This window comes from Streptomyces sp. NBC_00631 (assembly GCF_045206895.1).
GTDB lineage: Bacteria > Actinomycetota > Actinomycetes > Streptomycetales > Streptomycetaceae > Streptomyces.
Genome location: NZ_CP107734.1, coordinates 4,853,027 through 4,910,697, shown reverse-complemented (window position 1 = coordinate 4,910,697; position 57,671 = coordinate 4,853,027). Strand labels below are relative to the sequence as shown.

At 70.4% G+C, this 57,671-nt stretch carries 48 protein-coding genes, 1 tRNA gene and 2 pseudogenes (1 of these 51 cut by a window edge); 21 read left to right on the top strand and 30 right to left on the bottom strand.

The window, feature by feature from the left end; genetic code table 11:
• The 3 genes from OHB00_RS22425 to OHB00_RS22415 all read left to right on the top strand — a co-directional run.
• On the top strand, positions 1-1,021 hold the 3' portion of the coding sequence (locus OHB00_RS22425; protein ID WP_406436889.1) for a helix-turn-helix domain-containing protein. The gene continues 467 nt to the left of window position 1, outside the view; the window shows 1,021 of its 1,488 coding nt (coding positions 468-1,488); its start codon lies beyond the left edge, outside the window; its stop codon occupies positions 1,019-1,021.
• Positions 1,022-1,731: 710 nt separating this feature from the next.
• Positions 1,732-1,941, top strand: a complete 210-nt coding sequence (locus OHB00_RS22420; protein WP_406445946.1) for a hypothetical protein — start codon at positions 1,732-1,734, stop codon at positions 1,939-1,941.
• Positions 1,942-2,639: 698 nt separating this feature from the next.
• Positions 2,640-3,725, top strand: a complete 1,086-nt coding sequence (locus OHB00_RS22415) for a hypothetical protein (protein WP_406436887.1) — start codon at positions 2,640-2,642, stop codon at positions 3,723-3,725.
• Positions 3,726-3,921: 196 nt separating this feature from the next.
• Here OHB00_RS22415 and OHB00_RS22410 read toward each other — a convergent pair whose 3' ends face one another.
• On the bottom strand, positions 3,922-4,353 hold the full coding sequence (locus OHB00_RS22410) for a hypothetical protein (protein WP_406436886.1): 432 nt from the start codon (positions 4,351-4,353) through the stop codon (positions 3,922-3,924).
• Positions 4,354-4,607: 254 nt separating this feature from the next.
• Positions 4,608-4,820, bottom strand: coding sequence for a DUF397 domain-containing protein (locus OHB00_RS22405; protein ID WP_406436884.1), 213 nt, complete (start codon positions 4,818-4,820; stop codon positions 4,608-4,610).
• A 150-nt stretch (positions 4,821-4,970) separates the two neighbouring features.
• Between OHB00_RS22405 and OHB00_RS22400 the strand changes: the two genes are divergently transcribed.
• From OHB00_RS22400 to OHB00_RS22390, 3 genes and pseudogenes are all read left to right on the top strand, one after another.
• Positions 4,971-6,212, top strand: a complete 1,242-nt coding sequence (locus OHB00_RS22400) for a hypothetical protein (protein WP_406436882.1) — start codon at positions 4,971-4,973, stop codon at positions 6,210-6,212.
• A gap of 455 nt (positions 6,213-6,667) precedes the next feature.
• A pseudogene (locus tag OHB00_RS22395) lies at positions 6,668-6,923 on the top strand (site-specific integrase); the annotation flags it as partial.
• 486 nt (positions 6,924-7,409) lie between these two features.
• Positions 7,410-9,158 (top strand): annotated as a pseudogene (locus tag OHB00_RS22390) (DNRLRE domain-containing protein); the annotation flags it as partial.
• Positions 9,159-9,855: 697 nt separating this feature from the next.
• On the opposite strand, the gene OHB00_RS22385 reads toward OHB00_RS22390, so the two are convergent.
• The 8 genes from OHB00_RS22385 to OHB00_RS22350 are packed head-to-tail and all read right to left on the bottom strand — an operon-like array spanning position 9,856 to position 18,660.
• Positions 9,856-10,836 (bottom strand): sugar phosphate isomerase/epimerase family protein, encoded by a 981-nt coding sequence (locus tag OHB00_RS22385; RefSeq protein WP_406445944.1) that lies wholly within the window; start codon positions 10,834-10,836, stop codon positions 9,856-9,858.
• Positions 10,837-10,841: 5 nt separating this feature from the next.
• Positions 10,842-11,450, bottom strand: a complete 609-nt coding sequence (locus OHB00_RS22380; RefSeq protein WP_406436879.1) for a nucleoside deaminase — start codon at positions 11,448-11,450, stop codon at positions 10,842-10,844.
• Between the two features lie 16 nt (positions 11,451-11,466).
• Positions 11,467-12,993, bottom strand: a complete 1,527-nt coding sequence (locus OHB00_RS22375; RefSeq protein WP_406436877.1) for a GMC oxidoreductase — start codon at positions 12,991-12,993, stop codon at positions 11,467-11,469.
• 59 nt (positions 12,994-13,052) lie between these two features.
• Entirely contained in the window at positions 13,053-14,183 is a 1,131-nt protein-coding gene (locus OHB00_RS22370) for an ROK family protein (protein ID WP_406445942.1), read from the bottom strand.
• A gap of 8 nt (positions 14,184-14,191) precedes the next feature.
• The gene (locus tag OHB00_RS22365; RefSeq protein WP_406436875.1) at positions 14,192-15,556 is read right to left on the bottom strand and encodes a carboxylesterase family protein; all 1,365 of its coding nucleotides are present in this window, start codon (positions 15,554-15,556) and stop codon (positions 14,192-14,194) included.
• Entirely contained in the window at positions 15,553-16,434 is an 882-nt protein-coding gene (locus OHB00_RS22360) for a carbohydrate ABC transporter permease (protein ID WP_406436873.1), read from the bottom strand. The genes OHB00_RS22365 and OHB00_RS22360 overlap by 4 nt, the downstream gene beginning before the upstream one ends.
• The gene (locus OHB00_RS22355) at positions 16,431-17,351 is read right to left on the bottom strand and encodes a carbohydrate ABC transporter permease (protein ID WP_406436871.1); all 921 of its coding nucleotides are present in this window, start codon (positions 17,349-17,351) and stop codon (positions 16,431-16,433) included. The genes OHB00_RS22360 and OHB00_RS22355 overlap by 4 nt, the downstream gene beginning before the upstream one ends.
• Before the next feature lie 7 nt (positions 17,352-17,358).
• Positions 17,359-18,660 (bottom strand): extracellular solute-binding protein, encoded by a 1,302-nt coding sequence (locus OHB00_RS22350; protein ID WP_406436869.1) that lies wholly within the window; start codon positions 18,658-18,660, stop codon positions 17,359-17,361.
• Positions 18,661-19,229: 569 nt separating this feature from the next.
• On the opposite strand from OHB00_RS22350, the gene OHB00_RS22345 reads away from it, so the two are divergent.
• Positions 19,230-19,547 (top strand): hypothetical protein, encoded by a 318-nt coding sequence (locus tag OHB00_RS22345; RefSeq protein WP_406436867.1) that lies wholly within the window; start codon positions 19,230-19,232, stop codon positions 19,545-19,547.
• Here the strand turns inward: OHB00_RS22345 and OHB00_RS22340 are convergent.
• From OHB00_RS22340 to OHB00_RS22315, 6 genes are all read right to left on the bottom strand, one after another.
• Positions 19,527-20,039, bottom strand: coding sequence for a hypothetical protein (locus OHB00_RS22340; RefSeq protein WP_406436865.1), 513 nt, complete (start codon positions 20,037-20,039; stop codon positions 19,527-19,529). The two genes, OHB00_RS22345 and OHB00_RS22340, sit on opposite strands and share 21 nt — an antisense overlap.
• Before the next feature lie 87 nt (positions 20,040-20,126).
• A tRNA-Arg gene (locus tag OHB00_RS22335) sits at positions 20,127-20,199 on the bottom strand.
• Between the two features lie 237 nt (positions 20,200-20,436).
• Positions 20,437-21,525: a CU044_5270 family protein gene (locus OHB00_RS22330; RefSeq protein WP_406436863.1), complete on the bottom strand. Its 1,089-nt coding sequence runs from the start codon at positions 21,523-21,525 to the stop codon at positions 20,437-20,439.
• Positions 21,522-22,166 carry an RNA polymerase sigma factor gene (locus OHB00_RS22325; RefSeq protein ID WP_406445940.1) on the bottom strand — a complete coding sequence of 215 codons (645 nt, stop codon included), beginning with the start codon at positions 22,164-22,166 and terminating at the stop codon, positions 21,522-21,524. The genes OHB00_RS22330 and OHB00_RS22325 overlap by 4 nt, the downstream gene beginning before the upstream one ends.
• Before the next feature lie 97 nt (positions 22,167-22,263).
• Positions 22,264-23,841, bottom strand: coding sequence for an IclR family transcriptional regulator C-terminal domain-containing protein (locus tag OHB00_RS22320; RefSeq protein WP_406436861.1), 1,578 nt, complete (start codon positions 23,839-23,841; stop codon positions 22,264-22,266).
• A gap of 483 nt (positions 23,842-24,324) precedes the next feature.
• Complete coding sequence (locus tag OHB00_RS22315; RefSeq protein ID WP_406436859.1) at positions 24,325-25,743, bottom strand: M6 family metalloprotease domain-containing protein; 1,419 nt, start codon at positions 25,741-25,743, stop codon at positions 24,325-24,327.
• A 283-nt stretch (positions 25,744-26,026) separates the two neighbouring features.
• Between OHB00_RS22315 and OHB00_RS22310 the strand changes: the two genes are divergently transcribed.
• Both OHB00_RS22310 and OHB00_RS22305 read left to right on the top strand, forming a co-directional pair.
• Positions 26,027-26,677, top strand: coding sequence for a TetR/AcrR family transcriptional regulator (locus OHB00_RS22310; RefSeq protein ID WP_406436857.1), 651 nt, complete (start codon positions 26,027-26,029; stop codon positions 26,675-26,677).
• Positions 26,678-26,826: 149 nt separating this feature from the next.
• Positions 26,827-28,365: an MFS transporter gene (locus OHB00_RS22305; protein WP_406436855.1), complete on the top strand. Its 1,539-nt coding sequence runs from the start codon at positions 26,827-26,829 to the stop codon at positions 28,363-28,365.
• A 61-nt stretch (positions 28,366-28,426) separates the two neighbouring features.
• Here the strand turns inward: OHB00_RS22305 and OHB00_RS22300 are convergent, their stop codons facing one another.
• On the bottom strand, positions 28,427-28,939 hold the full coding sequence (locus OHB00_RS22300) for a MarR family winged helix-turn-helix transcriptional regulator (RefSeq protein WP_406436853.1): 513 nt from the start codon (positions 28,937-28,939) through the stop codon (positions 28,427-28,429).
• Positions 28,940-29,077: 138 nt separating this feature from the next.
• Between OHB00_RS22300 and OHB00_RS22295 the strand changes: the two genes are divergently transcribed.
• Positions 29,078-29,869: a dioxygenase gene (locus tag OHB00_RS22295; RefSeq protein ID WP_406436851.1), complete on the top strand. Its 792-nt coding sequence runs from the start codon at positions 29,078-29,080 to the stop codon at positions 29,867-29,869.
• 13 nt (positions 29,870-29,882) lie between these two features.
• Here the strand turns inward: OHB00_RS22295 and OHB00_RS22290 are convergent, their stop codons facing one another.
• Entirely contained in the window at positions 29,883-30,401 is a 519-nt protein-coding gene (locus tag OHB00_RS22290) for a GNAT family N-acetyltransferase (protein ID WP_406436849.1), read from the bottom strand.
• Positions 30,402-30,640: 239 nt separating this feature from the next.
• Between OHB00_RS22290 and OHB00_RS22285 the strand changes: the two genes are divergently transcribed.
• A complete protein-coding gene (locus tag OHB00_RS22285) occupies positions 30,641-31,657 on the top strand; it encodes an RNA polymerase sigma factor RpoD/SigA (protein ID WP_406436847.1) in 1,017 nt (338 codons plus the stop codon).
• A gap of 609 nt (positions 31,658-32,266) precedes the next feature.
• Positions 32,267-32,860 carry a TetR/AcrR family transcriptional regulator gene (locus OHB00_RS22280; RefSeq protein ID WP_406445938.1) on the top strand — a complete coding sequence of 198 codons (594 nt, stop codon included), beginning with the start codon at positions 32,267-32,269 and terminating at the stop codon, positions 32,858-32,860.
• Positions 32,861-33,061: 201 nt separating this feature from the next.
• On the opposite strand, the gene OHB00_RS22275 is transcribed toward OHB00_RS22280, so the two are convergent.
• Complete coding sequence (locus tag OHB00_RS22275) at positions 33,062-34,027, bottom strand: helix-turn-helix transcriptional regulator (protein WP_406436845.1); 966 nt, start codon at positions 34,025-34,027, stop codon at positions 33,062-33,064.
• Positions 34,028-34,089: 62 nt separating this feature from the next.
• Between OHB00_RS22275 and OHB00_RS22270 the strand changes: the two genes are divergently transcribed.
• From OHB00_RS22270 to OHB00_RS22240, 7 genes are all read left to right on the top strand, one after another.
• Positions 34,090-35,673 carry an MFS transporter gene (locus OHB00_RS22270; protein WP_406436843.1) on the top strand — a complete coding sequence of 528 codons (1,584 nt, stop codon included), beginning with the start codon at positions 34,090-34,092 and terminating at the stop codon, positions 35,671-35,673.
• Between the two features lie 1,286 nt (positions 35,674-36,959).
• On the top strand, positions 36,960-37,691 hold the full coding sequence (locus OHB00_RS22265) for a Crp/Fnr family transcriptional regulator (RefSeq protein ID WP_406436841.1): 732 nt from the start codon (positions 36,960-36,962) through the stop codon (positions 37,689-37,691).
• A 78-nt stretch (positions 37,692-37,769) separates the two neighbouring features.
• On the top strand, positions 37,770-38,288 hold the full coding sequence (locus OHB00_RS22260; RefSeq protein ID WP_406436839.1) for a hypothetical protein: 519 nt from the start codon (positions 37,770-37,772) through the stop codon (positions 38,286-38,288).
• Positions 38,289-38,486: 198 nt separating this feature from the next.
• Complete coding sequence (locus OHB00_RS22255; RefSeq protein WP_406436838.1) at positions 38,487-39,248, top strand: DeoR/GlpR family DNA-binding transcription regulator; 762 nt, start codon at positions 38,487-38,489, stop codon at positions 39,246-39,248.
• Between the two features lie 38 nt (positions 39,249-39,286).
• Positions 39,287-40,234, top strand: a complete 948-nt coding sequence (gene pfkB, locus OHB00_RS22250; RefSeq protein WP_406445936.1) for a 1-phosphofructokinase — start codon at positions 39,287-39,289, stop codon at positions 40,232-40,234.
• 256 nt (positions 40,235-40,490) lie between these two features.
• Positions 40,491-42,656, top strand: a complete 2,166-nt coding sequence (locus OHB00_RS22245) for a fructose-specific PTS transporter subunit EIIC (RefSeq protein WP_406436836.1) — start codon at positions 40,491-40,493, stop codon at positions 42,654-42,656.
• Positions 42,657-42,772: 116 nt separating this feature from the next.
• Positions 42,773-43,024, top strand: coding sequence for a hypothetical protein (locus tag OHB00_RS22240; RefSeq protein ID WP_406436834.1), 252 nt, complete (start codon positions 42,773-42,775; stop codon positions 43,022-43,024).
• A 21-nt stretch (positions 43,025-43,045) separates the two neighbouring features.
• Here the strand turns inward: OHB00_RS22240 and OHB00_RS22235 are convergent, their stop codons facing one another.
• From OHB00_RS22235 to OHB00_RS22220, 4 genes are all read right to left on the bottom strand, one after another.
• Positions 43,046-43,792, bottom strand: coding sequence for a DUF6227 family protein (locus tag OHB00_RS22235; protein ID WP_406436832.1), 747 nt, complete (start codon positions 43,790-43,792; stop codon positions 43,046-43,048).
• A 157-nt stretch (positions 43,793-43,949) separates the two neighbouring features.
• On the bottom strand, positions 43,950-45,179 hold the full coding sequence (locus OHB00_RS22230; RefSeq protein WP_406436830.1) for an Ig-like domain-containing protein: 1,230 nt from the start codon (positions 45,177-45,179) through the stop codon (positions 43,950-43,952).
• A 157-nt stretch (positions 45,180-45,336) separates the two neighbouring features.
• On the bottom strand, positions 45,337-46,371 hold the full coding sequence (locus OHB00_RS22225; protein WP_406436828.1) for a P1 family peptidase: 1,035 nt from the start codon (positions 46,369-46,371) through the stop codon (positions 45,337-45,339).
• A 41-nt stretch (positions 46,372-46,412) separates the two neighbouring features.
• Complete coding sequence (locus tag OHB00_RS22220) at positions 46,413-47,651, bottom strand: low temperature requirement protein A (protein WP_406436826.1); 1,239 nt, start codon at positions 47,649-47,651, stop codon at positions 46,413-46,415.
• Between the two features lie 125 nt (positions 47,652-47,776).
• Between OHB00_RS22220 and OHB00_RS22215 the strand changes: the two genes are divergently transcribed.
• Positions 47,777-47,953, top strand: coding sequence for a hypothetical protein (locus OHB00_RS22215; protein WP_406436824.1), 177 nt, complete (start codon positions 47,777-47,779; stop codon positions 47,951-47,953).
• A 22-nt stretch (positions 47,954-47,975) separates the two neighbouring features.
• On the opposite strand, the gene mscL is transcribed toward OHB00_RS22215, so the two are convergent.
• The 6 genes from mscL to OHB00_RS22185 form a co-directional block, all read right to left on the bottom strand.
• The gene (gene mscL, locus OHB00_RS22210) at positions 47,976-48,452 is read right to left on the bottom strand and encodes a large conductance mechanosensitive channel protein MscL (protein ID WP_406436822.1); all 477 of its coding nucleotides are present in this window, start codon (positions 48,450-48,452) and stop codon (positions 47,976-47,978) included.
• A 138-nt stretch (positions 48,453-48,590) separates the two neighbouring features.
• Positions 48,591-49,166, bottom strand: coding sequence for a hypothetical protein (locus OHB00_RS22205; RefSeq protein WP_406436820.1), 576 nt, complete (start codon positions 49,164-49,166; stop codon positions 48,591-48,593).
• 253 nt (positions 49,167-49,419) lie between these two features.
• Complete coding sequence (locus tag OHB00_RS22200; protein WP_406436818.1) at positions 49,420-50,253, bottom strand: S-methyl-5'-thioadenosine phosphorylase; 834 nt, start codon at positions 50,251-50,253, stop codon at positions 49,420-49,422.
• Between the two features lie 101 nt (positions 50,254-50,354).
• Positions 50,355-50,681, bottom strand: a complete 327-nt coding sequence (locus OHB00_RS22195; protein WP_406436816.1) for an FmdB family zinc ribbon protein — start codon at positions 50,679-50,681, stop codon at positions 50,355-50,357.
• Positions 50,682-50,748: 67 nt separating this feature from the next.
• Positions 50,749-52,041 (bottom strand): MFS transporter, encoded by a 1,293-nt coding sequence (locus OHB00_RS22190; protein WP_406436814.1) that lies wholly within the window; start codon positions 52,039-52,041, stop codon positions 50,749-50,751.
• A gap of 315 nt (positions 52,042-52,356) precedes the next feature.
• The gene (locus OHB00_RS22185) at positions 52,357-53,940 is read right to left on the bottom strand and encodes a potassium/proton antiporter (protein WP_406436812.1); all 1,584 of its coding nucleotides are present in this window, start codon (positions 53,938-53,940) and stop codon (positions 52,357-52,359) included.
• A 205-nt stretch (positions 53,941-54,145) separates the two neighbouring features.
• On the opposite strand from OHB00_RS22185, the gene OHB00_RS22180 reads away from it, so the two are divergent.
• Positions 54,146-56,908, top strand: a complete 2,763-nt coding sequence (locus OHB00_RS22180) for a penicillin acylase family protein (protein WP_406436811.1) — start codon at positions 54,146-54,148, stop codon at positions 56,906-56,908.
• A 76-nt stretch (positions 56,909-56,984) separates the two neighbouring features.
• On the opposite strand, the gene OHB00_RS22175 is transcribed toward OHB00_RS22180, so the two are convergent.
• Positions 56,985-57,605: a 5-formyltetrahydrofolate cyclo-ligase gene (locus OHB00_RS22175; RefSeq protein ID WP_406436809.1), complete on the bottom strand. Its 621-nt coding sequence runs from the start codon at positions 57,603-57,605 to the stop codon at positions 56,985-56,987.
• Positions 57,606-57,671 lie beyond the last annotated feature (66 nt).

The following is a 57,671-nucleotide window of genomic DNA, read 5'->3' as shown; positions in this document are numbered from 1 at the left end:
CACGAGCGGTTCACCTCCGCGACTCGATGCGGGCGCACCCGACGCTCCCGGACCGGCCAGTCGCGAGTCGACGGCCAAGGGGGATGCGGTCCGCTCAACTGGACGGCCCTGGTACCGCCGTCGCCGCACCGTCGTCGGCACAGCCACGGCGACCGTACTGCTGGTGACGCTGGGCAGTATGTCGGCGCTGTCGGCCGACCGGTCTCACGACAACTCCGCCAAGGCCCCCGGTCAGTCCCGTACGACAGGAACCGGTACGTCACACCACCCCTCGGCCACTGCGGCCGGCCCCTCCCGCGGCCGTTCTTCGGCCTCGCCCTCCACAGGAGTACGGGCTTCAGGGAGCCCCGAGTCGAAGGGCGGATCGTCGGCGGAGACGAAGAGCGACGCCCTCGTGCCGCTCGCCTGGACCGCCGACTCGCAGATCTGGGACGGAGGTTGCGGGCACGACTACGTCATCGAGAAGGAGCCGGCCCAGGTGCCCCCGCCGCCGGCACAGCAGGACGCCGGAGTGTGGGCAGCGACGCAGCAGGCGGTACCTGGGCGGCAGACGATGGTGCAGATCTCGGTGCAGGGGAAGTCGTCCACGGCCGTGGTCCTCACGGCCCTCCGGGTCCGTGTCGTCAGCCGCGGCACCCCGGTCACCGGCAACGCGTACGCCATGGGCCAGGGCTGCGGCAGTGATCTGCCGCCCCGCAACTTCTCCGTGAACCTGGACGTCGACCGCCCGATCGCCCACGCGCGCCCCGGCAACGACAGCGGAAAGACCGTCCCCGCAGTGCAGTTCCCCTACCGCGTCTCCGCCGAGGACCCGGAGGTGCTGCAGCTCACCGCGACGACCGAGGCCTACGACTGCAACTGGTACCTGGAACTCGACTGGTCGTCCCAGGGCCGCACCGGCACGGTCCGCATCGACGACCACGGCCACCCGTTCCGCACCAGCAGCATCAAGGGCCTGCCCCACTACTGGTACGGCACGAACGACCACGGTGTGCGGCAGTGGGTACCCACCGACTCGTGAGGGAACGCGGGAGCTGCTCGGGCCACGGTCGAGCTGTCGGGGCCGGTTGCTGCCGCTTCGGCCAGGAACGCCCGTGCCGTCGTCGCGGGGTGATCCGCCGTGCAGGCGGATCACCGCCCCGGCGATTCCTCGCCGAAGGCAGCCCCAGGGGCATCACGGCGGCCCGATGGTCGAGACGCAAGACGGACCAGGAACGCGTGCTGCTCGCGGAAACTCCGGTGAGGGCCTCGGCCGGCTCGGGGATCTCGTCACGGAGTTTTCGCTCGGCCGGGGGCCCGGCCCGACCAGCACGGCAGGCGGGGAACCTCACGCCGAGGGGAGCGCGGATGCGTACATGACTGAATCTGCAACTGGATCTACACAGCGAAGGCGCAATTGCCGCACAGGCGAGTTCGGTTGATGCGGAGTTGTCCGGGTCGGAGCAGACGTGACAACAGCTGCCTGTTTCAATGCGCAGCACTACATGTAGAGAGGCTGCCCTCAATTCGTGTGCATCCCTGCACGGATGAGTGGCCGACCGTTTCAACTGCCCTGCTGGGAGCAACGACCGACTGGATGCCGGGCATGCTCCGTGATTTGATCCTTCGCGCCGCAGGGATCGCGCCAAGGCGTCCGGAAAGAGATGGCGCGGGCTGCGGTCGCGGCCGACCATCTGTCCCCAGCCTGGCCGCTCCCCCTTGTGGAACATCCATACGAAGGGCAGTTTCATGATGAACTCCGCTCCCCAGGTTCAGACCCTTGAAATCTCCGACGCCGAGCTCGACACCGTCTCCGGTGGCCTGAGCCCGCAGGCCGGTATCACCGCCGGCCCCACGGCGATCAGCAGCTCGGGCCTCGTGGCTCAGTTCGGCACGGTCAAGGACGAGGTCCTGGACACCGTCGGCCAGTACCACCAGGTGGGATTCACCGTCTCCTTCTGATCGCCGGATCGCGGGACTCCCTCGTCGGGTGATCGCTGATGGCTTGGCCGACAGCCTGACCGTTGATCGGTAACCACAGCGGGCCCGTAGCTTCTTCAGGCGGCTGTGGAAAGCGGAAAGCGTTGTGGCGGCTCTGGTCGAGGTCCGGCGGAAGGCCGAGTCGAGAGATGAGCTGTGACTCCATGGCTCACGGTTCCAACTGCTCGACCAGGCACACTCGCGTGTTGTCCGCCAGTCATCGGTCCAGGGCGGCTTCGCCGGCCTGGCCGAAGGTCCTCAACCTACCGCTGCCACACGCCACCGCGTCTCGGCGAGATGATCTGGAAGGGCGGGGAAGAGGCTCCCGCCCAGGAGACGTGGCATCCGCGTGGCATCAGTGACACGCGTGTGGCACGCCCCCGAACACGACGCAGGGCCGGCTCAGGAGGAAACCCTCCCGAGCTGGCCCTTCTCTCTGTGCCCCCGGCAGGATTCGAACCTGCGACACCCGCTTTAGGAGTTCGACCAGGCCTTAGGTGAGGTGGCTGTACACCTCAGGGTGCCTGTCGCGCGTGGCCGTCGAAGACTGCTGGCGGCTGCCCACGTTGATGTCAGCCATGGACGTCACCGTGGAGGTCTGTCCGGCTTCACCTTGTATGTCACTCGGCTGGTCAAGAAGAAGGCCCTGGACGGACGATCACCGCTGCTAACGTCCCCTCGTGCCCTCGGAGATACAGCGCCTGGTCGATGAACTCGTCACACAGATGAAGTCCGGCTCCGCTCCTGCCTACCGAACCGCGATGAAGCGGCTTGCGGATACTGCTCGGGCAGGAGGCCCCGAGAGCCTGACGGCCGCAGTAGAAGCGCTCGCGCCATTGCTGCCTGGTCTGAGTGGGGACTTCGCCATGACGGCGGTTCTGGCGGGCGCCTGCGTCGAGTGGGGTGCGTCCCCCATGGCTCTCGTCGACGTGCTGCCGCAGCGCGCTTCGGAAGCCATGATGCTCAACAAGGTAGTGCCTGAGTTCTGGGACAAAGCAGCACGCGGCCGCTCGCTGCCCGAACCGGTGAGCGCCAGCACCCACCAACTGGTGCGGACGCTGAACGGACTGGCCCGCTGGCGCCGGGGCGTCGACAAGAACACCATGACCCGGATCGCCATGTCCTGGTTCGACATGGAGCACTGGCTCAAAGCTCTGATCACCGTCATGGCGGACGCAGGTTTCCGCGCGGCCGTTACCGGCGACGTCAAAGCCGAGTTGCGTGAACACGCCGCCGCGGTCGCTCACCGGTCCCAGCGAGCTGCTTGGGTCGGCGCGCTGGCTGCTGTCCTTGACGACGAGCCGCTGATCGTCATCGACCCTCGCACACATCGGGGATACGCCCTCACGATGAGTGGCGTCGGGGACAACGGTCAGTTGCACATCCTCCTGGCGGATCGCCTCGTCGGGGATCCCGGACAAGGCCTGGTCGCTGGGGATCGCCCCGCACGGTCCTGGGTCGAGGCGGCCACCAGCGGCGAACCCCGCCTCGGCCCCGACGCCCCCGCGATCCGCTGCTTCCGCCTCTTCGACGGCCAAGGGGCCTACATCGGCCCGGAGGGTGTGCCTGCCGACATAGGATCCCTCGACGGCACCCGCGTTCTCGTACTGCACCCGCCGAACGGCAACTACGCCCTGGGCGTGGGTCGAGTTTTCGAGCACATGACGCCGGCCTTCTGCCTCGACCGGATTCTCGAACCGATCGAGACACAGCGCTGGCTCGCCCAGCTGGCTCCCGCCGTTGAGAACGACCTGATAGCCCACTAGAGACCGCCGCACCCCCTGGTCCCGCACATACTTTGCGTGCGTCTGGCACGACCTCTTCGTCCCGAAGCGACTTCGGTGGGGGTACTGCCTTGGGCCGGTGCGGCCTTCACCTGCGTGGATTGTCGCCGCCGTTCGCGTCCGTTCGCCGGTGTTCGTCGGCGTTGTCACGCAGTCAGACACTCACCGCTGCGGTATCTCAGTTACCTGCTCCGCGACTTGGCCAGGGGTGTCCATCCGGAGATCGATCCGCAGGTCGGCCCGCTCGGACGAAGTCGCCATATTCGTCCTGGACCCGGTTCTCGTTGACCCACCTCCCCCGCACTGCGTCCGTGGCCTCCTCGGCAGCGCCCAGTGCGGTAGATGGGTCTTCGGCCGTGGCAACGAGTCGGCCGAACTCCTCGTCGGCGTCCTCGGCGTTGAGCGGTGGGAACTCGACCAGGTCGAAGAACATCTCATGGCCGATGTCCTCGACGGTATGGACGTAGACCTCATACGCCGCCTTCGTCGGGCGGACCTCGACGTACCCGACTCCGAGCCGACCCGGAGCGCCGACCGGACCGAGGGACTGTTCCACCGGCCGCCCTCGCTTCAGGGCCCCGATGATGAAGGTCTCTGTCAGGCAGCGCACCCTGCAACCCTACTCAGCGCGTCCGGCCCGCGATGCCGACCTCAGCTTGGGAAGCTGCGAGTATTTGGGGCCGCTCCGGAGGACTGACCTGCACGAATGGCGAAGGTGCGGCCTCCTGGGACTCGGCCACATCCACCGTGGTTCCCCGCTGTTCCCCGCTCGATCTGGTGCGCTTGCGGTGCGGCGGCGGGAGTCAAGGTCTGTGGCCCGCAGGCAAGGTAGGTACCTGGCACAGACCTTGACGGGACTTCCTCCTAGTCGAACTCACCCGCCTGTACGCCCTGGATGAAGGTACGCCACTCTTCCTCGGTGAAGTGAAGTGCCGGACCGTCAGGGTTCTTGGAGCTGCGAACCACCGCTCCCTGTGCCTGCCGGTCGATCTCTACACAGCCCGATCCGTTCGACTGGCAGAAGGAGGAGCGCCTGAATCCCAGCGGCCCCGGTTCTTGAGCGTTCATCCTGGTCATCCTCTCCCTGTGTGCTCTCTCACGGCGTTCCTGTTGAAAGTAGTGCAAGACACGGGTCGTGACCACGAGATCTAGGTCGCCATACATGCCGAATGCGCCTAACGGTGGAGACACTGCCGGACATGTGTCGGACTCTATGGAGGCAAGCGAGTGCAGCTCAGGATCACCTCTCTTGTTCCTGTGGGGACGTTTAATGCCTTTCGCTGGCCTGGCTGGTTGCCTCCAGCCCTTCTGGGTGCTGTCGTCGGAGGAGTTGAGTACACCCTGGGTGGCGAACCTCCCGGGCGAGCGCTAGCGGACGCCTGGACCGTACTGGCTACCGGCACGCTTGCAACCGACGCCCTTGCTGGCGTGGCGATGTCCGCAAACCGGCGTCGACTGCTGCTGACGTCTTTGGGGGCGGCCACTGCGGCGGGGCTCTATCTGGCTCCTGGGTTCGGTCGTTACGGCTGGGACTGGATGTACCTCAGTGGAATTCTTACATTTCTAATCGGGATAGAACTGAGCGAGCCATTAGGTGAAGCGCTCAACGACACCCTGCGGGGCCTCGTAAACGACGGGTCGCTCCGGATCAACAATCGTGAGCTGCGTAAACTGCGCCGAGCTATTCGGCGTAGATGCCGCCGCAACCAGAAGATAGCGGGCCCAGTCATCGGTGGGGCGCTGGGGCTGAGCTGGTTCTTGTTCATCATCACCAGCCCCTCCAACGACGTGCTTCAAGTACTGGCGCACGGCTCTGTTGCACCGGTTTTTCAGTCACTGGCCGGAGTCGTCGCTGGTCAACGACTTGGGCGCCTCGTTGCCTACGGGACCGTATGGCAGTTGTTACCCCGCCGTTCCAACGTGCTTGACCTGATGCCTGATCATCCAGATGGCGCGGCCGGCTTACGCCCTATCGGCAGGTTTTACTTCCGGCTGTCGCTCATCGTCGGCTTACCTGCCGTTTACCTCGCTGTCTGGTGGTTGCTCATTCCGTTGCTTCCTGCCGACTATGGCGGGTGGCGAGTTCCCTACTTAGGCTTGCTGCCCATTGCCATCGGCTTCGAGGTGTTCGCTTTCGTATTGCCGATGCGTGGGGTGCATCAGCTGATGCAACAGCAATCGGGACGCTGGAGCACGCAGGCAGCCCGAATCATGCCTCAAATCAGGTCAGCTCAGAACGCGCTCATCGCTGCTACAAGTGGACATGATGACTTAACGAATCGCCTCAAAGTCCTCATGAACCGCTACAACACTTTGAGTCACGCCCCGACATGGCCTATCGATCCTGCCCTTCGACGCTGGTTCACCCTCAACAATACGGCACTGTTCATTCCTTTTCTCAGCTACATCGGCGGCAGCCCGGCCTTTTGGGCGCAGGTCGCGACGCTTATCGGCGGCCTCAAGCATTGAATTATCCTTAAGGGAAAAATTCTCACTCCGCGCGGTCCGTAGGAGGCCGTCGAGGTCGGTGTAGCGATTTTGGCCTGGAGTTTCAATGACCGAGTCAAGTTGCTGAGGTGCTGTCCGTGGGTGCGGGCGGCGCCCGTTCTCGGGGCGTCTGTGCCTCAGGCGACGAACGTCAGCCACGACGGCGGGCGTACCGAACGATCAGGCGCGCGTGTGTCTCGCTGTACCCCCTCCGGTCTTAGCGACGCTGTCGTGGCTTGTCGTCGGCCAGAGCAAGCTGCGACGCCGGCCGCGATGACAGCTTCGGAGCCCTCCGCCTGCCCGATTCGGGCCTCCTCGCCGGGCCGGGCGCACCATCGTCGCGCGTATGAAGGTCCGTCAGAATGTTCGCGCGGTCCTGTTGGATGACGGTCAACTGGTTTTTCTGCGCCGAGGATGGCCGGGGGGCTTGCCTACTAGCCGTAACAGCCAAGGAATCGCACCGAGTTCTGCGCTCGGCTCTGTCCTCCGCCTGCCGCGAGGAACTCATCACGCGCAACGTCGCCAAGCTCGTCGAGCCGCCCCGCACGGACACATCCGAACTGCACCCCTGGACCCTGGACGAGACGCTCGACTTCCTCGCCGCCTCCCGCAAGGACCCGCTCTACGCTGCCTTCGTCCTCGCCATCGCCATGGGCCTGCGTCGGGGTGAGATCGTCGGCCTCCGCTGGGCGAGTGCGTGCCGGTCTCACCGGCGGCCGAGATCGTCGACACTTCGTCGGGGCTCGGCATCTCCTGCTCTCTCGGAGCAACGACGACGAAGTCGTTCCAGGTGCTGGGGCAAGGGGGCATCCCAGCAAGTGGAGTATCCGCCGTGTCCCTCAACGTGGTTGCCGTGAACCCGACTTCGACGTCGAGCTACATGGAGTTGTGGCCGGACGGCTCCTCACGGCCCAGTCCGGGATCAGTGATCAACTTCCACATCGACAGAAAATCAGCAACACCGTGCTCGTGGCGCCCGGGTCCGATGGGAAAGTCGACGTCTACAACTCGTCCGGGACTGTCGACGTGGTCGTGGATGTCAGCGGCTACTTCACCTCGTCCTCCGGGGCAGCACCTGGCGGCTACGTCACCGTGACGCAGACCCGTCTGGTCGACACCCGGGACGGAACGGGTGCCGCAGAGGCGCAACTTGCTCCGGGCGGCAGCATCAATGTGCAGATGGACGGCGTGGATGGAATCGCCGACGCCTCAGCGGTCTTCGTGAACCTCACGGTGCCCTCGCCGGCGGCCGCCGGCTCTCTGTACGCGTACGCCACCGGGGGATCTGCCGGTCAGCCCGCTCTGGACTACGTAGACGCCACCACGGCGAGCGCGGCGACCGTCGCCGTGGGCTCGGGAGGGCAGATCACGGTCAAGAACGGGTCGAGTACCCAGTCCATCGATGTCGTTATCGACATCTACGGGTACTTCAGTCCCGGTGTGACTCAGGGCGGTGGCTTCACCCCGGTCCAGGCGCGGCTGCTCGACACCCGCACCACCACCTCCATCCCGGCACACGGCACGGTGGCCGTGGCGGTGGGCGGCACCAACGGCCTGCCCGTCTATGGCATCGGTGGTGTCGTCCTCAACCTGACAACCACTGACCAGCAGGCGGCCGGCTATCTACGTGCCTGGCCCACCGGACAGCCCGCTCCAGACACGTCGGTAGGCAACTTCCAGCCGGGCTCGTCGCGAGCCGATCTCGCCATCCTCCAGCCTGGAACCTCGGGCAAGATCAATGTGTACAACAGCAGTTCGGGCACGGTCGATCTGGAGGGCTGGTTCTCGGCGATCGAACCGTCCATCCCGACGGACCTGGCGACGACCGGAACGGATACCACGACCCCGATGGTGTCGGGAGTGGTCTACGGTCCGACCGGCGACTCGGTGACCGGCGAGATCTTCGTCCAGGACGCGTCCGGCAACCCGGTCGGCGAAACGCCGACCGCGATCGGGACCGTGCCGACCGGTGAGCGGGTCACCTACATGATTCCCGAGGGAACACTGACAGCCGGCCAGACCTACAGCTGGTACATGCTCGCCTGCTACGCCTCTCTCTGCTCCGCGCCCAGTTCCACCCAGAACTTCACCTTCACGGGGCCCTCCTCCGACTCGGGCTCAGGCTCCGTGCCGGCCAACGCCGTCACCGCCACGCTCCCTGCCTCGGGCATCACCAGCGAGGACGCCATCACCGACGCGACCGGCTGCTCCGGGGCCGCCTGCGCTGTGAACACCGCTACGACCACCTTGAAGGTCGGCGGCGACGGGACCAACCACTGGGCGTCGGCGATCAAGGCGGATCTCTCCGCCATTCCGGCGGGTTCCACCGTCTACAGCGCCACCCTGTCCCTCACGCAACAGGGCTGCCTCGGCGGATGCACCAGCGACACCCTTGATGTCGAGCAGGCGGACGGCGACGTGACCGCGCAGACGACGGGGGCCGGACTACTGGCCCAGGAGGACACATCCGGTCCCATCGCCTCGGGAACGGAGGCCAGCGCCTCCTATGACGTCACACCCTTGGTGGCGAGCTGGCTGAGCGGTGGCTTGCCCAACGACGGACTCGTCCTTCAGGCCGACGACCAGTCCACGGCCACCACCGGCACCGTCTACTACTCCTCAGCCAGCACGGTCCCCAGCGCCGAACAGCCGACGATCCGCGTCGTGTACACGCCTCCGACCGCTCCCGGCGCCCCGACGAACGCCACCGCGACGCCTGGCGACGGCGGAGCCGTCCTCACCTGGTCACCGCCGACCGACAGCGGCTACGTCGACGCCACCGGCGACGGCATCTCCTACACGGTCAAAGCCCTCGCCCCCTCCGGCCAAGTCGCCCAACAGGTCACCACGGGCGGACTGCACGCCGTCATCACGGGCCTCACCGACGGTACGGCCTACACGTTCGCCGTATCCGCGACCAACCCGGTCGGCACAGGCTCCAGCGACACCACAGCCGCGACGACACCGCAAGCGGTGTCCGGAGGAACCTCGCAGTACACCCAGACCATCAGCCAGTTCCTCAACGCCAAGGACCAGCTTCAGGAGAGCGCCACAGCAAGCAGTTCCACCGTCGCCTCCCAGTACAGCTTCTCCACGTCCTTCTCCACCGAGCTGAACTACGGAGCGGACACAGACACCGCCATCGCCGCCCTGGAACAGGCCAACAGCGAACAGGACACCCAGGACACCACCACCCTGTCCAACACGCTCGTCGTACACCCCTCAGGCAGCAGCACCACCGAGGTCTTCACCGCGGCCGATGAGACCTTCACGACCGTGGACACCAGCACCGGCACCTCGCAATCCACCCCCGGGGAGAGCATCGACGACGACGAATTCTTCTTCAACGCCTCCGGCACACCCTTTATCACCGGCTTCGTTGATGCCGATGCGGCCCTGGACCCCGTCACGGCATACACCAACCAGACGGCAACAGCGCCCAGTGTTCAGGACTCCGCCTCCGACGGCACCCCCGAGTGGACGCTCGACAGCAGCGGCCACGCCGTCCTCGCCCCGGGGTTCACCGATCCCGGGGGCGGGGGCAGCGGCAATTCAGCTGTTTCTTCCTGGGCGTTGAGCCACGTCAACATCGATTACAACGGGTTCGGCGCTCCAGCGGGAGCCGTCATGCCTGGCCCTGCCTTTCGATGTGTGCGGCGGCGTGGTCGCCGATCACCGGCCGAGCCCGGGCCTCCTCTGCAACGGCCCTTCCGGCCCGAAGAGCGGCAACGGGATCGGCCGCCTCGTCCAGCTCGACGAGCACGATGCCGGCGCCGGGTGTCCGGGACATCGCGTCGGCCCATGCCCTCCAGCCCACGATGCCGGTGCCCAGTTCGGTCATGTAGGGCTGCTGCTGGGCGAAGACCGTGTCGTCGATGGTGAGGTGGACGTCGATCGGCTTGACGGCGTCCTTCCAGTGCGCGAGCGCGATGCGCTGGGAGTGGCGGCGCGCGACGGCGACGGGGTCACCTCCCCCGAGCGCGATGTGGCAGGAGTCGGGGCACAGCCACACGTAGCGCGGATCGGTCAGGGTCATGAACAGGTCGATGTCCCGCTCGTACCACAGAGTGCTGTTGGACTCGGTGTGGAAGGCGAGCTTCACGCCGTACCAGGAGACGGCCTCCCCGACCACGTGGGCGATGTCGGCCATCCGGGTCATGTACGCGGCGTCGACGAAGAAGGGCGGGCGGGTTCCGTACGTCGTCCGCATGGGCAGTCCGGCGACGAGCAGTTCCGCCCCCACCTCGGCGAGGAAGGCGGCGCGTCGCTCGGCGTCGGCGACGATCGCGGGCAGGTCGTCGTCCTGCCGCCAGTCGGGGGCGTCGCTGCCGGCGATGAACGCGCTCACCACGGACAGGCTGCGGGCCGCGAGCTCGCGGCGGAAGGAGGCCGCGCTGCCGAAGGCGCGCAGAGCCGAGTCGATGTCGCCGGGCGGGAAGGTCAGCTCCAGGCCGGTGATCCCGGCCTCCGCCAGCGAGTCCATCACTCGTTCCCAGAAGGGCCGGGGATGGTCGCGGGCCCAGTCGCGCAGGGCCTCGGCGGAGTCCAGTCCCCAGAAGTCCGGGTGGTAGAAGGTGACGACGTCGGTCGCGAAGCGCGGTGTCAGCGGTGTCATGCGGCGCCTCCGCGGGCGTTGTAGACGGTGATCCCGTCGGCGTCGACGGCGTCCCGGTAGGCTCGGAACACGGCGAGCGCCTCGTCCCGGAGTACGTCGTGGATGACCTTGATGCCGCGTGCCTCGAACTGCTCGGCCCAGTCCGCGCCGAGCGGGCCCTCGTCGAAGGTCGTGATCTCCTCCAGCTCCGGTCCCTCACCCGCGACCACGAGCCCCCGCACCCCGGACCACATCGTCGCGCCGTAGCACTGCACGCACGGACGCCAGTTGACGACCAGCTCGTGCGCGGGCAGGCCCTCGCCGCCGAGGTCCCAGCCGCCGGTCGCCGTCTGGGCGAGGCCCAGCGCGACGACCTCGGCGTGTGCGCTGGAGACCCCGGAGGCAAGTACGACGTTCACGCCGACCGAGACGATCCGGCCGGTGTCCTGCTCGGCGACGAGTGCCGCGAACGGACCGCCGTTGCCCTCCCGCCAGTTGCGGTCGGCGAGGCGGTGCACGAGGCGCATGCGGTCGCCGCGGTCGGGGATGGCGGCGGGCACATCGGCGAGTTCGTCGTCGATCCACGTGGGCAGCGCCACGCGGTATTCCTTCGGGATGTCGATCACGGGTTCCGGATTCCTCTCAGTGGGCGGCGGGCGTGGTGATGCGTTCGGCGACGGCGCGCGCGGCTCGTACGGCGGTCACCGCGCCGGCCAGCGTGACGTTGGCGGCCATGGCAGTGGGGATCACGCCGTTGCCCGCGAGGTACAGGTTGTCGAAGCCCCACACCCGGCCGTCGGGGTCGCACACGCTGGCGCCGTCGTCGGCGCTGCCCGCCCGGACGGTGCCGGTCTGGTGCAACGACGAGCCGGGCGGCAGCAGGGCCAGTTCGGTCTCGGGATCGAACGTGCCGAACTCCTCGGCGAGCGACCGGACTTCGTCGAGCGCGCGGCCGATCAGAGCCCGGTCGGCGTCGGAGTAGCCGAACTCGACGGTGATCCGTGGCATCCCGGCGAGGTCGGTGTCCGACTCCGAGAAGACGAGCCGGTTCTCGGGACGGGACTCGACGGGGGCGTACAGCGACAGGCCCACCGAGTGCGCCAGGGGGCCGCCGGCCTCGTCCACGTACGTGCGGTTCATGATCTGGCCGTGGAACGGCTGCGCCGCTCCGTTCTGCGGCAGCCAGAGCGAGTCCGTGGCGAACTCGCCGGGGAGCGGCAGGGGCAGGGCGTCGAGGCCGATGCCGAACCGGTCGAGGTCGAGCAGCACCCGGGCGCTGATGAACGCGTGCTCGTTGAGGTGACGCCCCAGTGCCGCGGGCCGTATGCCGGACGCGAACAGCAGTTGCGGGGTGCGCAGCGCGTCGGCGCACACCACCACGGTCTCCGCGCCCAGCTCGTACTCGGTGCCATCGGCGACACGACGCAGCCGGGCGCCGGCGACCCGGCCGCCGTCGGTGACGAGGGCCGTGGCGAGGGTGCCGGTCAGGAGCGTGAAAGCCGGGTCCCCGCCCGCCGCGATCGGGGGGAAGACCGTGCCCGGAGCCGTGCGCGGCATGGGGCCCGCCGGTGTCGCGGTGACCGCCATCGGCATCGGCTGCGACCGCCGGTCGTCCGGTCCGACGCCGTCGTAGCACCGACGCAGTACCTCAAGTACCCGCTGCCCGACCGGAGTCGGGCCGATGGCGGCGGGCGTGACCGCGAGCAGGCGGCGCGCGGTGTCCAGATCCGTCGCCCAGCGGTCCGGGTCACCGAAGTCGAACACCTCGTCCCCGGCGGGCCAGGGGGTCGCGGCGGTCCAGTGCACGCCCATGCCGCCCGCGTTCCACGCGAGCGCGGCAGCCGGCATCGCCTCGGCGTCCTCGCCGAAGGCGAGCGCGTGGAACATGCCGGGCGCCAGGCCGGTGATGCTGTCTGCGACGTCGCGCACCACTTCGGCGCCCGTGTACAGGCCCTGGACACCGGTGGCGACCCGCTCGTTGTAGCGCGACCAGAGGGCTGGATCGTCGAGGTCGTGCAGGTGCAGGCCGGGAGCCGCGCCGATCGGCTGGCCGCCGTCGACCATGGTGATGTCCAGCGCCGGATCGGTGTCCCGCAGCAGCCGGGCCACGACGGATCCCATGATGCCGCTGCCCACGATGAGAACGCCGGTCCTGCTGGTGCCGGTCATGGTCGGGCTCCTGTCCTGTGAAACTGGGTGTGAGGGGAAAGTGCGGATGGGGCGCGCGATCACGCGCTCGGGACGGGCGGGCCGAACAACTCGGTGTCCATGTGGTCGAGCACGAACTTGACGGCGCCGATGAGCGGGCCGTCGGAGCCCAGTACGGTGGCGCGCAGCTCGACGGCGGGGGTACGGGCGCCGCGCATCGCCTCGCGCACCCGGGGCAGCAGCACATCGGCCGCGTCCTCCAGACCGCCGCCGAGCACGATGAGCGACGGCGCGACGGTCCACGACAGGGTGGTGAGGATCGACGCGATGTTCTCCACGAACTCGTCGACCTCCGCGAGCGCCGCCGCTTCGCCGCCCCGAGCCGCGGCGAAGCGGCCGAGCGCGACCCGCCGCCGGGCCGGATCCGGTGAGGTCAGCCACGCCACGGGGCGGTCCTCCACCGAGCCGGCCGGCAGCGAAACCGCCTCGGCGATCTCGCCCGCGGCGCCTTCGAGACCACGGTGGACGTCACCGCGTATGAGGGTGCCGAGACCGGTCCTGTTGCCGAGCATCGCCCACACGACGTTGTCGTGGTCACCGGCCGCACCCCGCCAACGCTCGCCGAGCGCACCCAGATTGGTGTCGTTGTCCGCGAACCACGGCATGCCGATGCGCCGCCCGAGTTCCTTGGGCAGGCGCACGCCTTCCCACTGCGTCGTGTGCACCAGGCGCCGTACGACGCCGTCGTCGTCGATCGCGCCACCGCTGGCGATCGCGCCGGCCCGGAGCCGGTCCGCCGTCCCGCCCGCGTCGGAGAGGGCCTCCAGCACCAGCGCCGCCGCGTCGTCGAGCGTGGCCTGCGGATCCTGGTAGTCACGCAGCGGCCGGTGCGCCCGGCCGACGATTCGGCCGCGCACGTCGGCGACGACCGCGGCCCCGTCCAGGGTGGTGATGCGCACGGCCGCCAGCAGCGCGTGCTCGGCCCGCATCTCGTACCGGCGAGCGGGGCGCCCGGCGCAGCCGCTCACCGGCACCCGGTCGAGTTCGCTCACCCAGCCCGCGTCGACGAGCGAGTCCAGGATGAGTTCGACGGTGCGGCGGGACAGGCCGACCCGCTCGGACAGCTCGGCCAGCGTCATCGGCCCGGCCGACACCGCCAGCGTGCGCAGGATCACCGAGGTGTTGACCCGCCGGACGGCGCTCTGGTTCATCCCGGACATCAGCACGCCTCCGCAGTGTCGGACCCTGCCACCACCGGGTCGTACACACCTGTGGTGTCGGCCGCCGGCGTCGCCCCGCGCCTGCCGTACTCGCGAGCGGGGTCGCCGAGCCTCCCGGTCGCCGGCTCCCAGGCCGGCGACCGGCCGTGGACGAACGCGGCCAGGTCGGCGTGCATGGACGTGGCGAGTTCCGAGGGCGGCCGCGTTCCGAGGGCCTCGGCGGTCCCCGGCGCGTCGAGCACGTCGAAGAAGAACGGGATGTCGGCGCAGTGCACGGCTCCACCGAGTACGGGGGAGGGCCATTCGAAGGAGTACAGCCAGGTGCCGGCGCCGGCGTCGCGACGCGAGGCCGCCGCGCGCGGACAGGCGGCGCGGAACAGGGTGTCCGTCACACGGGTGCCCGCCGCGCGGGCGGCGGCGTTGCGGATGGCCGGGGCGCCGCCGTCGAACTCGTCGCCCGTCGCGCCGAGCAGCAGCGGTACGTCGCCCCCGTGTATGGCAAGACCGTCAGCGATGGGCGCCGGAAGGATGTCGTCGCCGACGACCGGACCGAGCACGAGCGGGCCCTCGTCGCCACGTTCGCTCCGCAGCAGACGGACGCCCTGCTGAACGCTTTCCACCGTGAGGCCGCCGAAGCCGTCGCGCGTCGGCGGCACGCCGAGCCGGTCACCGAGCCGCCCGGCGAAGCCGCGCGCGGCGTCCGCGCCCACCTCGAAGAAGCCGCCGGACACACTGGCCGCGCGGTGGAAGCGACCACTGCCGAGGGGCGAGGAGAGCAGTGCGAGCACCGCCCCGCCTCCCGCCGACTGGCCGGCGACGGTGACCCGGCCCGGGTCACCGCCGAAAGCCGCGATGTTCTCCTGCACCCAGTCGAGCGCGAGCAGCAGGTCGCGCAGCCCGAGGTTCGGGGGTACGCCGTCCAGCGGGGCGAATCCGTCGACGCCGAGCCGGTAGCCGGGCGTCACGGTGACGATTCCGTCGCGGGCGAAGGCGCGGCCGTCGTACCACGGACTGGCGGGGCTGCCCGCGAGGAAGCCGCCGCCGTGGATCCACACCAGCACCGGGCATGACACACCGTCCGCAGGGGCGACGACACTCAGGTTCAGTACGTCGTCGCCCGGCACCGACGGCTCCGGAATGGTGGTCGTGGCGAACAGCGGCACGCACTGCGAGGTGGCACCGTGCCGGGACGCGTCGAGCGGCTGCGTGAACCGGCCGCGTGGCACCGGCGCCGCGAACCGCCGCGCCCCGACGGGTGCTGCGGCGAACGGGATGCCGAGGAAGCGCCGTAGCCGGCCGGTGCGGCGGCCGATGATCGTGCCCGCGGGAGCCTTCACCACGTCCATCACATCCACCGCGGTCACCGCATTCCCGTTCCGGCGACGCCCTGCACGAAGTAGCGCTGCAGGAACAGGAAGAGCACGAGCACCGGCAGCATCACGACGATCGCGCCGGCGAGCATCAGGCCGTAGTCGGTGACGTGCGCGGCAGCCTGGCTGGTGGCGGCCAGCCCCACCGGGAGCGTGTAACTGGAGGTGCTCTGAGCGACGATGAGCGGCCAGATGAAGTTGTTCCACGAGTAGAGGAACGACATGATCGTGATCGTCGCGACGGCGGGACCCGCCAACGGCAGGAAGATCCGGAAGAAGATCCGGAACTCGCCCGCCCCGTCGATCCGGGCCGCTTCCAGCAGTTCGTCGGGGACCGACAGGGCGTACTGCCGCATGATGAACACGGACAGCGGCAGCGCCGCACTGGGCAGGGCGATACCGGTGAGAGTGTCCGCCAGGCCCAGGTCGACGGTGATCACGAACTGTGTGACGAACACCGTGGTGAACGGCACCATCATCGCCGCCATGACCGCGCCGAACGCGATCCGCTTGCCCGCGAAGTCCAGCTTGGCGAGCGCGTATCCCGCTGCCGACGCGGCCACGATGTTGCCGGCGACGACGATGACCGCGACCACGATGCTGTTGACCAGGAACCGGCCGAAGCCCTCGGTCTGGAACAGTCGTACGAAGTTGTCGAGGGTGATGTGGTGCGGAAGCCAGGCGCCGGGGTCGGAGCGGATCTCGTCGAGGCTGCGCAGCGAGCCGCTGAGCACCCAGACGAACGGCAGCATCGTGAGCAGCGCGCACAGCACGAGCGCGCCGTACAGCAGGGGACGGGCGACGGACCGACGGCGCACCTGCGTCCGTTCGCCCGCCATCTCGGCATTCCGCGGTGCGGCGATGGTGGTCATGCGCGGGGCCTCAGCATTCGGAACTGGACGATGCTCACCAACGTCACGAGGAGGAGCATCACGAAGGACGCCGCCGAGGACATGCCGAACTCGCCGACCCCGAACTGGTGGTAGGTGTACAGCGCCACCGACTCGGTGGAGCCCAGCGGGCCGCCGTTGGTGAGCAGATACGGCTCGTCGAACACCTGGAGGTAGAAAACGGTCAGCAGCACCGACACCATCAGCGTGGTCGGCATCAGCAACGGCAGGGTGATGTGCCTGAGCTGCCGCCACCGGCCGGCCCCGTCGAGGGAGGCGGCCTCGTACACGTCCTGCGGGATCGCCTGCAGACCGGCGAGGAACAGCACCATCGCGATGCCGAAGTTGCGCCAGACACCCAGCAGGATGACCACGGGCATGGCCAGGCGTGTGTCGTCCAGCCAGTTCGGACCGGCGAAACCGAAGGCACCCAGCACCTTGTTGACGGTGCCGTTGGCGTTGAAGGCGTACTGCCAGATCATGGCGACGGCCACGACGTTCGTGACGACCGGTGCGAAGAAGACGGTACGGAAGGTGCCGCGCAGCCGCCGGATGCCGGAGTTGAGCGCGAGGGCGAGCGCGAACCCGAACCCCATCGTCAACGGCACACCGACGGCCACGAACAGGACGGTGTTGAGGATGTCCCGCAGGAAGACCGGGTCCTCCAGCAGCCGGAGATAGTTCTGGATTCCGGTGAAGTCGACGGCGAGCGGATGCCGCAGGTCCGTGCCGCGCAGATCGGTGAGGCTGAACCCGAGCGCGGCGACGGTGGGAATCGCCGTGTAGAGCAGGAACACCAGGGCGAACGGTGCGAGGAACAGCCAGGCGACGGCCGTTCGCCGAGAGCCCCGGGGCCGACGCGCACCGCGCGGCGTCGTCGGCCCGATGGTGGCGGTCATCCGGGGATCACCCCTTGCCCGTGCCGAGGCTCTCGGCGTACGCCTGGACGTTCGCGGCAGCCTTCGCGGCGGTCCCCTTGCCCTTGGCCACGGCTTCCATCTCCTTACCCAGCCGGGTGGCGACCTGCTGCCAGGTGCTCACCTGCGGGAACGCCCGGGTGTTCTTCAGCTGCGTGAGGAAGGCGTCCAGCAGCGGCTGGCCCGCGATGGCGGGGTTGGCCCAGGCTGAGGCGACGGCCGGCAGCGAGCTGTACGCCTTGTACTGCGCGACTTGGGTGCTCGGCTTGGAGATGTACCGGATGAGCTTCCAGGCCGCGTCCGCGTTGCCGCTGTCGGCGAGCACGCCCCAGCTTCCCCCGGCGGAGAAGGAGACGCTGCCCGACGATCCGGCCGGCAGGGGTGCGGTGGCGACGTGGGAGGCCGTCCAGCCGGTCTTCTTCGCGACCGCGTCGAGCTGGCCGATGACCCACGGGCCCGTGATCATGCAGGCGGTCTTGCCCGACACGAAGTACGGCTGCGCGTCGAGGAACGTGGGCCCGCTGGTGTCGGCGATGCCCGAGGTGAAGAACGACGCGTTGTACTTGATCGCGTCGACCATCGCCGACGTGTCGAGCGTCCACTTGCCGCCGGACGGGAGCAGCGAGCCACCCGCCTGCCAGGCGTACATCGCGACGTCCTGGCCGTTGAAGACGTCCCAGCCGATGTCCGCCCCGAGGCCGTGCCCGGCGCCGGCGCTCTGGAGCGCCTTGAAGAACGGCACCATCTCGTCCCATGTCGCCGGCGCCTTGACGCCCGCCTTCTTGGCGAGGTCGGAGCGGTAGACGAGCGCGTAGGTGTAGGCGTACCAGGGCACCGTGTAGGCGACGTTCTTCACCACACCGGCGTCCCACAGACTCGTGAAGAAGGCGGACGGGTCGACGAGACCGTCCGGGACGGGCCGCAGGATCGACGGATCGAGAAACTGCGCCTGCGACTCGGGGAAGAACTGGGCGACATCGGGTCCCTTGCCCGCCGCGATCGCCGACTGGAGCTTGGTGTAGTACTCGGCGTTCGGGATCAGCGTGAACTTCACGTCGAGGTCGGGATTCGCGGCCTTGAAGGGCTTGATGACCTTGTCGAGCACGTCGGCATCGCCCTGGGCGGCCCAGAGGTTGACGGTTCCCTTGGCCGGGGAGTTGTCGACGGGCTTGGCGGTGGCGGCGGTCGCAGCGTTGTCACTGCCGCGACCGCAGCCTGCCAGGGCGAAGCTGCCGAGGAGAGCTGTGCCGGCGGTCAGCCGTAGGACACCGCGTCTGGAGGGGTGGGACACGCTGGGCTCCTGTCTCATGGGCGATGAGCACAGTGGGGGATTTCGGGGAAAGTAGCGAATTTGGTCCGAGGGGACCTGACGGGGGTGATGGGCCGCCTGATGGGTCTGATGGGGGCGATGCCCCTTAACGGCGTGGCAGTGACCGTATGCGTGAGTGGTTGCGGTGGAATCGCGGACCCGTCACGGCGAAATTTCGGAACTTGTAGCAAAATCCCTTGGGGCGGCATTCGGGCTCTGTGCGGCCAAGCTCGTCGATCCGGTTGCGGTGCGTGCCGGAAACCTCATCCATGCTGGTCGCATCCCTGCACCTGCCGGCAGACTGCCCCGCCCGGTTGCGGCATTCCGCCCGACCCGCGGCATGATGATCACTCGTGGTGCTGGGGTGGGCGGCGAGCGGGTCCCGAAGGCACGAGCCTTTGCAGCGAGAGGCCGAGGTGTCGCGCCCTGGTGAGCGCGACGTAGAGCGAGCGGTGATGCTCGTTGCCAGGATCAAGGCCTTTCAGCAGTGCAGCCGCGTCGGTCTCCTCCAGCCTCATGCCGGCCTTGTCCCACTGCCGCCCCTCCGCCTGGTGGCACTTGAGCAGGGCAAACGCACCGATCGATCCGCCTACCCGCCGGAGAAGATCGCCTTCCAGATGCGCACGCCGATCTGGTGCCGCAGCCAGGCGTCCGAGGTCGGCGACGCCTGCCGCGAGGTCATCGACCAGCTGCTGGAGGTCAACGCGCTCTACCGGCTCCGCGTCGCCCAGGGAGTCCTCGGACTGAAGAAGAAGTACGGCGAGGGCCGTCTGGAGGCCGGCGGCTGGGACGGGGCTCGGCAAGGGCCGCCACGTTCGTCGTCACGTAGCCCCAGCGAAGGCCGCGGTTCAGAGCGGGCCGCAGGATGAAGTGAATCTCGAGGACTGAGTTCGCGGAGAGCGGCTCGCAGACGTGCGTCTGCTTCGTCGTGGGGTCTGTCCTGCCGTTGCGCCGGCCTTCGCACTGTTCCTGGCACTGCCGGAGGCGGGGCGTAGAACAGCTCCAGCATCTCGGCGGTCAGCTTGGCGGCCTTGAGGTCGCCGAATGTGGGCTTGAGGTGGTTGCGGATGATGCCCTCGACCCGCCCGCTCGTACGACGTCTCGTCGAGCTCCGCGACCCCGAGCCACCGGTCGAGCAGGAACGACATCGTCACCTGCGTCTTGGGATGGCGCTTCTCATCGACCTGGTAGAGGAGCTTCGTGCGGACCTTCTCGGCCTCGACCTCTGTCTCGGCCTGCTCATGAAGGTAGATGTCCTTCTTCGTGAGCGGGTCACGCCCGGCGTAGACCCGGACCTGGAAGCCGGCCCCGTTGGGGCGGATGCTGCCGGGTTGACGTCGCTTGTTCTTGGTGTTCGCCATGGTCCTGGAACCTATTCATGGTTAATGCCACGGCTACGACGAACAGCGCGCCTACCCCGGAGAGGTAAACGCGCTGGTCGAACACCGTGCCCCCGGCAGGATTCGAACCTGCGACACCCGCTTTAGGAGAGCGGTGCTCTATCCCCTGAGCTACGAAGGCGGGGCCTTGCGAACGCTGGTGGGTGCTCTGAGGGAGAGGCCACCGGCGTTGCGGCAAGGGTGGACCGCCGGTGAGGGCGGCCCCTCACAGGGTAGCGGATCAGTGTGGGGGGTGGGGCGCGGCTGAGGCCTCGGGCCAGGTTCGTGATCGTGGGTGTGGTCCGAGCGCGCCAAGCCCTTCACGGCAGCGCTCCAGGGGCCCGCCGCGCCGGTCTGGTCCTTCAGTGCGCGCCCTCGGTCAGGATTTCGCCGCAGGTGTCTGCTTCATGCCGTCCACGACCGTGCGTTCCAGGATCGCGCTGGTGAAGAGGACGGTGCCGGGCGGGATCAGGCCGTCGGTGTCGCTGCTCCTGCGGACCTGCACCGAGCGTTCGCCCAGGAAGACGTGGCTCTTCTTGTCGAAGATCCACTCCTCGCGTTCACCGCTGGCCTCGTCGAGCCGGGCCACGGCCACCCCGTGCCGGCCCACCGCGTCCGTCGCGTCGTCGACCACGACGACCCCGGGGATCTTCGCGGCGGCCTTGAACAGTGCCGGATACAGCTCCGCCGGCGGGTAGCTCTCGCCGAGCAGGTCACCGATGGTGGTGAAGGCCTCCTGGTCGGGGGAGTTCCCCTGGCCCTTCGTCTCCGAGTAGATCTTGGCCAGCAGCTTGTCGGGGTCCGTGGTGAGCTTGGTGAGGTAGTCGTACGACGGGCCGTTCAGGGACGGCTTCGGGGTCATGCCCTGCTCGTCCGGGAGGGACAGGGTCTCGCCCTCGGGGCTCTTGTCGACGGCCGGGTCGATCAGCCAGCCCTTGGTGCCGTCCGGGGACTTCCAGATCTGCCGTGTGTGCAGCGGGTGGCCGGCCAGGGAGGACTTGCCGTCGACGTTGCTGACGTAGCTGTCGGCCGACTTGGACTTGATGTAGATGTACTGGCCGGGCCTGACGGCGGGCCGGGAGGCCGAGGTCTCGGCGGCGGCCAGGGAGATCTGGTCGAGCAGCTGGGGGACGCCCTCGGTGGTGGCCGCGCCGATGGTGGTGGTCAGGGCCGGGCCGGCGTTCTGCACTCCGGTGCCGCCGTTGCCGGAGAGGGTCACTCCCGCGACGACCGCCGCGGCCAGCGCGGCCGCCGTCAGCGGCAGCACGATCGCCGGCCGGGGAAACCGGCGGCGCTCCCGCACGGGGGTCGTGGTCCGCTCGGCCTGCCGCATGTCGTGGATCTGGGCCATCAGTCGCTCCTTGTGGAACTGGTGGCGGCCCGGCGGCAGGTCCCGCGCCGTGGCGGACAGCAGCTCGGCGCTGCCGTCCCCCTCGGCCGGGTGGTTCCGGGAGGTGTTCACGGTCATCGCCTTCCTTCCTGTGCGGGCCGGATCACGTTGGTGTGATCACCTCTTGTCTGTCGGGAGCGGCGGCCGCCTTCCCGGATTCCGCGAGCTTTTTCCGGAGGCGGTCCGGCCGGCGGGGGACCGGCGAGGTCGCGCAGCTTTCTGCGGGCGCGGGAGAGCCGGGAGGCGACGGTGCCGACGGGGATGCCGAGCGCCTCCGCCGCCGCCTCGTAGTCCAGGCCCTCGCCCAGGCAGAGCGTGACGACCTCGCGCTCGGGTCTGCGGAGCTTGCTCAGGGCGGTGAGGGCGGCGGCGATGCGGTGCCCGTCGTCGACGCGGTCGGCCACCTCGTCCGCGTGGTCGGGCACCGACAGCCGTGCCGCTGCCGCGGCGTTCGCGGCGGCCCGGTACCGGCGGTTGCTGCGGTACTGGTTGCGGGCGGTGTTGGTGGCGATGCCCAGCAGCCACGGCCGCAGCGAACCGCCCTCGGGGTCCACCCGCTCGCGCAGCCGCCATGCCTCCAGGAAGGTCGCGGCCATCACGTCCTCGGCCACCGACCAGTCGGCGGTCAGCCGGAAGGCATGGTTGTAGACGGCGCGCGAGTAGCTGTCGAACAGCTCCCCGAACGCGCTCGGCTCCCCGGCCCGTACCCGGGTACGCATATGTGTGCTCACGTCACTGAGCTGTCCGGCACTCCGCACCGGCTTCCCGTGATCCGGGTCACACCCGACCCTCCAGTCCTCCAGTGGGGCGGCGGGCTCAGGACAGCGGGACGTGGGTGAAGCGGGACGCGATGTGGAGGTCGTCCTGGACCTGGGCCGCCGTGGCGTGCAGGGCCGGAAGCACCTCGCTCACGCACTCCGCCAGGGTGCGGCGGGCCGCGTGGGTGGCCACGTTCAGGGCGGCGACCGGGCGGCCCGTCCGGTCCCGTACCGGCACCGCGATCGAGCGCAGGCCCGACTCCAGTTCCTCGTCCGCCAGGGCGTATCCGCCCGGTTCGGCGAGACCCAGCAGGGCCCGGCCGAGTGCCGTACGGCTCGCCGGCAGCCGGGTGCCCACCGTGATGTCCACCGTCAGGACCCGGCTCGCGGCCGCCACCGCGACGTACTGGATCTCCGCCGGACCGGCCCCCGGCACTCGCACCGCCAGGGCCGTCGGCTCGTGCAGCCGGTCCGCGAGGGCGCGCAGCCGGGGGGCCGCGAGGCGGGCGAGGGTGGTGCGGGACAGCGGCGGGTAGCCCAGGGACAGCACCCGGGGGGTGAGGGTGAAACCGCCCGCGTCCGCGGTCACCAGGCCCAGGTGCTCGTAGGTGATCAGGGCCCGCCGTGCCGTCGCCCGGGCCAGGCCCGTCGCCTTCGCCACGTCCGTCAGGGTCAGCGCCGAGCGGCCCTCGCCGAAGGCCGTCAGGACGGTCAGGCCCCGGGCCAGCGACTCCACGAAGTCGCGGCCCAGTTCGTGCTTGGAAGCGGTGGTCCAGACGGCGAGTCCCGCGGGGGGCGGGCCCGGCTCCACGGGCCGGGCCTCGCGCAGCTCCGCCTCCATCGCGGTCACCGCCGTACGCAGCCGGGGGAGCAGGGTCTCGCGCAGGTCCGCCGCGGTGTGGCGGCTGGTGTGGCTGACGACGCTGGCCACGCACGCCACCCGTCCGGTGCCCGGGTCGCGCACCGGTACGGACACCGCGACCAGGCCCGGCTCGATCAACTGGTCGTCCAGGGCCCAGCCGGTACGCCGGGTCTCCTCGGTCCGCGCCTCGAAGTCGTCGTCGGCGGCCGGATTCCGGGGCGGCACGGCCGGGAAGCCCGCGTCCGAGGGGTCCGCCGCACGCCTCGCCCGCCAGGCCGCCCAGTCCCGCTCCGTCCACTCGGCCGCGAACAGCGGGCCGGGGGCGGTGCGTTCGGCCGGCAGCAGGTCGCCGATGCGGAAGCTGACGGACATCGCGCGGCGGCGGGTCGCCTGGTGGATGAACCGGATGCCGTCGCGGTCGGCGACCGCGAGGGACACCGACTCGTCCAGCTCGTCGGCGAGGGCGTCGGCGTGCGCGTCCAGCAGCGCGGGCAGGCGGAGAGCGGCCAGGTAGGCGTTGCCCAGCGCCATCACCCGGGGGGTGAGCACCGCGTCCCGGCCGTCCGCGCGGACGTACCCCATACGGGAGAGGGTCGCGGTGATCCGGTCCACCGTGGAACGGGCGAGGCCGGTACGCCGTTCCAGCGCGCTCGCGCTCAGCGTCCCGCCCGCCTCGGTCAGCGCCTCCAGCACCGCCACGCCCCGGATCAACGGCGTCACCGCCTCAGCGGGCGGCTCGTGCGCCGCGGGGGAGGAGGGCAAGGGGGCGGTCATCGACTCTCCGGCTCGGTACGACGGTTCGCGCGATCTCCGTGGTCTCGGGTGATCTCCGGTACGCGGCACCGCACGACCTTCGTCACGGCACGGCCTTCGCCGCTACGGCGATCAGCGCACGCCTACCGTAAACCGTGGCCCACCTGGCCAGCGCCGGATCACGCAACCCGAACCCGCCATCCGGAGTCCGGAGCCTCCTGCCCGCGCCCCGTCATCCGGAGTCCGGAGCCTCCTGCTCGCGCCCCGTCATCCGGAGTCCGGAGCCTCCTGCTCGCGCCCCGCCATCCGGAGACCGGATCCCCCTGCCGGCAACCCGCCCCCGGGACCCCCTGCCGGCAACCCGCCCCCGGAGCCCCCTGCCCGCAACCCGCCCCCGGGACCCCCTACCGCCAACCCGCCCCCGGACCCCTCCTGTCCGCGCCCCGCCGCCCCGGAGCCCGCAGCGCACCCCGCGCCCCCCACCCCGCACCCCCCGCGCCCCGCCTACGCCCGAGTCACCCGCACCTGATAGTTCCCCTCCCCGTCCACCCCCTCCACCAGCACCTCGATCCCGTGCGAGGGATCCTTGAAGTTCTCGCCCGGGCCGAACGGGGCGTCGGAGAGTTCTGCCTGGACGTTGGGGCTGCGGGTGCAGCCGCCGGTGTCGCGGTGGGCGTCGTACACCTTGATCGGTCCGCGGCCGGTGTCGACATTGGCGTCGACCTTGTAGATGAGGACGCCGGGGCGGCAGACCTCCTCGTCGTTGCCGCCCCTGGTGCGTACCTCCAGGGCGTAGCCGGTGCGGGCGTCGACGGGGACGAAGACCAGTTTGCGGCCGCCCGGCCGGGACAGCGGGGCGATGGTGTACTCGGTGCTGCCGCCGGCCGCCGCGCAGCTGACCTGGTCGGCGTCCAGCCACCCCAGCTTCCACTTGTGCCAGGCGAGGAGGTCGTTGTCGGCGCCCCAGTCCTCGCTCATGATGTCCCAGTGCCCGACGGCGCCCCCGCCCTCCTGGGTGTAGAGGTCGGGCAGGCCGAAGACATGGCCGTTCTCGTGGGGGAGGACCCGGTAGCCGGTGCGGGCGTAGGAGCCGGAGCCGTCGTCCTGGCGGGAGTAGACGAAGGAGGCGTTGGCGACCGCCGTGCCGTCCGCGACCGGGGCGTCGCCGTTGCCGGCGAAGGTCACCGACAGCACGGTGTCCAGGGCGGAGGGGCCGGCGTTCGGGGTGACCAGCACGTTCAGGAGGTCGTACGACCGGAAGTCCACGTCCGGGTCGGCGGCGGCCACGAGGTCCTGGACCAGTTGCCGGTAGCCGGGGTCGAAGGGTGCGCCGCGCTCTATGCCGTACGCGCTGAACGGCTTGGGCATCCGCAGCCAGTGGTCGATGGGGGCGACGGGCTGGTAGTCGAGCTTTCCGTAGGAGGCGGTGCGGAACCAGTCCTGGGTCTGCGGGAAGAACTCGTGGTAGCGGTCGAGCGCGCTGCCCTGGCCGGGCGCGTCGGGGAAGTCGACCATCAGGGTGAGGGCGTGCACGGTGCCGGTGGAGCGGGAGTAGCCGCCCGGGGTGGGGATGCCCTCGGTCATCTGGACGTCGTGGCCGCCGCTGATCATGCAGGGGCCGTAGACGGAGTTGCGGGCCAGCGCGATCGGGCCGGCGCCGGCTGGAGCGGGGGCCGCCGTGAGGTGCCCGGTGCCCGCCGAGGTGCCGACCGCGAGGATGAGCGCGGCCACGGCGGCGAGGCAGACCGCACGGCGGGGGCGTATGCGGCGGGCCGGCCGTATCCCGCGGTCCGCTGCCGGACGGCGGGCCGACGGCGTACGGCGGGCCGACGGTGTACGACGGCGGGGCGAGGAACGGCGGTTGGGGAGGCTCAGGGGTATGCGAAGGCGAGCGGGCTTACGGCGGCTGGGCTGCGGCTGCATGCAGGAACCTTTCGCGCCACGGCAGCCGCCGGTCTCCGGCTGCACCCTTTCGATCACCCTGTGTCGAGGGGGCGGCGGGCGCGCGCTGGAGAGGCCGATCGTGGGATGCCGGGGCCCCGCGCGAGCCGGATCCCGGGCGCCCACAACGATGTGACTCAGGTCACATGAAATGGGGAGAAGGCGTGGAAATAACCGGGGACCCTCTCCCCGTTTAGACCTGTGTCCGAGCGAAACGGGGAACGCCTCCCCGGATCGCGGAAAGTCCACAGACCAGGAGTGCGCCGTGCAGACCGCGACCGCCATTCCCGCCGTGCGCAAGGCGCCCCGGCCCCGTGCCGACGCCCTGCGCAACCGGGAGCGGATCGTCACCGCCGCCCGTGAGATGTTCACCGAGTACGGCCCCGACGTGCCGCTCGACGACATCGCCCGCCGGGCCGGCGTCGGCAACGCCACGGTGTACCGCAACTTCCCCGACCGTGACGCGCTCGTCCGTGAGGTCGTCTGCTCCGTGATGGACCGGACGTCGGAAGCGGCCGAGCTGGCGCTCGCGGAGACCGGGGACGCCTTCGAGGCGCTGGAGCGCTTCGTGCACACCGCCGCCGACGAGCGGGTCAGCGCGCTGTGCCCGATGGTCTCCAGCACCTTCGACAAGAACCACCCCGACCTCGAAGCGGCGCGGGAGCGGTGCGAGCAGCTCATCGGGCAGCTCATGGGCCGTGCCAAGGCGGCCGGACAGCTCCGTCCGGACGTGGGCGTCGGCGATGTGATGATCGTCGTGGCCCAGCTCAGCCGGCCTCCGTTCGGCACCGACTGCCTGGTCAGTGACCGCTTCGTCCACCGCCATCTGCAGCTGTTCCTGGACGGACTGCGGGCCCCGGCCCGCTCCGCCCTGCCGGGCACGGCCGTGACCATGGAGGACCTGCGCCAGGCCTGACCAAGCCGCGAACCACCGATCAGTTCGGGACCGTCCGCCGGTCCTCATCTCAGGCGTTGCCTCAGCAGCGCATCCGTATCGCACGCACCACCGAGTCCGTACCGCACGCATCGCTTTTTCCGTCACGAAGTCACGAAGTGGGTACCCCCATGTCTGCAACAGCCGCAAAGGCTCCAGGCGCACCGGCACCGTCCGGTGATGCCAACCGCTGGAAAGCGCTGGTCTTCATCGCGCTCGCCCAGCTGATGGTCGTCCTCGACGCCACCATCGTGAACATCGCGCTGCCCTCCGCCCAGACCGACCTGGGCATCTCCGACGGCAACCGGCAGTGGGTCGTCACCGCCTACGCCCTCGCCTTCGGCGGTCTGCTCCTCTTCGGCGGCCGGATCGCCGACCTGTGGGGCCGCAAGCGGGCCTTCGTCATAGGCCTGACCGGCTTCGCCGCCGCCTCCGCGCTCGGCGGTGCCGCGACCTCCGGCGCCATGATGTTCGGCGCCCGCGCCCTCCAGGGTGCCTTCGGCGCCATGCTCGCCCCGGCCGCGCTCTCCCTGCTCGCCGTGATGTTCACGGACGCCAAGGAGCGTGCCAAGGCGTTCGGCATCTACGGCGCGATCGCCGGTGGCGGCGGCGCCGTCGGCTTCATCCTCGGCGGTGTGCTCACCGAGTACCTGGACTGGCGCTGGACGTTCTTCGTCAACATCCCGTTCGCCATCGTCGCCGCGCTCGGCGCGTACTTCGTCATCCGGGAGCCGGAGGGCGGCCGCAACCGCAACCCGCTCGACATCCCCGGCGTGCTCCTGTCCACCCTGGGCCTGGTCTCGCTGGTGTACGGCTTCACCCGCGCCGAGTCCGACGGCTGGGGCGACGCCACCACCGTCGGCCTGTTCGTCGCCTCCGCGGTCCTGCTGATCTCGTTCGTCGTCACCGAGACCCGGGTCAAGGCCCCGCTGCTGCCGCTGCGTGTCGTCCTCGACCGCAACCGCGGCGGTATCTACCTCTCCCTCGGCATCGCGATCATCGCGATGTTCGGCACCTTCCTCTTCCTCACCTACTACCTCCAGGTCATCAAGGGCTTCTCCCCGATCAAGACCGGCTTCGCCTTCCTGCCGATGATCGCGGGCATGATGGTCGGTTCCACCCAGATCGGCACCCGGCTGATGACCCGGGTCCCGGCCCGTGCCCTGATGGGCCCCGGCTTCCTGGTCGCCGCGGCCGGCATGCTGGTCATGACCCAGATGGAGATCGGCTCGTCGTACGCCTCGACGATCCTCCCGGCGATGCTGCTGCTCGGTCTCGGCATGGGTACGGCGTTCATGCCGGCCATGTCCCTGGCCACGTTCGGCGTCGAGCCCCGGGACGCCGGTGTCGCCTCCGCGATGGTCAACACCTCGCAGCAGGTGGGCGGCGCGATCGGTACCGCCCTGCTGAACACGATCGCCGCCTCCGCGACGACGTCGTACATCAAGGACCACATCGCGACCGCGACCTCCAGGTCGCAGCAGCAGCTGGTCCAGATGGAGGGCGCGGTGCACGGCTACGCCAACGCGATCTGGGTCGCCGTCGGCATGCTGGTGCTGGCCGCGGTGGTCGTGGTGACCTTCGTCAACGCCGGCAAGCCGGACACCACGACGGTGGCCTCCGGCGAGGGCGCGGAGGACGAGGTGGCGGTCCCGGTGGTCGCCCACTGAGCCTCTGAGCGACCGACCGACGGACCGTAGGGGTACCCGCACGCGGGCCTGTCCCGGCTCCTCAGCGGAGCCAGGGCAGGTCCGCGCCCGCTTCGTCGGGCTGCAGGCCCTCGGCGACGATCTTCATGATCTCGCCGAGGGCCTGCTGCTGTTCCGGCGTCAGCCGCTCGAACAACGCCTGCCGTACGGCGGCCACATGGCCCGGTGCGGTGCGCCGCAGCACCTCGGCGCCCTCGTCGGTCAGGACGGCGAACTGGCCCCGCTTGTCGGAGGGGCAGTCCTCGCGCCGTACCCAGCCGTTCTTCTCCAGGCGGGCGACGGCGTGCGAGAGCCGGGAGCGGGTGATCTTCGCGTTCATGGCCAGCTCGGTCATCCGCAGCCGCCGGCCGGGCGCCTCGGCGAGCCCGACGAGCAGGCCGTAGTAGATGTGCGGCATCCCCGCGTCCCGCTGGAGCTGACGGTCCAGATGGTCCTCCAGCAGCGTCATGGCTTGCAGGTACGAGCGCCAGACCCGCTGTTCGTGGTCGGTGAGCCAGCGGCTCTGCGCGGTGGCGGAAGCGGATGCCGTATTCATGTATCCCACTGTACGAGGCCTCTCCTTGAAGATTAAACAAGCGCGGCGTAAGGTGGTGACAGAAAGCTTGAGAGTTAAAACATGCACCGCTGAAACCTGGGGGCCGGGAAGGTCCGGCACCCGGAGGGAGTCGCCGCCATGTCCGCCGCCGCACCGGAGCGCATGCCCGCCCTCTACCTGAGCCACGGCGCACCGCCGCTCGCCGACGACCCCGTCTGGCCCGGCGAACTCGCCGCCTGGAGCGCCGGCCTGCCCCGTCCCAAGGCGATCCTGATGGTCTCCGCCCACTGGGAGGAGGCGCCCCTCGCCCTCGGTGCCGTCCAGACCGTCCCCCTCGTCTACGACTTCTGGGGCTTCCCGGAGCACTACTACAAGGTGCGGTACGCGGCCCCCGGAGCGCCCGAGCTGGCCGAGTCCGTGCGCAAGCTGCTGCGCGGCCCCGGCACCCCCGTGCAGGACATCCCGGACCGCGGCCTCGACCACGGCGCCTACGTGCCCCTGGTGGAGATGTTCCCGGCCGCGGACATCCCTGTCCTGCAGATCTCCATGCCCACCCTCGATCCGGTGCGCCTGATGGAGATCGGCCGCCGGCTCGCCCCGCTGCGCGACGAGGGTGTGCTGATCGTCGGCTCCGGCTTCTTCACCCACAACCTGGCCGCGCTGCGGCACGCCGGCAACGGGGTGCCCTCGTGGTCCTCCGAGTTCGACGACTGGGGGCGCCGGGCCCTGGAGAACCGCGAGTGGGACGCCCTGCTGGACTTCCTGGACAAGGCCCCGGCCGGCCGCTACGCCCACCCGCGCACCGAGCACTTCGCCCCGCTCTTCGTCACCATGGGCGCGGCCGAGGCGGGCGGCGAGCTGGACGCGCAGAAGTCGGTGATCGACGGGTTCTGGATGGGGATGGCGAAGCGGTCGGTGCAGTTCGGCTGAGCCCGTCGCTCCGCTAGAGCGGGCGCTCGTACCAGGCCACGTCCCAGTAGCGGCCGAACTTCCGGCCCACCTCGCGGTACGTGCCGACGTACCGGAAACCGAACCGCTCGTGCAGCCGGGTGGACGCCTCGTTCGGCTGGGCGATGCCCGCGTAGGCGCGGTGCAGGTCCTCGTCCGCGAGCGCCTCGAAGAGGGCCTTGTAGAGGAGCGTGCCGACACCGCGCCGGCCGGCGTCCGGGGCGACGTAGACCGTCACCTCCACCGAGGTCTCGTAGGCCGGTTTCACGCGGTAGGGGCTGGATGTGGCGTACCCGAGAATCTCCTGTGAGTCCGCTGCCGTGGCAACCATCAGGCGGTATGGGCCGTCTTCCGGGTGGGAGAGCAGCCACGGACGACGCTCTTCCGGCGTGAAGGCCACCGTGTCAAATGTGATGGGCGTCTCACGAACGTAGTGATTGTAGATCTCCGTGAGGGCTTCGAGGTCCCCCTCGGCTCCCGGCCTGACCTGCACCTCTGTGCGTTCCGACGGCACTGCGCCTCCTCACGTGGTCGGACAGGGTACTGCATGATCAGAAAATTCGGAGGGTGGCGTGGGAATTCTGTCCGGATTCCAGTCGTTGTTTCCTTCAGATGCCGGGCACTCGACGACAGTCCGAGGAGTTCCAGAAGTGGAGTTCCGAAACGCTGGCAGTGGAGCGCCGGGCATCCGCCGAAGGACCGAGAAGAACCGATAGGACCACCCCGCCCGCCCACCATCGCAAGGGAGCACGCATGGCAACCCGTGCCGTCGCCCGTCGTCAGTCCGCCGCCACCGGCGAGACGGCCGACTCGGCAAGCAGTGTTCGCGCCCATGGCGTTCGCGGCCATGGCGGCGAGATCGCCGACCGCGATCTGGTCGGCATGTACCTCGACGAGATCGCGCGCACACCGCTCCTCGACGCCGCCAAGGAAGTCGAGCTGTCCCAGACCATAGAGGCGGGTGTGTTCGCGCGGCAGGTCCTCGACGGCGAGGAGGAGTCCGCGTCCGACGCCACCCGCGAGGAGCTGGAGGCGCTCGTCGCCGCCGGTGAGCAGGCGAAGGACGTCTTCATCCGCTCCAACCTCCGCCTGGTCGTGGCCGTCGCCCGTCGCTACCCGCGCAGCGGTCTGCCCCTCCTCGACCTGATCCAGGAGGGCAACGCCGGCCTGGTGCGCGCCGTCGAGAAGTTCGACTACCGCAAGGGCTTCAAGTTCTCCACGTACGCCACCTGGTGGATCCGCCAGGCGATCACCCGGTCCATCGCCGACCAGTCCCGGACCATCCGGCTCCCCGTCCACCTGGTGGAGGAGCTCGGCCGGATCCGCCGCGTCCAGCGCGAGTTCAACCGGGAGCACGGCCGGGACCCGGAGCCCGCCGAGATCGCCGCCGAGCTCGCCTCCACGCCGGAGCGCGTCATCGACGTGCTGGACTGGGCCCGTGACCCGGTCTCGCTGAACATGGCCGTGGACGACGAGGGCGAGACCCAGTTCGGCGACCTCCTGGAGGACACGTCGGCGGTCAGCCCCGAGCAGTCCGTCCTGACCCTGCTGCGCAGCGAGGAACTGGACGACCTGATCGGCCGCCTGGACCAGCGCACGGCCTCGATCATCAAGATGCGGTACGGCATCGAGGACGGTCGCGAGCGCACGCTGACCGAGGTCGGCAAGGAGCACGGCCTGACCCGTGAGCGCATCCGCCAGATCGAGAAGCACGCCCTGCTGGAGCTGAAGAAGCTGGCCCGCTCCACCGGGTTCGAGCCGGCCGCGTAAGGGGGTTGTACGGGGGCGGGGGTTCGCACGAGTGGGGCTCGCGTGACCGTCGCGCGCGAGACTCCACTCACGCCGGGCGCGTGCGCCGGGTGGCGGAAGACGGCGCAAACATGGCGCGGTACCGCCGCTTCAAGGTTCGCGTGTAGGGAACAACCAACCCGGGGCCGGGAAGCCGAGGCCCGCCGGCCATGACCGCGCCGGGTCGAGCGACCGCCACCACCCACGATGGCCGACGGCACCTCCAGGACCCCTCGACAACCCCGACGACTCTGACGCCCCGTCGACAAGCCACGTCCCGACGCACCATCCCCCCGGCGCCGGGACTCTCCCAGAGCCGGGCTCCGGCGCCCATCCCCCCCCGGGTGCCGGAGCCCGGCCACACCTCTCCACCGAAGGGGGCGCGCTGCGTCCGCCGGCCGTCCGACGTGCCCGGACATGCTGAGACGGTGGTTCACCCCGTACCTGAACCACGGGGTGAACCACCGGATGGCAGATTCTGCCACAGCGGCATAGCCTGCCGAGGTGAGCACCCCCAGCACCACCGGCGACACCCCGGCGCAGGACCCCGCCCCCCTCTCCCTCACGGAACGGCGCAAGGCGGAGACCCGCATGGAGATCGCCCGGGCGGCCGCGAGCCTGTTCGTACGGCGGGGCCTGCGGGCCACGCGCGCCGAGGACATCGCACAGGCCGCGGGCATCGCCCCCCGCACGTTCTACCGGTACTTCGCCACGAAGGAGGAGGCGGTCGCCCCGCTCTACGCGGCAGGCGCCCAGCGCTGGACGGAGGCGGTACGGGCGGCCCCCGCGGCCCTCTCCGTCCCCGAGGCCCTGGAACACGCCGTCCACCACACCCTGACCCCGGGCGGGGGAGTCTCCGCCGCCTCCTGGGAATGGGTCCGCACGCTGATCCACCTGGCCGACACCAGCCCGGCCCTGCGCAAGGTGTGGGCGGAGGTGTGCCAGTCCTCGGACCGCCTCCTGACATCGGTCCTGGCGGAACGCACCTCCACCCCCATCGACAACGTTGCCCCGCCCGCCCGCCTCCGCTTCACCGCGGCGGTGGCCGGCGCGGCGGTGCGAGCGGCGGTCGAATCCTGGGCGGCGGGCACGGCCGACCCCACGGGTCCGGAAGGCCCGGCAGCCTTGGCCCTGCAGAACCTTGAGGCGCTACGGGGGTTCGCGTGGGAGGGCTCGGGCGCGTAGCGGCCGCGGGCCGGTGGGGGCTGGTCGCGCCCACGCGGCGGAGCCGCATATCGAATACAGCCCCGCGCCCCTGAAGGGGCACGTCCTAGCCGCGGGCAGCCGTGCCGCTGGGGCGGCACGGGTGGGCGCTGGGGTCCCCCGTCTGGGGGAGGCACCCTGCCGGCGCCGGTAAGCGTCCCCATCCCCCCGGCCCCAGCCCCCTCACGCACCCCCGGCCCGACTCAACCGGCCCCCCAACTCCCGTGCACACGCCACCAGTTCCGCAGGCTCCCGCACCACGAACTCACGCCCCAGCATCACCAGCCGCACCGCCAGCCACTCCACCGGATCCCCGCTCTCCCCCCGCACCACACACCAGCCGCCCCCTTCGTCCACCGGCGTCCCCACCCACCCCGGCAGCCGAGCCCCCACCTCCTCCATCGTCCCGGCGAACGCGACCGCGAACTCGTATGTCTCCTGCTGCCGTTGGATGGACCGCCGCAAGTACTCCGCCGCACTTCCCGTCGGCATCTCCCGCGGCGCGAACCGCGCCCCGGTCGCGAACGGCTCGCTCACCCGGTCGACCCGGAACGTCCGCCAGTCGTCGCGTTCGAGGTCGTACGCCACGAGGTACCACCGCCGCCCCGTCGACACCAGCCGGTACGGCTCCGCCTGCCGTCGCGTCTCGCTCCCGTCCGCCGCCCGGTAGTCGAACCGCAGCCGCTCCCGCCCCGCGACCGCCGACGCCATCGCGGTGAGCGTCTCGGGCGCGATACTCGCCCCGTCCCCACTGGTCAGCGGCGTGGTCGCGGCCTGCAGCGTGGTCACCCGGTGCCGCAGCCGGGCCGGCAGCACCTGCTCCAGCTTCGCCAGCGCCCGCACCGACGCCTCGTCCACCCCCGCCACGGCATGCCCCGCCCCGGCCCGCAGCCCGACCGCGATGGCGACGGCCTCCTCGTCGTCGAGCAGCAACGGCGGCATCGCCTTCCCGGCGACCAGCCGGTATCCCCCGTCGGCACCCTTGCTGGCCTCCACGGGGTACCCCAGCTCCCGCAGCCGGTCGATGTCGCGCCGCACCGTACGCCGGGACACCTGGAGCCGCTCGGCGAGCTCACCCCCGGGCCACTCACGGGGCGTCTGAAGAAGAGACAGCAGCTGAAGCAGCCGAGCCGGAGTGTCCGTCGTCATACGGACGAGGATGCCGTACCAAGAGGACAGGATCTGGCCTAATCCGTTCCTATCGTGGCGCCATGACCTTCACCGACGTCGGCACCGACACCCTCAAGGGGCGCGGGACTGTATCGATCAGCGACTCCGCCGCGGGGCGCGACCAGCCACAACGAACCGGCACGGACACCACCACACCGACCCCGACGGCGCTCGAATCGTCGGCCCCCTCCGGTGCACCGCACCGCTGGCCGGCCTTGGCCATCGTCATGACCGCCGCCTTCATGGACCTCGTCGACGTCACGATCGTCAACATCGCCATCCCGTCCATCCAGCGCAGCGCCCACGCCTCCTTCAGCCAGATCCAGTGGATAACCGCCGGCTACGCCCTCGCCTTCGCCGCCGGCCTCATCACCGGCGGCCGCCTCGGCGACATCCACGGCCGCAAGCGGCTGTTCCTGATCGGCGTCGCCGGCTTCACCCTCGCCTCGGCGCTCTGCGGCTTCGCCGCCGGCCCGGAGATGCTGGTCGCCGCCCGCATCCTGCAGGGCGGCATGGCCGCGATGATGGTCCCGCAGGTCCTCTCGATCGTGCACGCCACCTTCCCGGCCCACGAACGCGGCAAGGTCTTCGGCCTGTTCGGCGCGATCGTCGGCCTGGGCGCGGTCTCCGGCCCGCTGCTCGGCGCACTGCTCACCGAGTGGAACCTCCTCGGTCTGGAATGGCGCCCGATCTTCCTGATCAACCTCCCGGTCGGCATCGCCGCCCTCCTCCTCGGCCGCCGCTACATCGGCGAGTCCAAGGCCCCGCACGCGCTGCGGCTCGACCTCGTCGGCGTCGCCCTGGTCACCCTCGGCCTGCTGATGCTGCTCTACCCGCTGATCCGCGGCCGCGAGCTGGGCTGGCCGCTGTGGGGGTACGCGTCGATGGCCGGCGCGTTCGCCGTCTTCGCCGTGCTCGTCGCCTACGAACGCCGCAAGGCGGCCCGCGACGGCTCCCCTCTCATCGAGCCCTCCCTCTTCACGGTGCGGAGCTTCGCCGCGGGCATCGCGGTGCAGACCGTCTTCGGCGTCGCGCTCGGCATCTTCTTCCTGGTCTGGACGCTGTACATGCAGGTCGGCCTCGGCTGGACGCCGCTGCACGCCGGCCTGACCGGGGTGCCGTTCTCCGTCTCCGTCTCCGTCGCGGCCGGCCTGTCGGTGCAGAAACTGGTCCCGCGCTTCGGCCGCGGGGTGCTCCAGGCCGGCGCCCTGCTGATGGCTCTCGGGGTCCTGCTCTACATCGGGGAGTCGGATCGCTACGGACTCGCCATCGCCTCCTGGCAGATGGCCCTGCCGCTGGTCGTGATGGGCGTGGGCATGGGCCTGATCGTCGCCCCGCTGACGGACGCGGTTCTCGCGGAGGTGCCGCGCGAGCACGCCGGTTCCGCCTCCGGCCTGATCAACACCGTGCAGCAGATGGGCAACGCGCTCGGCCTCGGCCTGGTCTCGGTGGTCTTCTACGGCGTCATCGGCGACCGGCTCACCGCCGCACAGGTCGGCCCGGTCTTCGCGGAGGCCTTCCGGCACGCCCTGCTCTGGGTGGCCGCGGTGCTGGGCCTGATCTTCCTGTTGATGTTCGCGCTGCCGAGGCGGGCGGCGGCGGAGCAGGAGCCGGGCGTGAGCTGAGGCCATGGCGGCCGACCGGACAGTCTTCGTCCGAGAACGACACCTTATGTGCTGAACGCTCCGGCTTCGACCGCCTGACGTGCTCAACTTGGCTGTCCTGAAAGGAAACTGACAGGGCATAGGGGCGAGGCCGGGACCGAGCCGCGGTGCCCTTGTTCACTAGTCGACATTTGAAGGGCAAGTGGCGGCGGTGCGCGGATTTCCGTACGGGAATCCGCGCACCGCGCGAACCGGCGCGTTATCTGTCGGCATCGGCCTTCCCCCGGAAAGCAATTGCCGAACCGGTGACCGGTTAATTCGGGAGGCGCGGCGGTCCGCTGTGCGGGTTTTTCCAGTGCTGCTTCAGTCCGGTCGTGCCCCCCGATCGGGTCGCTGGTGGGCGTGGCCTGGTTGGCCGAATCTGTTTGCTCTTGATCGATGGCAATCATTTGATAACGCTGTCATGTCCCGCCGGGATCCGGGCGTCGCGCGCCCTCGGGTGCATAAAACGGGCAAAACGCGCGGCCGGATGGAGCGTCTCGACGGCGCGTGCGGGGCGGGGCACAGTCCGTGAGATTCCCCGCTCCCGGGGAATTCGCGCAACGAGTCGGCCGGTGGTGACTCTTTGTCGACCGCTGGGGAGTGACCTAAAGGCCGTCCGTGGTGTTTACTGGGCACCGGTCTGATCCCTGGTGGGTCCGGACCCTTTCCGGGAGGTCCTGGGGGTGGTGCCCCGGGGCCTCTCGTTTTTACCTGTGGTATGCGTGAATGTCATATGTCGCTCACCGGGAAGAGTTCCGGCGCGCCTCTGTGGGGGTATGCGAAAAGCGTCGATAACCGGGATCCTGAATTGCTCGAAGAGTAAAAGGACCACCCGGTCGGATCTCGCGTTGATCTTCTGTAACAAAGCCCCGCGGTCAGGGGTTTCTGTCAAGATCACTATTCCTCGCGGCGCCTTCGGGAAACGTAACTGGCTCTTCGCTTGCGGCGAGCGGTACGGTTTATCTCGCTCAGCTGTCCCAACCCGCCCGGCCTCACCATCCGGGCGCTGTCGTACCTCCCGGAGAGGGAGGCCGGAGCAACCGCCGGACCCACCACCGGAACCCGCTGACCAGCGGGTTCTCAGAAACAGCAACAGAAAGGGATCAGAGCCGAGTGCGTACCGTCAACGACGACGGCGTCCTTCTGCCGTCGCGCCGTCGCCCCTGCGGCGCCCCGCCCGTGACGTGTCGTCACCACCGCATGCCCCGGGGCGCGTACGCCGGGACGCGCGCCGCCACGGCCGCCGCCGACGCGGGGGAGTGACCATGGCGTCGACCCTCGAGACCGCCCGGTCGATCGACTTACTTCTCGGGCGCGAGAACAAGCCCGAGGGCAGCTTCCTGCAGCGGCTGTCCGCCGCGGAGTGGCACGTCCTGCTGGAGGCGAAGCTGCGCAGCCGCACCTACGCCCGGGACGAACGCCTGCCGGTGGGGCCGGACGACCGGAACGTGTACATCATCTGGGAAGGCGTCGTACGGCAGGACCGCTTCCCGCTCGGTGAAGGGGAGAACCTCCCCACCGTGACGCGGTTCCGCGGCGGCGGCCAATTGGTCGGCGAGGCCAAGCTCATCACCCCCCGCTCCGCCGTCCTCACCAAATGCCTGACCCGGACCGTGGTCATCCCCTGCCGTGCACGCCACTTCAACGTCCTGCTGCGCCGTCGCCCCGAGATCCAACTCGCCCTGCTGCGCAGCCTTGAGGACCGCAGCCGCAGCGACGAGCTCGTGTACACCATGGTCACGAGGTCGCCCCTGCAACGCGTCAGCGGACTGCTGGCGCACCTCGCCGACACCGCGGGCGTCGCCGGCCCCCGTACGGACTCCACCAACATCGCGGGCCCGAGCCAGAAGGACATCGCCTCCGCCCTCCAGCTCGCCACCTCCACCACGGAGAGCGCGATCCGGACCCTGCGCTACCACGGGATCATCGAGGCCCGGTACCGCCAGTTCGTCATCCACGACGTCGACGCGCTGCGCCACCTCGCCGCCGGGCGCTGACACCGCCCCGGTGCGCCGTTCCCCCGCCCGGCGCACCGGCCACCGCCGCTCACGCTCCACCCCCGAACGGATCACCGCATGATGACCAGCACCACCACGCTGGCGATCGGGACCGGCGCCGGCACTCTCCTGCTGAGCACCGTCTCCGCTCTCGTCACGGGTGTCCTCGCCACCTACACCCTCCTGCACCACAAGCAGGTCTTCGCCTGGATGCGCAAGGTCCGCGGCCGGGACGAGGCGAACACCGAACTCGACAGGCCGGCCGATTGGCTCACCGACCTCTACAAGGCCCAGTGCCGCCTCACCGGGAAGCCCTGCCGGGCCGGCGACTTCGAGGACATCTCCCAGACCGGAAACATGATCAAGGGAATCGCCGACCACGTGGGAGCCCTCCGCCCCGAACTGACGGAGGTCGCCGAACGGGCCGACGCCTACGTCGCCACCGCCCTGCCCGAGCCCGGTCCGGCCCTGGAGGTCACCGCTGCCGAGCTCCACACCCAGCTCGTCCTGGCCATGCGGCAGGAGGCCGCCCGGCGCGAACTGGCCCGCGCCATCAGCACCGCCGAACAGAAGATCAAGGACCTGAGATACGGGTGACCTCGGCGTCCTTGCCCGTATGTGTCCGCCTCATGCCCGAACCTGTTTACTTTCCCGAAATCCAGGCGTAGCCTCCAAGCGAAACCACAAGTTCGGGCATGAGTCGGACACGGTCGGACATCTGCCGGGCGCCAGTGGGGCGTATGCCCGGCATACCGGGCATATCGCGGACGTATCTTGGAGCGGAGGCACAGCGGCATGTACGCACCGGAGCGGCAGCAGGAGATCCTCCGGCTCGCCCGTGACGGCGGCCGGGTGGACGTCGTGTCGCTCGCCGAGGAGTTCCAGGTCACCGCGGAGACGATCCGCCGCGACCTGAAGGCCCTCGACCGGGCCGGCCTGGTCCGCCGGGTGCACGGCGGCGCCATCCCGGCCGGGCGCCTCGACTTCGAGCCGGACCTCGCCGAACGCGAGTCCACCTCGGCCGACGAGAAGGACCGCATCGCCAAGGCCGCCGTCCCCGAGCTGCCCACCGAGGGCACCCTCATCCTCGACGCCGGTTCGACGGTCGCCCGCCTGGCCGCGGCCATCCCGCTGGAGGCGACGCTCACCGTCGTCACGCACAGCCTCCCGATCGCGGCCCGCCTCGCCGACCACCCGGGCATCCAGCTCCACCTGGTGGGAGGGCGCGTACGGCACCGTACGCGCGCCGCCGTGGACGCCTGGGCGCTGCGCGCGTACAGCGAGATCCGCGCCGACGTCCTCTTCGTCGCCGCCAACGGCTTCTCCGCCGACCAGGGCCTGACCACCCCCGACCTCGCCGAGGCCGCCGTCAAGCGGGCGGCCGTCACCGCGGCCCGCCGGGTGGTCCTGCTCGCCGACTCCGCCAAGCACGGCCAGGAGCACTTCGCCCGCTTCGGCGACATGGGCGACGTGGACCTGCTGATCACCGACAGCGGGCTGAGCCCCGAGGACGCCGCCGCCATCGAGCGCGGCGGCACGGAAGTAGTACGAGCATGAGCATCACGAGCGCCACGAGCACCACGTCCGGTACGGGCGTGATCCTCACCGTCACCCCCAACCCCTCCCTCGACCGCACCTACGAGGTCCCCGCCCTGGAGCGCGGCGAGGTCATCCGCGCCTCCGGCGAGCGCATGGACCCCGGCGGCAAGGGCGTGAACGTCTCCCGCGCGGTCGCCGCCGCCGGCCGGCGCACCGTCGCCGTCCTGCCCCTGGGCGGCGCGCCCGGCGCACTCGTCGCCGACCTGCTCGACGCGCAGGGCATCGAGGTCGCGCCGGTCCCGGTCGCCGGAGCCACCCGCTCCAACATCGCGCTCGCGGAGTCCGACGGGGTGCTCACCAAGATCAACGCGCCGGGCCCGGAACTCTCCGAGGCGGAGCAGGAACTGCTCCTGGAGACCGTGCGCGAGCAGTCCCGCGACGCCGACTGGATCGCCTGCTGCGGCAGCCTGCCGCGCGGGCTCGCGCCCTCCTGGTACGCCGATGTCGTCGCCCGAGCGCACGCCGGGGGCGCGCGTATCGCGCTGGACACCTCGGGGCGCGCGCTGCTCGAAGCGCTGCGTGCGCGGCCCGACGTGGTGAAGCCGAACGCCGAGGAGCTCGCGGAAGCCGTCGGGCGCCCCCTGGCGACGGTGGGCGACGCGCTGAAGGCGGCGGAGGAACTGCGCGGCATGGGCGCCCACGCCGTCCTCGCCAGCCTGGGCGCCGACGGCCAGCTGCTCGTGGAGGACGAGGGCGCCTGGTTCGCGAGCGCCCGGGTGGACACCGTCCGCAGCAACGTCGGCGCCGGTGACTCCTCCCTCGCCGGGTTCCTCATCGCCGGCGGCAGCGGCCCGAAGGCCCTCGCCTCCGCCGTCGCCCACGGCGCCGCCGCCGTACAGCTGCCCGGCAGCGTGATGCCCACCCCGGCCGACCTGGACCCCACGGCGGTGACCGTCACCGACCGCGTCCCCGTCGACCGCGAACTGACGGAGCCGGTGTCATGAACGCCCGCACTGTGGACACGACGACCCGCGCGGCCGCGCTCCTCCCCGGCGCCGCCCGCCGACAACCGGCCCAGGAACGGCGAGGTCCTTCGTTACTCGCCGCGCCGACGGGCCGACGGGGCACCCTGAGCCGCCCCGCCGTCCCCGGGAGGCGGGGCTTCCCCGGCCCCGTCTCCCACCCCACCCCCCACGGCATCCCCGTCCCCACCCCCGCCCACCTCACACTCCGGGCGATACGCGTGCATAGGAGCCCGCGATGAGCGACATGATCACCGCGGACCTGGTCGATCTCGACCTGTCCGCCGACACCAAAGAAGCGGCGGCGCGCGCCCTCGCCGAGCGCATGGTGGCCCTGGGCCGGGTGACCGACCTGGACGGCTTCCTCGCCGACGTGGCCGCCCGCGAGGCCCAGATGCCCACCGGCCTCGACGGCGGCATCGGCATCCCGCACTGCCGCAGCACCCACGTCACCGAGCCGACGCTCGCCTTCGGGCGCAGCGCCGCCGGCATCGACTTCGGCGCGCCGGACGGCCCCGCCGACCTGGTCTTCCTGATCGCGGCCCCCGCCGGCGCCGACGACGCCCACCTCACGATCCTCTCCTCGCTGGCCCGCCAGCTCATGAACAGCGAGTTCACGGACGCGCTGCGGTCGGCCGGCGACGCGGCGACGGCGGCGGCGCTGATCCGGGGCGACGAGACGCCCGCGGGGCGCGCCGAGACCGCGAAGACGGCCGGGAGCGCGAGCTCCGCGTCCGGCGCGTCCGGCACCGCGAGCGCCACCGGCGCGAGCTCCGGCGCCGAGGGCGCCGGTGCCACCGGGGACTCCGCGGGCGCCTCCCAGAACACCGCTGCGGCGCCGGCGGCGGCCTCCGCCGGCACCGCGGCGGCCACCGGCGACGCGGCCCCGGAGGCCGCGGGGCGTCCCTTCCGTATCGTCGCCGTCACCTCCTGCCCCACCGGCATCGCCCACACCTACATGGCGGCCGAGTCCCTGGAGAACGCGGGCCGCGAGGCGGGCGTCGAGCTCGTCGTCGAGACGCAGGGCTCGGCCGGCTTCACCCGGCTCGACCCCGAGGTCATCGCGGCGGCGGACGGCGTGATCTTCGCGCACGACGTGCCCGTCCGTGAGAAGGACCGCTTCGCCGGCAAGCCGACCGTCGACGTCGGCGTGAAGGCGGGCATCAACCGCCCCGCCGACCTGATCGGCGAGGTCCGCGCGAAGGCGGCCCGCGGCGAGGTCACGTCCGGCTCCGCACCGGCCACCCCGGTCGAGCGCGCGGGCGAGGCCGGCGAGGGCTACGGCACCAAGCTGCGCAAGTGGCTGATGTCCGGCGTCAGCTACATGGTCCCGTTCGTCGCGGCCGGCGGTCTGCTCATCGCCCTCGGCTTCGCGATCGGCGGCTACGAGATCAAGTCGGCTCCCTCGGTGCTGAACCACTTCGTGTGGACGCAGACCGACAGCTGGGCCGCCCTGATGTTCCAGATCGGCGCCGTCGCCTTCGGCTTCCTCGTCCCGGTCCTGGCGGGCTACATCGCCTACGGCATGGCGGACCGGCCGGGCCTGGTCCCCGGCTTCGTGGGCGGCATGATCGCCTCCACCATCAACGCGGGCTTCCTCGGCGGCCTGGTCGCCGGTCTGCTGGCCGGTGGTGTGGTGATGGCGATCCAGAAGATCAACATCCCGGCGGTGCTGCGCGGCGTCATGCCGGTGGTGGTGATCCCGCTGGTCTCCTCGGCGATCGTCGGCTTCCTGATGTTCGTCGTGGTGGGCAAGCCCATCGCCTCCGCCCAGAAGGGCATGACCGACTGGCTGAACGGCCTCTCCGGCTCCAACGCCATCCTGCTCGGCGCCCTGCTCGGCCTGATGATGTGCTTCGACCTCGGCGGCCCCGTCAACAAGGTCGCGTACACCTTCGCCACCGCCGGTATCGCGGTCTCCAACCCCAGTGACTCCGCGATGAAGATCATGGCGGCGGTCATGGCGGCCGGCATGGTCCCGCCGCTGGCGATGGCCCTCGCGACCACCGTGCGCGGCAAGCTCTTCACCGAGACCGAGCGGGAGAACGGCAAGGCCGCCTGGGTGCTGGGCGCCTCCTTCATCTCCGAGGGCGCGATCCCGTTCGCGGCCGCCGACCCGCTGCGTGTCATCCCGTCCTCGATGGTCGGCGGCGCCATCACCGGTTCCCTGTCGATGGCCTTCGGCGCCACCCTGCGCGCCCCGCACGGCGGCATCTTCGTGGTCCCGCTGATCGGCAACCCGTTCCTCTACCTGATCGCCATCGCCGTCGGCGTCTGCGTCAGTACGGCCCTGGTCGTCCTCCTCAAGGGCATGCGCAAGCCGGCCCAGCAGACCCAGGCGGGCGGCTCCGCCGCCGACCGGGCCGCCACCGCGAAGGAGGCCAAGCAGCCGGTCGCGGCCTGAGCACCGCACCGCGTCGCCGTCTTGTCCCTTTGAGCCGCTGTGAGTTGTTCACGGCACCTGCGAGATACGTCACGGTCCGGGACCAAAGTCCCGGACCGTGGTGTGTACTGGGGCGTATGCCCGCGCATGACTCGACCCTCCAGCTGATCGGCATGGCCGCGCTCACCCTGGCCACCGTCGCCTGGGCGCTCGTCGTGACGCGCCTGCTGCGCCGCAACCGCCGCAAAGCACTCGCCTGGCGCGCCGCGCGCGCCCTTCCCGCCTTCCCGCACCAGCTCCAGGCCGCTCCGCCGCGTGAGACCGTCGAACTGACCCCCGCCGAACAGGACGCCTTCGCCGGGCTGGTGCGGCGCCTCGGCCGCCGCTGAGGGGCCGTGTCGCGGGGCGGGTCAACCCTGCCGGGTCGCCCGCCGCTCCATCGCGTTCCTGGCCGCGTCCTCCGTCGGGTACACCTCGCACATGTGCCGGCCGTCCGGCGTCGCCGTGTGCTCGACCTCCCACAGCGACAGCTCCCGGCCGTCCCGCAGCAGGAACGCGTGCTCGTAGAGCGAGAAGGCCGGACCCGACCTGCCCGCCCGGGCCGGCCGCCCGAACGCCTGGGTGATCTGGTGCGCGAACGCCGTCGACAGCACCTCGGCCGTCTCCGCGTCCGGCCGGTCGGGGTTCTCGGCACGGCGCAGCAGCCGGCGCGCGTGGTCCGCCGAGTCGTCCGGCACATACATGTGCCGGGGCTCCGGGAACGGCGCCAGCGTCACCAGCACCGGCAGCTCGAAGTCCGGGGTGTCCGGCGGCAACGGCAGCCGCGCGGTCGCGGCCCGCAGCTCCTCCTCGTCGACGTACACCTCGTGCTGCGGGTCGCTGCCCGGCGCGGTGTTGTGCACGAGCTCCCACAGGGTGACCGCCGAGCCGTCGGCCAGCAGCCAGGTGTGCCGGTACGTCTCCCGGTGCAGCCCCGCGCTGTGGTGCGCGGAGTGCAGCGAACTGTCGTGGGCCAGCGCGCAGTCCAGCTGCCTGATGGCCTCGTCGGGCAGTTCGAAGGAGTTCAGGGCACGCCCGAGGAGCCGCGCGAGGTGCTCCTCCGGAGACTCGGGCGACTCGGCTGGTTCGTACGCTGCCGTCTCGTACGGAACGCTCAAGGTTTCTCCCGGCGTTGCTGCATGTCACCTTGTGGGTGCATACCGTAGCCCCTCGGTCGGACATCATGTCCGGGAACCGAGAAAACGTACGCCGGGAAAACGCGCGGGCCGCGCGAAAAGTTCCCGCGCGGCCCGACGATCCGTCAAAACGTGCCGGTCAGACCGCACTTCCGGCGGTCCAGTCGCTCCACGACAGGTTCCACCCGTTGAGCCCGTTGTCCGGCTGCACGGTCTTGTCGGGCGAGTTCTTCACGATCACGACGTCCCCGACGAGCGAGTTGTCGTAGAACCACTTGGCCGTCGTGTCGCCCTGCGCGCCCTGCACGTCCGCGAGCCCCACACAGCCGTGGCTGGTGCCCTCGCGCCCGAACGGCGGGTTGCCCTTGTTGTACCAGTAGTTGCCGTGGATGAACGTCCCCGACGTCGTCAGCCGCATCGCGTGCGGCACGTCCGGGATGTCGTACTCCCCGCCGAGGCCCACCGTCTGGCTGTTCATCCGGGTCTGGACGAACTTCTCGGAGATCACCATCTGCCCGTTGTACGTCGTGTGCTCCGGGCTGCCCGTGGAGACCGGCACCGACTTGAGGAGCTTGCCGTCCCGCATCACCGTCATGGTCTGCGTGTTCGCGTCCACCGTGGAGACCTGCGAACGTCCTACGGTGAAGGTCACCGTCTTCTTCTGCACCCCGTAGACGCCGTTCGCGCCCTCGACCCCGTCCAGGTCGATCTTCATCGTGACCTTGGAGCCGGCCTTCCAGTAGTCCTGCGGCCGGAAGTCCAGCCGCTGCGCCCCGAACCAGTGGCCCACCACCTGCTGGCCGCTGCTGGAGGTGACCGTGATGTGCGACTGCACGGCCTTCTTGTCGCTGATGACCTTGTCGAAGTTGAACGACACCGGCATCCCCACGCCGACCGTCGTCCCGTTGTCCGGTGTGTACGTGCCGATGTAGCTGTTCGCCGAGTTGACGGTGGTGAAGATGGAGTTGGCCGCCGCCGTGAGCCCCTTCGAGTCCTTCGCGGTCGCCGATATCTCGTACTTCGTGCCGCGCTCCAGCTGCTCCTTCGGCTTCCAGGTGCTGCCGTCCGCCGCGAGGGTGCCGTCCACGGCCTGCCCGGACCCCGCCACGGTCATCTTCACGGCGGTCAGCGTGCCGCCGCTGACCTGCACGCCGGTGGTGTTGATGGACGCGCCGGTCGAACCGTCCTTCGCCGAGATCACGATCTTCGCGGTCGACGTCTTCGCGGCGGTGTCCTGCCCGCCCTTGCCGCCGCCGCTCTTGTCGTCGGCGTTGGCGTTGCCGCCGCAGGCGGTGAGGGTGAGGGCGCCGACCATCAGGGCGGCACAGGCCCCCAGTGCGCGCCGCGCTGCAATGTCCGGCGATGTCACGGGCTGCTCCAGGTTCGTGTGAGGTGAGTGATCCGCTCCAGTGCGTGGAAGAAGAGGCCGGAGGCCCCCGCCGGGGTTCCCGCCGGCGCCCGCTGACGCCATCACGTGACAGAACCAGGACAATCGACAGGAACCCGCAAGGTTCCGGACCCGCCCCTCACCGTTCTCCGCGCGCCCCGTACAACTCCTCGTACGACGGCCACACCCCGCCCGGCCCGTCGACCGGCCGCGCGGCCCGCACCGCGCGCACGATCGCGCGGGTCACCAGGTCCGCGCCGGCCGCGAGGATCTCGTTGAGCGCGAGCGGGCTCGCGTCGAGCGGGCGCGCCCCCGTCGCCAGCGCGAACACCGTGTCCCCGTCGTGTAGCAGGTGTACCGGCCGCACGGCGCGCGCGATTCCGTCGTGCGCCGTCCCGGCCAGCTTCTGGGCCTGCGCCTTGGAGAGTTCGGCATCGGTCGCGACGACGGCGAGGGTGGTGTTCAGCGGGGGGAGCCCGTTCGCGGCGGCGGTCTCGGCGAGCCGCCGGCGCGCGGCCTCGTGCACGGGCTTTTCGGGGTACTCCACGCGCCCTTGGAACAACTCCCCGTACAACGCCCCGGTTTCGGGATCCATTACCGCACCCGCGGCGTTGGCCACCACCAGCGCGGCCACCGTGATCCCCGAGGCCAGCACGGCGCTCGCACTGCCCACCCCGCCCTTCAGCGCCCCGGCCACGGCACCCGTGCCCGCGCCCACGCACCCCTCCCGCACCGGTGCCCCCGGCGCGCTCGCCGCGGCCTCCTCGACCGCCGCCCGCCCCGTCGCCGCGTCCGGCCGGGCCCGGAAGTCGCCGCCCCGCCCCAGGTCGAAGACGCAGGCGGCGGGCACCACCGGTACCACGTGGTCCGGATCCGGCCCCACCCGCACCCCGCGCCCCCGCTCCTCCAGCCAGGCCATCACCCCGGACGCCGCGTCGAGCCCGTAGGCGCTGCCGCCCGTGAGCACGACCGCCTCCGCCCGCTGCACCAGGTTGCGCGGGTCCAGCGCGTCCGTCTCCTTGGTGCCCGGGCCACCACCGCGCACGTCCACGGCGGCGACCGCGCCGCCCTCCGGAGCGAGGACGACCGTGGTGCCGGTGAGCCAGCCGTCGCCGCAGCGGGTGGCGTGTCCCACCCGCAGCCCGGCCACGTCCGTCAATGCGTCAACTGTCATGACGGCCAGTCTGGCCCAGCCCGGCACCCCCCGCGGAGAGGTCAGGAGGCGGTCGCTGCGGCGTCCGCCGGGCGCCCGCGGCCGGCCGTGCGCGCTGTCAGGGTCGTGCCCGTGGCCACCGCGGCCGCCGACACCAGGCCCGCCGCCGGCACCGCCCAGTCGCCCAGGAAGGTGCAGCAGATCACCAGCAGCGCCGTGACCGGCAGCACCAGCTGCTGGGCGATGCCGACCTTGAAGTGACGCGAGTGCAGCGCCCATACCGTCAGCAGATACAGCGCGGTCGGCAGGGTCACGGCCGCCGAGGCGGACAGCGTCGAGATGTGCGCCTTGCCGACCGCCTCCTCCACGGCCACCTCCAGACCGGCACCGATCGAGGCCGCCGACGCGAAGATCAGATAGTGGCCGTACCCCCACAGGAACGACTGCCTGTTGGAACGCAGATGGCCGTGGATCGGCACCACGAAGTAGATCCACCATGCCGAGAAGACGATCAGCAGGCCGCCCGCCGCGGTCGGCACCAGCTCCGCGAACGCGTCGTGCTCGGCCACTGCCGACTTCACGGCCACCGTCGCCGCCGAGATCGTCTCGCCCAGCACGATGATCGTGAACAGCCCGAAGCGTTCGGCGATGTGGTGCGGGTGCCAGGAGGTGCTGTGGTCCTTCTCGGCGTAGACGGGCACACACAGCTCGGCGATCGCCATCACCAGGAACACCCAGGGGCGCGCGTGCTCCGGCAGCACCACCAGACCGAGCCAGCCGACCTGGCACAGCAGCACCCCGCCCGCGTACCGGAGCGCCATGGTCCGCTCCGCCCCCTCGGCCTCCCGCGCGGCTCGCAGCCACTGCGAGGCCAGCGCCAGCCGCATGATCACGTAACCGATCAGGACCAGGGCGAAGTCGTGCTCCGCGAAGGCCCGCGAGACGCCGGCCGCCAGCACCAGCACGCCGGCGATCTGGACCAGGGTGACGACCCGGTAGAGGGCGTCGTCGTTGTCGTACGCCGAGGCGAACCAGGTGAAGTTCATCCAGGCCCACCAGATGGCGAAGAACAGCATCGCGTAGTTCAGGACGCCCTCGCCCGCGTGGCCGGTTGCCACCGCGTGCACCAGCCCCGTGCCCGCCTGGGCGATGGCCACCACGAAACACAGGTCGAAGAAAAGTTCGAGCGGCGAGGAGACGCGGTGGGACTCCTCGCGCCCGCGTGCGGTGAGGCGGCGCAGCGGCCGGAGGGGCTGGGGGGCGCCCGGGGAAGCGGGCACCGGGGCGGAACTCGACGTCATGCCCCCCAGCACAGCAGAAAACCCGGGCGTTATCGCGCGCAGGGTCCGGTGAGGGGCGCCGCGGGGACGACCCGACCGGGCCGGGAGCGGGTGGGCCGGGAACGAGCGGGCCGTACTCTTGACGCATGAGCACCGCCCCCGAGCCCGAGCCGCGCGATCCGAAGGCCGCGCTGGTCTTCGACGACCCGCTGGACCGGCAGTCCGCAGACGACACGGACCGCGGCTGGGGCGACCGCCCGGCCGGCGACGCCGCGGCCGACCTCAAGCGCTTCCTCGACGAGAAGCCGCCCCACCACCTCTGAGCCGCCGCCCACAGCGGCGCCGCTAGCGTGCGTCGTGCCCGGAACCGCGCTGCGCGACGAGGGCGTCGCGGATCTCCTTCAGCACCTCCAGCTCGGTCACCTCCACGACCTCGTGGGTGCCCTCCCGCGCCCTCCGGCGGGCCTCCATCCGGGACAGGTACTTCGCCATCGGCAGGACCATCAGGAAGTACACGACCGCCGCGGTGATCACGAAGGAGAGCGTGGCGCCCAGGACCTCGCCCCACATGATCGGAATGCCGGTCTTCACCGTGCCGTCCGCGTTCAGCGCGCACGGGGCCTGCAGGCACGAGCTGTAGCTGTCGAGGTTCTTCGTACCGATCGCGCCGACCAGCGGGTTGATGATCCCCTTCACCACCGAGTTGACGATGTTCGTGAAGGCGGCGCCGATGACCACCGCGACTGCCAGATCGACGACGTTGCCGCGCATCAGGAAGGCCTTGAAGCCCTGCCAGACACTCGGATCCTTCTTCGCGCTCACCTAGGGGACTCTCCTCGCATGCACAGGGTGTGGAACAAAACGCTCCGCAACCTACGTCACCATGCGGCCATCGTGCCCAATCCGGCAGCCCCGGCGGGGGACTTGACAGGAAACGTCCCAGAAATCGCCCCAGGTTGTTCAGCACAGCGTCACCGCCAGCCGTGCCGTGGCGCTCGCGCCGACCAGGCGGGCCGCGGTGGTGCGCGGAACCGAGAGCACGATCAGCGCCCCGCTCTCCACGGTCCCCTCGGCCGGCTCCGGCAGCCTGGTCACGCGCACCCCGCGCGCGATCACCTCGGCGTCCCCGCCCGCCGCGGGATCCCCGGCGGCGATGACGTCCACCCGGTCGCCGGGGCGCAGCAGCCGGACGGTGGCCGCGTCGGCGATCCGCACCGGTGCCGTCACCATCTCCACGGGCGGGGTGTGCCGTCGTGCCGGCTGGGTGAGCGGGTGTCCTCGGGGCCGCTCGGCGCGCAGGGGGTCGGTGGCGGCACGCGGTCCGGCCGCGACGAGCGCCGCCGCCGTGACCGCGAGGCCGGCCGCGAGGGCCCGCCCGCGGTGCCGCAGCAGCCGGTGCAGCTGATACCGCCCGCCGCGCACCCGCACCGGTTCGAAGTGCGGGACCTCGCAGGTGGCGGGGGCGTCGGTGCCCAGCGGGCGCGGGACACGAAGGGGAGGAGGGAGGGTGGGGTGGGGGGTCGGGGGAACGGACATGGGGATCACCACCTGCGACGAGGAATCGGCCTGCGAGACCACGATGAGGTCTCGCGCCGAAACCCGCCGGAGCCGGTGGGCTACCGACCGGTTGTGGACAACTCGGCCACCCGAACGAGGAGTTCCGCCCGCACCCGTCCCGCGGAGAGCACCCGTCCCGCGGAGAGCCCCCGGGCCACGGCGCGCGTCCGGGCCACGGCACACGTCCGGGTCAAGGCACGCGTCGCGGCCACGGCGCGCGTCCGGGGACGCGTCACGGCAGCTCGAAGCCCGGATCCATGCCGCCGAGCGCGCTCGTGCACAGGCACTCCCGTGCCGTGTTCTCCGGCAGGGCCGCCACCGCGTCGAACAGCACGCCCCGCAGCCGGTCCACGTTGGCCGCGAACACCCGCAGCACCTCGTCGTGCGAGACGCCCTCGCCGGTCTCGGCGCCCGCGTCCAGGTCCGTGACCAGCGTCATCGAGGAGTAACAGAGCTCCAGTTCACGGGCGAGCGCCGCCTCCGGGTGGCCTGTCATGCCCACCACCGACCAGCCCTGCGCCTGGTGCCACAGCGATTCGGCGCGGGTCGAGAAGCGCGGCCCCTCGATCACCACCAGCGTGCCCCCGTCCACCGGCTCCCAGCCCCGGCCCCGGGCGGCCTTCAGCGCGGCCGCCCGTCCGGTGGGGCAGTAGGGGTCGGCCAGGGAGACGTGCACCACGTTCGGGACGGCGCCGTCGGGCAGCGGCAGCCCGTCGAAATACGACTGCGCCCGGGACTTCGTGCGGTCCACCAGCTGGTCCGGTACGAGCAGGGTGCCCGGCCCGTACTCGGGGCGCAGGCCGCCCACCGCGCACGGGCCGAGCACCTGACGCACCCCGACGGAGCGCAGCGCCCAGAGGTTGGCGCGGTAGTTGATGCGGTGCGGCGGCAGATGGTGACCGCGTCCGTGGCGGGGCAGGAAGGCGACCCGGCGGCCGGCGATCTCGCCGAGGAAGAGGGAGTCGCTGGGCGGCCCGTAGGGCGTGTCGACCTGGATCTCGGTCACGTCGTCGAGGAACGAGTAGAAGCCGGAACCGCCGATTACGCCGATCTCTGCGTTCACCATGCGCAGCACACTAGCTGGCCGTTCGAGCGGGCCGGAGCCGGTGTCCGTGGAACGCCCCGGACCCCGCCGTCGCTCGACGGTGGGGTCCGAGAGGTGAGGTCTCAGGCGGCGGAGCTGCTGGCCGAGCCCGACGAGGACGACGTCGAGGACGAGGACGTCGACGACTTCGAGTCGGACGTCTTCGACTCGGACGACGCGCTCGACGACGCGGAGCCCGACGTCTTCGACGCGGGGCTGCTGCTCGACGAGGAGCCGCGGCTGTCATTGCGGTAGAAGCCCGAGCCCTTGAAGACAATGCCGACCGCGGAGAACACCTTCTTCAGGCGGCCACCGCAGTTGGGGCACTCGGTCAGGGCGTCGTCGGTGAACTTCTGCACCGCCTCAAGGCCCTCGCCGCACTCGGTGCACTGGTACTGGTACGTCGGCACTGTCTTCCTCCTGGCACTCTCACTCAATGAGTGCTAACGACGGTCCATAGTGACGTATTCCTGAGGATCAGTCCACCGTCACGGGTACGCGGTGACCGACGCCACGTGCGACGGTGCGGTTCCGGGGCCGGGCGACCAGCTGTGAACGCAGTGCCAGAAGGGTCACCAGGGCCAGCAGTGTGCCGGCCATCGGCACCAGGAATCCGGCGCCGCCCCACAGCCGGTCCTCCAGCTGTCCGGCGACCGTGACCGCGGCCGCCTGGCCGAGTGCCACCGCGCCGGTCAGCCAGGTGAACGCCTCCGTGCGGGCGCCGGCCGGGACCAGGCTCTCGACCAGTGTGTAGCCGGTGATCAGGGCGGGCGCGATGCACATGCCGACCAGCAGGCCGAGGCCGGCCAGGACGAGCACCGAGTGGGAGGTCCACAGCGCCGACGCGGTCAGGGCGAGCGCCGCGTAGCCGACGACCAGGCGCCGGTGCGGGGCCGCCTTCCAGGCGAGCGCGCCGCAGACGATGCCCGAGAGCATGTTGCCCGCGGCGAAGGTGCCGTACAGGACGCCGTTCAGGCCGGGCTCGCCGATCGACTCGGTGAACGCGGCGAGGGAGACCTGCATGCCGCCGAAGACGGATCCGATGCCCAGGAAGGCCACGACCAGCACGCGAACGCCGGGCACGCGGAGCGCGGAGGCGTGCCGCACGCGCGCGTGGCCGGTGCCGGTCACCTGGGGCTGCGTGCTCCTGCGCGCGGCGAACAGCAGGCCGCCGGCGAGGGTGAGCGCGGCCTCCGTGACCAGGCCTGCGGCCGGGGCGACGGTGGTGCACAGGGCGGTCGCGAGCAGTGGGCCGAACACGAAGGTGAGCTCGTCGGTGACGGACTCGAAGGCGGCCGCGGTGGACATCAGAGGGGAGTCCTGGAGTTTCACGCCCCAGCGGGCGCGCACCATGGGGCCGATCTGCGGTACCGAGGCGCCGGTCGGCACGGCCGCCGCGAACAGGGCCCACAGGGGTGCGTCCGCCAGTGCGAGCACCGTCAGCGCGACGCCGGACAGCGTGTGCACGAGCACGCCGGGGACCAGCACCGCGCGCTGCCCGTAGCGGTCGGCCAGGCGGCCGCTGTAGGGCGCGCACAGTGCCATGGAGACCCCGGTGACGGCCGCGGCGGCACCCGCGGCGCCGTACGAGCCGGTGGTGTGCTGCACGAGAAGCACGATGGAGATGGTGAGCATCGCGAACGGCTGGCGCGCCGCGAAGCCGGGGAGCAGGAACGTCCAGGCGCCGCGGGTGCGCAGCAGCTGGCCGTATCCCGGGCGGGGCGGCGCCGCCGGGTTCCCGGACGGCTCGGTGGTGACCGTGGATGCCACGGCCCGTGCCTTTCTGCCGCCTGGTAGCGCGCCCGTGCGGGGGCGCCGAGAGCTGTCCTCTTGCGCGGAACTGCGGTAGATACCGGCGTCCACTGCGAGGAGTGATCCGGCCGCCATACGGTCGCGCCAGCTCTGCGTCAGGCAGAGTTGGTTCGATCAGGGTGCTTTCATCGTACAGGGGTGAAGGCCCGGTACACCTGTGAAAACAAGCACTGTGGCGGCCGTTCACCTGGGATTGGTCGGAGTGTGAACCGTCCGAAACACGCCCTTAACGCCCGCCCTCGGCGCTGTCCCAGTGCCCGCCCGGCCACCGCCTCAGCGCACGCCCCGCGCACTGCCCGACCCCGCGCCGGGCGTCCCGTTCGTGCCCAGCCAGCCCGCCAGCTTGCCGCCGTTGCCGACCGCGCGCAGTCGTCGTTCCGCGGCGTCCCGCACCGGGTCGGTGGCGACCACGAGGAGTTCGTCCCCGCGCCGCAGCACCGTCGCGGGCAACGGAACGAACGATTTTCCTTCGCGGACGACCAGAGTGACCGCGGCACCGGCGGGCAGCCGCAGCTCGTTGATCTCCACACCGTGCATCCGGGACCCCTCGGGGATCGAGACGGACAGCAGATGCCCGCGCAGCCGCTCCAGAGGGGCGGACTCGATGCCGAGGTCGGCGGCCTCCGGGCCCTCGCCGAGCCGCAGTGTGCGGGCCAGCCAGGGCAGCGTCGGCCCCTGGACGAGGGTGTAGACCACGACCAGGACGAAGACGATGTTGAAGATGCGGTGGCTGGTGTCGACGCCGTTCACCATCGGGATCGTCGCCAGGATGATGGGCACGGCGCCGCGCAGCCCGGCCCAGGACATCAGGGTCTGCTCCGGCCAGGGCACCCGGAACGGCGCGAGGCTGACGACCACGCTCACCGGGCGCGCCACCATGGTGAGCACCAGCCCGATGACAAGGGCGGGCACGATGTCGTCGCCCAGCTCGTGCGGGGTGACCAGCAGGCCGAGCAGGACGAACATGCCGATCTGGGCGATCCAGCCGAGCCCCTCGGCGAAGCCGCGGGTGGCGGGCCAGTGCGGCAGCTTGGCGTTGCCGAGCACCATGGCGGCCAGGTAGACCGCGAGGAAGCCGCTGCCGTGCGCCAGTGCGCCCGCGGCGTACGAGGTGACCGCGATGGCCATCACGGCGATCGGGTAGAGGCCGGAGGCGGGCAGGGCGACGTGCCGCAGGCCGAAGGAGCCGAGCCAGCCCACCGCGAGACCTACGGCCGCGCCGATGGCCAGCTCCATGGCTATCTCGCCCAGCAGCACGTACCAGTGTTCGACCGGCCCCGCGGTGGAGAAGGCGACGACCAGGATGACCACCGGGGCGTCGTTGAAGCCGGACTCCGCCTCCAGGGTGCCCGTCACGCGCGCGGGCAGCGGAATGCGCCGCAGCACCGAGAAGACCGCCGCCGCGTCCGTCGAGGACACCACCGCGCCGATGATCAGCGCCTGCCGCCATTCCAGCCCGACCAGGTAGTGCGCGCCCGCGGCGGTGACGCCGACGCTCACCCCGACCCCGGCGAGGGCCAGCATGGTGGCGGACGCCAGGACGGGTTCGACCTCCTTCCACTTCGTGCCGAGACCGCCCTCGGCCAGGATCACGACCAGGGCCGCGTAGCCGATGACCTGGGTCAGTTCGGCGTTGGCGAAGTGGATGTCGCCGATGCCGTCCTGGCCCATGAGGACGCCGATCCCCAGGTACACGAGCAGGCTGGGGAGCCCGCTGCGCGAGGAGATGCGGACGGCCGCGACGGCGACGAGCAGGACCACGGAGCAGACGAGCAGGAGCTGGTTGAGGTGGTGGACAGTCAGCGGCGGTTCCCTTCCATTGGCTCGCGCGCGGGCGACGCGGAAGCACACGTACACAGGACCGAGAGTGCGGCACTCCACACCCAAGTACTTCGTTACCTTACCTAACTCTTGACGCTTTCTTGACGCTTCCCCAGGCAAGATCGAACGCCCGTGCCCTCCGGTTCCCCACTCCGCGTCAAGTGGCGTGAGGCCCTGCGCCTATGGTTGCTCCAGCACTCCAGGACCGCCTGCCGCTCGCGTTAGGACAGCAAGGACAGCGATGCCCCCCAACACCACCGCCACAACGGGTGACAAGCCTGGCAAGTCCGGCAGGAAGAAGGGGCGCAGAGCCCGGCTGATCGTGCTCGTGCTCGTCCTGGCCGTCATCGGTGGCGTCTTCTACGGGGCGTACTGGTCGGTCAGCACGGTCCGCGCGTCCTTTCCGCAGACCAAGGGTTCGACCACGCTCGAAGGCCTCTCCGGGCCCGTGACCGTGAAGCGCGACAGCTACGGCATCCCGCAGATCTACGCCTCGACCGACGAGGACCTGTTCATGGCGCAGGGCTACGTCCAGGCGCAGGACCGGTTCTACGAGATGGACGTGCGCCGCCACATGACCGCCGGGCGGCTGTCCGAGATGTTCGGCAAGAGCCAGGTGAAGAACGACGAGTTCCTGCGCACCCTGGGCTGGGACCGGGTCGCGAAGGAGGAGTACGACACCAAGCTGTCGGCCTCCACGAAGAAGTACCTCCAGGCGTACGCCAAGGGAGTCAACGCCTACCTCCAGGGCAAGGACGGCAAGGACATCTCCCTGGAGTACGCGGCCCTCGGGTTCGTCAACGACTACAAGCCCGAGCAGTGGACCCCCGTCGACTCGGTCTCCTGGCTGAAGGCGATGGCCTGGGACCTGCGCGGCAACATGCAGGACGAGATCGACCGCGCCCTGATGACCAGCCGCCTCGGCGCGCAGCAGATCAAGGACCTCTACCCGGACTACCCGTACAGCCGCAACAAGCCGATCGTCCAGGAGGGCCAGTACGACGAGCTCACCAAGACGTTCGAGCAGAGCAGCTCCACGAGCGGCTCCGGGACCTCGACGGACGCCGGCGGCTCCTCGACCACGTCGTCCGCCGGTTCGGCGCTCACAAGCCAGCTGGAGAGCCTCTACAACGTCCTGGACGACGTCCCCACGGCCGTCGGCGTGAACGGCCAGGGCATCGGCTCCAACTCCTGGGTCGTCGGGGGCCAGTACACCATCACCGGCAAGCCGCTGCTCGCCAACGACCCGCATCTGTCGGCGTCACTGCCGTCCGTCTGGTACCAGATGGGCCTGCACTGCACCACCGTCTCCAGCAAGTGCCAGTACGACGTCACCGGCTACACCTTCGCCGGCATGCCCGGCGTGATAATCGGCCACAACGCGGACATCGCCTGGGGCATGACCAACTCCGGTGTCGACGTCACCGACCTCTACCTGGAGAAGCTCTCCGGCGACGGCTACCTGTACAACGGCAGGACCAAGCCCTTCACGAGCCGTACGGAGACCATCAAGGTCGCCGGCGGCACGTCCAAGAAGATCGTCGTACGCCAGACCGCCGACGGCATGCCGCTGCTGTCCGACCGCGACGACGAACTCGTCCAGGTCGGCAAGAAGGCCACCGTCGACACCGCCGCACCGGACCGCGGCGACGGCTACGGCATCGCGCTGAGGTGGACCGCTCTGGACCCGGGCACCACCATGGACGCCGTCTTCGCCCTCGACAAGGCGTCCGACTGGGACTCCTTCCGCCAGGCGGCCGCCCAGTTCGACGTGCCCTCGCAGAACCTGATCTACGCCGACACCAAGAACAACATCGGCTACACGCTGCCCGGGAAGATCCCCACGCGCTCGTCGGCCGACGACGGCTCCATCCCGGCACCGGGCTGGGACTCCAAGTACAAGTGGACCGGCTTCATCAAGCAGGACGAACTGCCCTACGAGTACAACCCGAAGCGCGGCTACATCGTCACCGCCAACCAGGCCGTGATCGACAAGGACAAGTACCCCTACACGCTCACCACGGACTGGGGCTACGGCACCCGCAGCCAGCGCATCACCGACCTGATCGAGTCGAAGATCAAGGACGGCGGCAAGATCTCCACCGACGACATGCGCCAGATGCAGACGGACAACAGCAGTGAGATCGCCAAGCTGCTGGTGCCCAAGCTGCTGAAGATCAACCTCGACGACAAGGACGTGCGCGAGGCGCAGAAGCTCCTTGAGGGCTGGGACTACACCCAGGACGCCGACTCGGCGGCCGCGGCCTACTTCAACGCGGTCTGGCGCAACATCCTCAAGCTCGCCTTCGGCAACAAGCTGCCCAAGGAGCTGCGGGTCAAGGGCCAGTGCCTGTGGGTCGACAAGGTCGACAGCACCGGTCCGGTGGACGACGACACCAAGGTGCGCGAGTGCGGCGAGCGCGACGCCGACCAGGCCCAGCCGGACGGCGGCGACCGCTGGTTCGAGGTGGTCCGCAACCTCATGGAGAAGCCGAACAGCGACTGGTGGAAGACGCCGGCCGGAGCGGGTGACCGCCCGAAGGCCGACAACATGGACGAGCTCTTCGAGCGCGCCATGATCGACGCCCGCTGGGAGCTGACCGCCAAGCTCGGCAAGGACATCGACACCTGGAGCTGGGGCAGGCTGCACCGCCTGTTCCTGAAGAACCAGACCCTCGGCACCGACGGCCCGAGCATCGTCCAGTACATCCTCAACCGCGGCCCCTGGAAGCTCGGCGGCGGCGAGGCCACGGTCGACGCGACCGGCTGGAACGCGGCCGGCGGCTACGGCGTCGTCTGGGTCCCCTCCATGCGGATGGTCGTCAACCTCGACGACCTCGACAAGTCCAAGTGGATCAACCTCACCGGAGCCTCCGGTCACGCCTTCAGCGCCCACTACACCGACCAGACGAGCAAGTGGGCCGACGGCGAACTGCTCCCGTGGTCGTTCTCCGGCAAGGCGGTCGACAAGAGCACCAGCGACACCCTCGTCCTCAAGCCCTGAGCGCGAGGGGCACCCGCCGGTGAAACGGCCCTCCACGCACGCGTGGAGGGCCGTTCCCGTCTCCCGTGAGAGCGGCTCAGGGACTCGTGAAGCGGCGCGCCCCCGACGGCGTCACCACCGCCTGCACCGGCCGGTCGTGCGCCTGGGCGGGCACCCGCTCGACCACCTCCGTGTCGTACAGCAGCACCACGAGCGCCGGACGCGCGCCCGCGCGCTCCAGGCGCGCCAGCACCCGGTCGTACGACCCTCCGCCGCGCCCCAGGCGCATTCCGCGCGTGTCCACCGCGAGCCCCGGCAGCAGCACGACGTCGGCGCCGAGCACGGCGTCCGGCCCGAGGCGTTCGCCGGAGGGTTCGAACAGCGCCATCTTCCCGCCGTGTTGGACGCGGGCGAGAGAGCCCTCTCCGGCGTACGCGCCCCAGTCCAGGTCGTGGTCCGGCAGGAGCGCGGGGAGCAGCACCCGCACTCCCCGCGCGAGCAGCGCGTCCAGCAGCGTGAGCGTGCCAGGCTCGTTGTCCACGGAGACGTACGCCGCCACCGTGTGCGCGCGCGCCAGCTCGGGCAGCCGCAGGGCGTGCTCGGCCAGCGCGTCGGCCGCCTCCCTGACGACATCCGTCGTCAACCTGTTCCTCACCCCGAGGAATTCTCGGCGCAACGTCCGCTTGTCAGTCTCGGCCCCAGGCCCACCGTGCTCCACAGGTCGTTCCGCACCCTTCCCAATCAGTTCATATGAGTGCTAATTAACCGGAGCCTCAGATTCTCC

What these genes read in the sequence shown, in the direction of transcription:
- OHB00_RS22245 (WP_406436836.1), top strand. Translation starts at nt 40,491, where the DNA reads ATGAGCGACATGATCACCGCGGACCTGGTCGATCTCGACCTGTCCGCC.
- OHB00_RS22240 (WP_406436834.1), top strand. Translation starts at nt 42,773, where the DNA reads ATGCCCGCGCATGACTCGACCCTCCAGCTGATCGGCATGGCCGCGCTC.
- OHB00_RS22295 (WP_406436851.1), top strand. Translation starts at nt 29,078, where the DNA reads ATGTCCGCCGCCGCACCGGAGCGCATGCCCGCCCTCTACCTGAGCCAC.
- OHB00_RS22180 (WP_406436811.1), top strand. Translation starts at nt 54,146, where the DNA reads ATGCCCCCCAACACCACCGCCACAACGGGTGACAAGCCTGGCAAGTCC.
- OHB00_RS22260 (WP_406436839.1), top strand. Translation starts at nt 37,770, where the DNA reads ATGATGACCAGCACCACCACGCTGGCGATCGGGACCGGCGCCGGCACT.
- OHB00_RS22370 (WP_406445942.1), bottom strand. Translation starts at nt 14,183, where the DNA reads ATGAACCAGAGCGCCGTCCGGCGGGTCAACACCTCGGTGATCCTGCGC.
- OHB00_RS22360 (WP_406436873.1), bottom strand. Translation starts at nt 16,434, where the DNA reads ATGACCACCATCGCCGCACCGCGGAATGCCGAGATGGCGGGCGAACGG.
- OHB00_RS22315 (WP_406436859.1), bottom strand. Translation starts at nt 25,743, where the DNA reads ATGCAGCCGCAGCCCAGCCGCCGTAAGCCCGCTCGCCTTCGCATACCC.
- OHB00_RS22285 (WP_406436847.1), top strand. Translation starts at nt 30,641, where the DNA reads ATGGCAACCCGTGCCGTCGCCCGTCGTCAGTCCGCCGCCACCGGCGAG.
- OHB00_RS22205 (WP_406436820.1), bottom strand. Translation starts at nt 49,166, where the DNA reads ATGTCCGTTCCCCCGACCCCCCACCCCACCCTCCCTCCTCCCCTTCGT.
- OHB00_RS22265 (WP_406436841.1), top strand. Translation starts at nt 36,960, where the DNA reads ATGGCGTCGACCCTCGAGACCGCCCGGTCGATCGACTTACTTCTCGGG.
- OHB00_RS22220 (WP_406436826.1), bottom strand. Translation starts at nt 47,651, where the DNA reads ATGACGTCGAGTTCCGCCCCGGTGCCCGCTTCCCCGGGCGCCCCCCAG.
- OHB00_RS22375 (WP_406436877.1), bottom strand. Translation starts at nt 12,993, where the DNA reads ATGACCGGCACCAGCAGGACCGGCGTTCTCATCGTGGGCAGCGGCATC.
- OHB00_RS22200 (WP_406436818.1), bottom strand. Translation starts at nt 50,253, where the DNA reads ATGGTGAACGCAGAGATCGGCGTAATCGGCGGTTCCGGCTTCTACTCG.
- OHB00_RS22305 (WP_406436855.1), top strand. Translation starts at nt 26,827, where the DNA reads ATGTCTGCAACAGCCGCAAAGGCTCCAGGCGCACCGGCACCGTCCGGT.
- OHB00_RS22420 (WP_406445946.1), top strand. Translation starts at nt 1,732, where the DNA reads ATGAACTCCGCTCCCCAGGTTCAGACCCTTGAAATCTCCGACGCCGAG.
- OHB00_RS22215 (WP_406436824.1), top strand. Translation starts at nt 47,777, where the DNA reads ATGAGCACCGCCCCCGAGCCCGAGCCGCGCGATCCGAAGGCCGCGCTG.
- OHB00_RS22275 (WP_406436845.1), bottom strand. Translation starts at nt 34,027, where the DNA reads ATGACGACGGACACTCCGGCTCGGCTGCTTCAGCTGCTGTCTCTTCTT.
- OHB00_RS22255 (WP_406436838.1), top strand. Translation starts at nt 38,487, where the DNA reads ATGTACGCACCGGAGCGGCAGCAGGAGATCCTCCGGCTCGCCCGTGAC.
- OHB00_RS22225 (WP_406436828.1), bottom strand. Translation starts at nt 46,371, where the DNA reads ATGACAGTTGACGCATTGACGGACGTGGCCGGGCTGCGGGTGGGACAC.
- OHB00_RS22320 (WP_406436861.1), bottom strand. Translation starts at nt 23,841, where the DNA reads ATGACCGCCCCCTTGCCCTCCTCCCCCGCGGCGCACGAGCCGCCCGCT.
- OHB00_RS22355 (WP_406436871.1), bottom strand. Translation starts at nt 17,351, where the DNA reads ATGACCGCCACCATCGGGCCGACGACGCCGCGCGGTGCGCGTCGGCCC.
- OHB00_RS22405 (WP_406436884.1), bottom strand. Translation starts at nt 4,820, where the DNA reads ATGACCAGGATGAACGCTCAAGAACCGGGGCCGCTGGGATTCAGGCGC.
- OHB00_RS22270 (WP_406436843.1), top strand. Translation starts at nt 34,090, where the DNA reads ATGACCTTCACCGACGTCGGCACCGACACCCTCAAGGGGCGCGGGACT.
- OHB00_RS22300 (WP_406436853.1), bottom strand. Translation starts at nt 28,939, where the DNA reads ATGAATACGGCATCCGCTTCCGCCACCGCGCAGAGCCGCTGGCTCACC.
- OHB00_RS22340 (WP_406436865.1), bottom strand. Translation starts at nt 20,039, where the DNA reads ATGGCGAACACCAAGAACAAGCGACGTCAACCCGGCAGCATCCGCCCC.
- OHB00_RS22330 (WP_406436863.1), bottom strand. Translation starts at nt 21,525, where the DNA reads ATGACCGTGAACACCTCCCGGAACCACCCGGCCGAGGGGGACGGCAGC.
- OHB00_RS22325 (WP_406445940.1), bottom strand. Translation starts at nt 22,166, where the DNA reads ATGCGTACCCGGGTACGGGCCGGGGAGCCGAGCGCGTTCGGGGAGCTG.
- OHB00_RS22280 (WP_406445938.1), top strand. Translation starts at nt 32,267, where the DNA reads ATGGAGATCGCCCGGGCGGCCGCGAGCCTGTTCGTACGGCGGGGCCTG.